We start from the raw sequence: 55,686 nt of genomic DNA, 5'->3' as shown, positions 1-55,686 counted from the left end.
AGGTCCGCCGGCTCCCGGCGCGTGATGGTCTCGATGCCCTCGAACCTCTGCCGCCCCGTCTGCATCACGACCCGCGATTTGGTACCGACCTGCCCGTGCACCCCGCTCAGCGGCTCGTGCAGCACCAGGCCCCGCAGCCACATCGGCAGGTGTGCCGGGTCGGCGAGCAACTGGACCACCCTGTCCCGCGGCAGGGCGATCTCGATCGAGACGGTGTACTTCATGGCCGTGCGCTCCAGGCTTCCAGGTGAACGGGGCATCCTCGCCGCACACAAGTCTGCCGCTTGATCACGATGGACGGAGCATGCCGTCCCGTACCGCCTCAGCTGAACGCGGTCGTCAGACGGTCAGGACGTTGCGGAAGCGGGCCTTGTTCATGGTCTGGAACGCCTCCTCGGCCGACTCCAGCGGGAAGGTCTCGACTAGCGGCCTGACACCGGTGAGCGCGGCGAAGTTCATCGCGTCCTCGCTGTCCTTGGCGTGCCCGCTGTACCAGCCGTCGACCCCGCGGCGGCCGAAGACCAGCAGGTCGCCGCTGACCGGGATGGGCTGGTGGTCGTGGTCGGCGGCGATCACGACCAGCCGGCCGTTCGGGCGCAGGCCCTGGACGATGTCGCCCTGGGCGGCGGCCACGCCGACCGTGCCGAGGATGATCCGCGCGCCGCCGAGGTCGGCCAGCGCCCGCCCCGCGCTGCCCTCGTCGCTGTCGACGTACTCGTCCGCGCCCAGCTGACGGGCCAGGCTCTCCTTGTCGCGGCCGCGGTTGACGGCGATGACGCGCAGGCCCATCTTGTCGGCGTACTGCAGGGCCAGGTGACCCAGGCCGCCGACACCGTGCACGGCGACGGTGTCACCGGGACGGACGCCGCTGTTGCGCAGCGCGTTGTAGGTGGTGACGCCGGCGCACATGAGCGGCGCGGCCTCCTGCGGGGTCAGCGCGTCGGGGACGCGGGCCAGCGCGGCCTGCGGGGCGATCATGTACTCGGCGTACCCGCCGTCGTAGCTGACGCCGACGATCATGCGCTGCTCGCAGTTGACGAAGTCGCCCTGGCGGCAGAAGTCGCAGACGAAGCAGTGCCCGCCGTGCCAGCCGACTCCGACGCGGGTGCCGGGCTGCCAGGTGGTCACGCCTTCGCCGACGGCGTCGACGACGCCCGCGATCTCGTGGCCGGGGATGCGCGGCAGCCGCACGCCGAGCAGGCCGAAGCGGGCGACGGCGTCGCCGCCGCAGACGCCGCAGGCCTGCACCCGGACGCGAACCTGGCCGGGACCTGGCGCGGGCACCGAGGCCTCGGTGAGGGTGAACGGGGCGCCGGGCCGGGTGACCTGGACCGCGCGCATGGTGGTGGGGCTCATGAATCCATGTCCTTCTGTTCAGATGGGTCAGTTACCCGACCGAGCGGGGGATATCGGCAATACTAGCGCGCTGTTAACGCTGATACAACCGACGCTATCATGTTCTTGTTATCAGCGATAGCGCCCCGTCCTCATGCCAGCGATAGCAAGAGTTTGTTACCGTTGATTCATGGTGAGGCGTGATGACATGCGGGAGCGGATCATCGCCGCGGCGGCGGACCTGCTCGCAACAGAGGGCCAGGAGGCGGTGACGACCCGCTCGGTCAGCGCGGCCGCCGGAGTCCAGCCGCCCGCCATCTACCGGCTGTTCGGCGACATGCAGGGCCTGCTGGACACGGTCGCCGCCGACGGCTTCGCCCGCTACCTGGCCGAGAAGAAGGACCGGGCGCCCTCCGCCGACCCGATCGACGACCTGCGGGCCGGCTGGGACCTGCACGTGGAGTTCGGGTTGCGGCACCCGGCGCACTACCGGCTGATGTACCAGCAGCACGGCGCCGACGAGGCCGCCCGGCAGGCGCAGGAGATCCTGCGGGGCATCCTGCGCCGCGCCGCCGCGGCGGGCCTGCTGCGTGTGCCGGTGGAGCGCGCCGCGCAAATGGTGCACGCGAGCTCCATGGGCGTCACCCTCACCCTGATCTCGCTGCCGCCCGGAGAGCGGGACCTGACGCTGTCGGCCGCGTTGCGCGAGTCCGTCCTGGCCGCGCTCACCGTGAACGAGCCCGGCGGGCCCGAGCGCGACCCGGTCCGGCACGCCGTCGCGCTACGGGCTCTCCTGGGTGAGATGGAGGGCGGCTTCACCCCCGGCGAGCGGGCGCTGCTCGGCGAGCTGCTGGACCGGTTCGGCGAGCCCGCCTGACCTAAGCGCGACCGGGAAGCCGGCGAACCAGGTACTCCCACACCTGCTCGACGGCCGCCGGATGAAAGATGTGCTCGCGCTTGGCCAGGGACTCGCCGGGATTCGACCAGGTCGGCCAGGTGCCGAAGCCCCGGGTGATCCACTGCTGGTACGCGGCGCGTTCCAGGATGATCGCGGCGACGGTGGCGGCCCGCAGGGTGGGACCGACGGTGACGATGCCGTGGTTGACCAGGAAGACAGCCGAGGCGTCTGCCAGCGTCGCGGCCACCGACCGCCCCAGCGCGGGAGTGAGGATGAGGTCGGCGGTGCCGGTGAAGCGCGGCACCCCGGGCGGGACGAAGAAGTTGGCGGCGTGGCTGACGGGCAGCAACTCCTGGCCTGCGGCGGCGAGCGCGACGGCGTAGGGCGAGTGGGTGTGCACGACGCCGCCGACGTCGGCGCGGGCCGCCATGATCTCGGTGTGGATCGGGTACTCGCTGTGCCGCGGCCCCTCCCCTTCCAGCACCTCGCCGGCCGGGCTGACCAACTGGACACGTGACGGGGTCACCTCCTCCAGGCCCCACCCGGCGGCCTTGATCCAGACGCCGCGGCCCTCGGGGTCGCGGGCGGAGGAGTGGCCCCAGACCAGGTCGCCCTGGTCACCGGCGCCGAGGATGCGGGAGGACAGCGAGACAAGCTCGCGGATCTGGTCGCTCATCGGTGCACCAGCCCGCCGTTCACACTGATCGTCTGCCCCGTCAGGTAGGCGGAGCCGTCGCCGAGCAGGAACATCAGCGTGCCCGTCAGGTCGTCCGGTCCTCCGGGCCGGCGCAGTGCCTGCGCCGCGATCATCGCTTCGCGCTGGGCGGGGGTGACGGTCTCGCGGGCGACCTCGGTGTAGACGGGGCCCGGCGACAGCGTGTTGACGCGGATGCCGTACTCCCCCAGCTCGCGGGCCATCGAGTACGTCATTCCGTGCACGCCGCCCTTGCTGGCGACGTAGTGCAGATAGCCGGTACGGCCCAGCCGCACGGCGTCGGAGCCGATGTTCACGACGCTGGCCGACGCCGAGGCGCACAGCAGCGGCAGCAGCGCGGAGACCAGCAGCCAGGGCCCCCGCAGGTTGACCGCCATCAGCCGGTCCCATTCCTCGTCGGTGATCTCCCAGAAGGGTTTCATCGTGATGGTGCTGAAGATGGCCGCGTTGTTGACCAGCCCGTCCACATGGCCGTAGGAGTCGGTCAGGTACGCCGCCAGCGCCTGGCAGCTCGCCCGCTCGGCGACGTCGAGCCGGTACGCGACCGCCTTGCCCGGCCCGCCGAGCGAGGAGGCGGTGGCTTCGGCGCCTTCGCGGTCGCGGTCGGCGAGCACCACGGTGGCGCCCTCCTCGACCAGGCGCCGGGCGTACGCGGCGCCGATGCCCTGGGCCGCGCCGGTGACCACGATGATCTTCTGGGCGAGGGTCATGCCAGGCTCCAGGTGCGGTAGGAGGGTTCGTCGGCGGGGACGATCTCGGTGGACAGCAGGGTGAGGCACCCCGGGCAGAACGCCTGGCGCAGCACGATCGGCCGGTCCACGAAGGCAGCGGGGTCGGCGTGCACGCCGGGCCCGGCTTCCACCGACGGCCGCTCGCGCCGCAGGGCGTGTGTCATCGGCGCGGTGACGTGGTCGCCCACGCGGGTGTCGCAGTGCCTGCACAGCACCGCCCCGGCGACGTCGGCGCGCAGGTTGACGTCGAGGTTCACGCGATCGCTCCTTCCGCGAGGCCGGGCGGGATCAGCCCGGCGCGTTCGTGGCGCAGCCGCCGTCGCAGGGTGGCGGTGGCCTCGTGGTCGGCCGTACGCTCCCGGGTGAGCGCGACGCCGTAGACCTCGTTCGCCGCGCGCTCCGAAACCTTGCCGTCGCGCACGTCGGCGGCGACCCGTTCCGGTTCGCGGTGCAGCGGGTCGCCGATCCCGCCGCCGCCCTGCCAATGGGTGAAGTACACGTCGCCGGCCTCCAGATCGGTCTCCAGGTGCGGCGGCAGCGTGTCGGGCGCGCCGCCGAGCTCTTCGATGGACTGCGGGATGCGCCCGTCGGCCAGTTGCTCCCGCACGCTGGAGCCGCGGATCAGCACGTCCCACTGCGTGGCGGCCGGGTAGCCGCCCGACAGGCCCGGCGCCTGCGGCACGGACTTGCCGTTGGCGGAGACCACCAGGTGCACGCCCCCCGCCGGGGAGTCGTACGGGATGAAGCAGCTTGAGGCGCCGACGCCGCCCCGCCAGCGGCCGGGCCCGCCCGAGTCGGCTTCCTCGCGCCGCCACAGGTACAACATGGGGAAGCTGAACTCGTTGATCTCGACGTCGGCGATGCGGCCCATCGGGATGCAGTTCTCGCCGCCGGTGTCGACGCCGTCACCGTCGATCCTGGCGCCGAGCCCGCCGGCCATGGAGTCGCACAGCATGGTGGCGAAGCCGTTGCCGCGCTGGTCGACCCCGGCCAGCAGGGCCAGGTCGAAGGTGCCCGAGCACACGCTCATCGCCGACCTGCTCAGCTCCGGGTGGGTGCCCAGCATGGCGGCGACCGTCTCGGAGACGGCGTTCTGGGTGGCCCACGCGGAGTTCACCGACCCCTTGCCGATGCCCGCGGGGAAGGTGCAGTTGTTGATCGTGCCCGGTTCGCTGACGATGTCGACGCAGCGCAGGATTCCGCCCGGTGACCAGGGCAGGTCCGGGCAGAGCATGGTCAGCATGATCGGCAGGATGCCGCCGCGCAGCCCGGCCAGGGTGCAGTTGATGATGCCGTCCACCTGGGGGTCGGTGCCGGAGAAGTCGAAGACGAGCCGGTCGTCGCGCTTGGTCATCCCCACGACGATCTTGTGGATGCCGCGGTCGCCGGCGCGGGCGCCGTCCTGGTGCGCGACCGCCGACCAGGTGCCGTCGGGCAGGTCACGCAGTTTGGCGCGCAGCCGGGTCTCGGCGTCGTTCATCATCTTCTTCATCACGGCCTTGACCGTGTCGGGCCCGTACCTGGCGATCAGCGCGGTGATCCGGTCGTGCGCCACGTTGTTGGCGCCGATCTTGGCGCGCAGGTCCAGGCCGACCAGCTTGGGCACGCGCGAGCGGCGCAGGTACATGTCCTCGATGTCGGAGCGCAGCCGCCGCCCCTCCACGATCTTCACCGGCGGGATCGGCAGCGACTCCCAGAACACGTCGTGACCCTCGACGGACCAGCTGCCCGGTGACACCCCGCCGAGGTCGACCTGGTGGGCGACGACGCTGGTCCAGCAGAACAGCTCGCCCTCGTGGAAGACCGGGGCGAGCACGGTGACGTCGTTCTGGTGCAGGCCGCCGCCGATCCACGGGTCGTTGAGCAGGAACTGGTCGCCCGGCCCTATGCCGGGGTTGACCGAGCGGTTGCGCAGAGTCCAGCGCACCGCCATGTCCAGGGCGGAGCCGAGCTGCATGTTGTACAGGCCGACCTGGACGGTCTCACCACTCTCGTCCATGATCCCGGTGCCGAAGTCGTTGCAGTCGGTCACCACGACGGAGCCGGACATGCGCTTGACCGCCTCGCCCATGTCGTCGGTGATGGCGACCAGGCGATGCCGGATCACCTCGTAGGTCAGCGCGTCGACCCGATCGGGCGCGTCGTCGCCGACCGTGTGCAGGGTGAGCTCACCGAAGGTGTCCGTGTCGTCGAGCGGCCGGTCGGTCTGCGCGAAGCGCTCGGAACCGGAGACGGGGATGATGGGCATCAGAGGTCTCCCTTGAAACGGATCACGAGGTTGCCGAGCCGGTCGACGGTGGCGTGTGTGCCAGGAGGCAGGGCGACCGTGGTGGTGGGCGCCTCCACGACCGCCGGTCCGCTGATCCGGTGGCCGGTGCCCAGCGAGCCGTAGTCGTAGATCGTCGCGGGCTCGCGTCCGGCGCGGATGTCCAGGAACACCTCGCGTACGCCGCTGGGCTCGGGGCTTTCCCCGGCGGGTTCCGGGTGGTCGGGCAGGGTCGGCGCGATGGGCAGCGTGCCGACGGCGCGCACGCGGTAGGTGATGAGCTGCAGGCCGGCGTCGGGGAATCCGGTGCCCTCGCCGTACAGGGCCTCATAGCGGGTTTCGAAGGCGGCGCCGGTCCGCTCGACCTGCTCGGCGGTGAGGGTGCCACCCGGCACGGGCGTGGACACCTCGGCCAGCTGCATGGTGTATCGGATGTCGGCTTCCCGCTCGTAGGCGATGGCGGAGAAGGTCAGTCCCTGTTCGGACAGGCGCTGTTCCAGTTCGGCTTCGAGCGAGGCGTACACCGCGTTGGCCGTCGCCGGATCGACCGGCATGGGCGCGGGCTTGGAGCGTTCCGCGGTGAGGACGATGTCGGAGGCGGCCAGGCCGAAGGCGGAGAACACCGCGGCCGTCGAGCCGAGCGGCACCACGACCTCCCTGACACCGAGGTCCCTGGAGTAGCTCGCGCAGTGCATCGGGCCCGCGCCGCCGAAGGCGTACAGGGTGAACTCCCGAGGGTCCTGCCCGGAGTTGACCACCACCTTGCGGACCAGGTCGGCGGTCTGCGCGTTCTGGATCGCGTAGATCGCGGCCGCGGCCTCCTCGACCGACATCTCCAGTGGCGTGGCCACCGCCTTGTCGATGGCCTCGCGAGCCGGCTCCACCTCCAGCCGCTTGCGCCCGCCGAGGAAGTTGTCCGGGTTGATGATGCCCAGCACCAGGTCGGCGTCGGTGACCGTCGGCTCCCAGCCGCCCTCGCCGTAACAGGCGGGGCCGGGGCGTGCCCCGGCGCTGCGCGGGCCGACGCGCAGGTTGCCGCCCGGATCGACCCAGGCGATGGCGCCGCCGCCGGCGCCGATGGTGTGCACGTCCACCATCGGGGTGCTGATCGTGTACTGGTTGAGCACCGTGCCGGCCGTGGTCACCGGCTTGCCGTCCACGACGAGCCCGACCAGGAACGTGGTGCCGCCCATGTCGGTGGAGATGACCTTGCGGGTGCCCAGCGCTCCGGCCATCCGGGTGCAGCCGACGACGCCGCCGGTGAGCACCGAGCCGATGGTGGTGATGCCGTGTGCGGGAGCGTCCTTCGCCGTCACACATCCGCCGGAGCCCTGCATGACCAGCAGCGCCCCGGTCAGCCCGCGGCGGCGCAGCTCGGCTTCGAGGGGTTCGAGGTAGGCGCCGAGTCTCGGCCCGACCTGGGTGTTCATGATGGTGGTGACGCTGCGCGAGTACTCCCGGATGCGGGGGCTGACATCGCTGGACAGCGCCACGTACAGGCCGGGGGCCTCCTCGTGGATCAGCTCGCGCACCCGCCGCTCGTGCGCGGGCTCGCGGAACGACCACAGGAACGACACGGCGATCGCCTCCACGCCGCCGGCGACGAGCTCGCGCACCGCCTCGCGTACGCCCCGCTCGTCCAGCGGCACGACCACGGCGCCCTTGTAGTCGATACGGCCGTCGATCTCCTTGATCCGGTGGCGCGGCACCAGCGCGGCCGGCTTGGCGGTGCGCGCCATGTGCTGGATCTCGTCCGCGCCCAGGCCGGCGTAGCGTCCTTCGAGATTCATGATGCTGATGGAGTCGGCGTGCCCTCGGGTGGTCAGGAAGCCGACGTCGGCGACGTCGCCGGTGACCAGCGCGTTCAGGGTCGAGGTGGTGCCGTGCACGATGTATTCGGTCTGCGCCAGCAACTCGGCGACACTGATGCCGAGCTCGGCGGCCAGTTCGTCGATGGCGTTGAGGAAGCCCTCGGCGAAGTCGGGCGGCGTGGACGGGGTCTTGGCGGCGGCCAGCCGGTTGTGCTGGTCGGCGGCGAACGCGTCGGTGAACGTGCCGCCGGTGTCGATGCCTATGACGTACGGCATGGATGCTCCTGAGAGGTCAGAACAGGACGTTGATGGCCTTGAGCTCGGTGTAGCTGAGCAGCTCTTCGAGGCTTTCCTCCCGGCCGACGCCGGAGCCCTTGACGCCGCCGAAGGGCACATTGGGGAAGTGCCGGGAAGAGCCGTTGATCCACACGAAACCCGCTTCGAAGGCCCGCGCGACGCGGTGCGCGCGGCCGACGTCGGAGGTCCAGACGCTGGCGGTGAGCCCGTAGGGCACGTCGTTGGCGATCCGCACGGCCTCGGCCTCGTCCTCGAACGGGATGACCGACAGCAGCGGCCCGAAGACCTCCTCCCGCGCGATGCGCGAGCGCGGATCCACGCCGGTGAACACGGTGGGGGCGACGAACAGACCGTGGTCGAGGCCGGGCGGCCTGCCGCCGCCGGTGACGACCGTGGCGCCTTCTCCCCTGGCGAGGTCGATGTAGGCCAGCGACTTGTCGTACTGGGCCCGGTTGATCATCGTGCCCTGCTCGGTCTTCTCGTCGAACGGGCTGCCGATCGTGCGTCCTTCGATGATCCGCACCACCCGCTCGACCACGTCGTCGTGGACCTCGCGCTGGACCAGCAACCGCGAGTTGGATCCGCACGACTGGCCGGACCAGGTGAAGTTCATGCCGGCGACCGCGCCTTCCGCGGCCGCTCGCAGGTCGGCGTCGCCGAAGACGACCATCGCGTTCTTGCCGCCCAGCTCCAGGGTGACGTCCTTGACCCCCGTCTCAGCGGCGGCACGCTGGATGGCCCGCCCGGTCGGCTCGGAGCCGATGAAGCCGATCCGGCGCACGTGGGGGTGCCGTACCAAAGCGTCGGGCACGGCCGGGCCGTCGCCGAGGACCACCGACAGCACTCCGGGAGGGAAGATGCCGGCCGCCAGCTCGGCCAGGCGCAACGCGGACAGCGGAGCCGCCTCTGGCGGTTTGAGTATCGTCGGATTGCCCGCGACCAGCGGTGCGGCGATCTTGCAGGCGAACATGAGCGGGTGGTTGTAGGGCACGATGCGGGCGACCACGCCGGCCGGTTCCCTGACGGTGACGTGCAGCGCGGTGCTCGCGGGCACGGAGGTGCCCTTCAGCTCCAGCGCGAGCCCGGCGAACAGGCGAAGCTGCGACAGGGCCGTCACGACGTCGGCGCGGGAGTTGGTGATCGGCGAGCCGGCGTCGGCGGTGTCCAGCAGCGCCAGTTCCTCGCCGTGCGCCTCGATCGCGTCGGCCAGCGCCAGTACCAGCCGCGCCCGCTCGGCCGCGGGGGTGTCCCGCCACTGCGCGCGGGCGTCGTGGGCGGCTCGCACGGCCGCGTCCACGTCGCGGGCGTCGCCGTCGGGCACGTGGGCGATGACGCTTTCGGTGTACGGGCTCACCCGCGCGTAGGTGCGTCCGCCGGAGGCCGGGGTGAGCTTGCCGCCCACCAAGAGCTTCCACTCCCGTTCCACGAGCCCGGCGGCCTCGGGTGGCAGGTCAGGCATGGGTGTTCTCCTTCGATGCGGCCGGCCCTGGCGGGCCGTACAACCAGTCGGTGTCGCTGAAGTCCCCCGCGTCCCGGCGGGAGAACAGGGCGTTGCGCAGGTCGCGGGCGAGCCCGTCGACGTGCCAGATGTCGCCCCACACACGGGCGGCGCGCTGCACGCGAGCGGTACGCGGGATGCGTTCGCCGGCGTAGGCCCGCAGCGCCTTCTCGACGGCGGCGCCCTCGTCGCTGCCCGGCGGCAGGTGCCGGCCGATGGCGCCGGCCAGCGCCGCGGCGTCCTCGATCGCCTGGCAGGCCCCCTGCGCGAGGTACTGCAGCATGGGGTGGGCGGCGTCGCCGAGCAGCACGGTGCGGCCGATGATCCAGTCGTCGATCGGCTCGCGGTCGGACATGGGCCAGCGGCGATCGCGCCACAGCGCCGGAACGGCCGCGCGCACCCGGTCACAGGTGACGGCGAACGTCTCGTCCAGTTCCTCCGGAGTGCCCCAGTCCGTTTCTCCCGCGGCGAAGCGCTCGCTGCGGAACACCGCGACCTGGTTGTACATGCGGCCACCGCGCAGCGGGTACTGCACGAGGTGCAATCCGGGACCGAACCACACCACGACGTCGGTCAGCGGGCCGCGCGCGCCGGCCTCCTCGATCGGTACGGCGCCGCGGTAGGCGACATAGCCGGAGCAGACGGGCTCGTCGCCGCCAAGCGGAGCCCGTAGCCCCGAGCGCAGCCCGTCGGCGGCCACGGTGAGCGTGCCGCGATACACGCTGCCGTCGGCGCAATTCACCGTGACACCGTGAGGGTGGTCGGTGACGCCGCTGACCTGCCGGTCGGTTTCCAGCACCACCCCGTGCTCGCGGCAGGCGGCCAGCAGGATGTCCAGCAGGTCGCTCCGGTGCAGGACGACGTACGGGCCGCCGTAGCGTTCGCGGAAGCGCTCGCCGAGGTCGAGGTGGGTGAGCCGCTCGCCGGTGAGCGCGTCGTTGAAGACGAGCCGCTCCGGCAGCACGCCGGCCTCCACGACCCGGTCGAGGACACCGAGCCGGTCCAGGACGCGAGTGGCGTTCGGGGCGAGCTGAAGTCCCGCGCCGATCTCGGCGAACTTCGCGGAACGCTCCAGGACGCGTACCCGGCGGCCGGCCCGCGCGCACGCCAGCGCGGTCGTGAGGCCGCCGATGCCGCCTCCGGCGATGAGAATCTCGTGTGCCATCAGTCTCCTCCGCTACAGCCAGGCGCCGAGGGACGGAGCCCGATGGGAGCGGCCGGTGAGCCACGACGCCAGGGCCGCGGTCTCGTCCCGCGTGGTGACCACGTCGGCCACCAGCGCGGTGGTGAAGTCCTCCGGCAGGTCCGGAAAGCCGACTCCGGCGTCCAGGTCGACCGTGTGCACCATGACCTCGCGGGCGCGCAGCCACGCGATCTCGGCAGCGGGCACGCCGCGGCCCCGCGCGGTGACGACGGTGCGGGCCAGCGCGTCCGCGCTCAGGGCGCCGAAGTCGGCGGCGAGGTTCGCGGCGGAGGCGCGGGCCAGCTCGCGCAGGCGGGCCGGTGACAGCCGCGCGCCGTCCTCGATCTCGGCGTCGCGCCGGCCGTCGGCGTACATCGGCGTGGGCTCGCCGGTGCGGGCCCAGGACGCGAGCCGGCGCAACGCCTCGGCGTTGAAGTGCACGTGCGCGACGACGTGGGCGCGGCTCCAGCCCGGCAGCAGCGACGGCGCGGCGAACGCGGTGTCCGGCAGCCCGTCCACGGTGGCGGCGAACAGCTCGGTGCCCTCTTGCATCCACCTCATGGCGTACGCACCCGGTTGCTCAGGCGGCCGATCCCGGCGATCTCGGTGACCAGGTGCGCGCCGTCCGTGAGGTAGCGGGCGGGTGTGCGCGCGTGCCCGACGCCGCCGGGGGTGCCGGTGGCGATCACGTCACCGGGCCGCAGCGTGAGTATCGAGGAGACGTAGCTGATCAGCTCCACCGGGGAGAACACCAGGTCGGAGGTGTCGGCCCGCTGCGTCACCGCGCCGTCCACGAGGCACGTGATCGCCAGCGCGGGCGTGACTCCGCCGGGCAGCTCGTCCGGGGTGACCAGTACCGGGCCGAACGGCGTGGTGTCCTCGAAGGTCTTGCCCTGCAGCCATTCGGGCGTGCGGAACTGCCAGTCGCGGGCGGTCACGTCGTTGAGCACGCTGAACCCGGCGATCGCCGCCGCCGCCTGCGCGGCGTCGGCCCGCCGTACCGGCCGGCCGATGACGACGGCCAGCTCGGCCTCCCAGTCGAGCGCGGCCGATTCCGGCGGCAGCTCGATGTCGTCGTCCGCCCCGACCAGCGCCTCGGCGAACTTGGCGAACAGGGTCGGATACTGCGGCAGGTCACGGCCCATCTCCTTGATGTGGGTGCGGTAGTTCAGCCCCACGCAGACGATCTTGCCCGGCCGGGGTACGACAGGCGCGAACGTGAGCCCGTCGGCGCGGCGGGCCGGTCCGTCCGCGGCGGCCGCGGCCTCGTGCCAGCCGGGACGCAGCAGCAGTTCGCCGACGTCCGCGGCGTCCAGGCCGACGTAGTGGTCGCCGTCGAGGCGCACCGCGCGTGTCCCGTCCTCGGCACGGATGGTCGCCAGCCTCATCGGGCGCTCCCTTCGACGCGCACGCGCTGCTGACCGAGCCGTTCGAAGATCGGTGTGTCGCTGAACCGGAACAGGTCCGCGCCGGAGTCCGTCCTGATCGTCAGCGGCTGCCACGACGGGACCACGAAGAGGTCTCCGCGGGCCGCCGTCCACGCGGCGTCACCGACACGGACGCTCACCTCTCCGGTGAACACCTGGAACACCGACGAGCCGACCTCCCGGCGGGTCGCGGTCGTGGCTCCGGGACGCAGGCGGTGGAACTCCGCCCGGATGGTCGGCATCACGTCCCCGCCGCTCGTCGGGTTGGTGAACCGCACCGCCGCGTGCCCCGGCTCCACCACGCCCGGGTGGCCCTCGTCCTCAAGGGTGAGCTGGTCGGCGAGCGCGCGGTCGGTGTGCTCCCAGCGGTAGGCCGCGATCGGAGAACTGGTGGTGCGCTCCCCCGCCGACGACACCGGCCGCAGACCGGGATGGGCCCACAGGCGTTCGGACCGCGACAGGGCCGGGGTCTCCCGCTCGGTGACCGTGTCCGGGCCCGGCTCGAAGAACGCCGAGCCGGTGTGGTGGACGAACGGGATGTCCAGGCCGTCGAGCCACGCCATCGGCACGTCGCTGACGTTGTGGTGCCCGTGGAAGCGCCAGCCGGGGGTGAGCAGGAAGTCACCGCGCCGCATGGCGACAGGATCGCCGTCGACGACCGTCCACACGCCCTCGCCCTCCACGACGAAGCGGAAAGCGTGCTGCGTGTGGCGGTGCACCGGTGCGTCCTCGCCCGGGCACAGGTACTGGATCGCCGCCCACAACGTCGGGGTCGCGTACGGCGCGCCGCCCAGCCCCGGGTTGGCCAGCGCGATCGCACGCCGCTCGCCGCCGCGCCCGACCGGCACCAGCTCACCGGCCCGGGCGGCCAGCGGCAGCAGGGTGGCCCAGCGCCACAGGTGCGCGCGCGCCGCCGGTGCGGGTTGCGTGGGCATCAGGTCACCGATCTCGGTCCACAGCGGCACCAGCAGCTCGTCCTCGAACCGGTGATACAGCGTGTCCAGCTCGGCGGTCCGCACCGGCTGACCGGGGCCGTCGGAAGACTTGATGCGCACCGGACTCTCCGTGGGTGTCATACCTCACACTATGGATACATTCCGCTGTGAGGGATAACATTTTCTGTTGTGAAGAATAAGCCGGCGTACGCGATCGATTCCGTCGACCACGCGCTGCTGCTCGCGCAGACCCTCCAGCAGGAGGGCCAGTTGCGCGTGACCGACGCGGCGGAACGGCTCGGCGTCTCCCCCTCCACCGCCCACCGCCTGCTGGCGATGCTCGTCTACCGCGACTTCGCCGAGCAGACGGCAGACCGCAAATACATCCCCGGCCGCATGCTCCGCCCCGCCCGGCCGAGCGAGGCGCCCCTCGCCCTGCTGCGCCGTGTCGCCCTGCCGCACCTGCGCGCCCTGACCGACCGGCTCGGCGAGTCGACCAACCTGGTGGTGCTCGTCGGCGCGGAAGTGCGTTTCATCAGCACCGTCGAGTGCACCCGGCCGCTGCGGGTCGGCGACCGCGTCGGGCAGTCCCTGCCCGCGCACCTGGCCTCGGGCGGCAAGGCCATGCTCGCCGCGCTGCCGTCCGAGGAGCTCGAGTCGCTGTACGGCGGCGCCGGCGTCGACCTGGCCCGGTTGCGCCGCGAGCTTGGCCTGGTACGCAAGCGCGGCTTCGCGGTCAACGACCAGCTCACCGAGACCGGGGTCACCGCCATCGGCGCCCCCGTACGTGATGGGTCCGGCCGGACGACGGCCGCGATCAGCGTGGCGATGCCGACCGCCCGCTTCGACCGCACCCGCCTCCATGGCTGGGTCACCGAACTGTCCACCACAGCGACCCTGATCGAACGCGACTTCACCGCCGACACCGAACCGCTCGGGCGCGGGATCGAGCCCCCTCCTGGTCGAGGATCGCCCATACCGTGAGACGGGACGTGCCTTGTCCGCGGCAGATCCGCATGGGTCAGAATGTGCCGATGACGATCTCCGCTGACGACTCCGGTCCGGTCCGGATCGTGACGGCCGTTCTTCGCGACGGCGATCGGGTGTTGCTGTGTCATCGAAGCGCCGGACGCCGCTGGTATCCCGACGTGTGGGACCTGCCGGGCGGTCATGTCGAGGAGGGCGAGGATCCGAAAGAGAGCCTTGTCCGCGAGCTTCGGGAGGAGTTGGGAATCACGGCGTCGGAGCCGTCAGGACCGCCGGTGCATGAGATCCGGACCGCGACGTTCGACATGCGGATCTGGTTGATCGACAGGTGGACCGGAACACCCGTCAACGCCGCGCCGGACGAGCACGACGCTGTGGCGTGGTTCGAGACGTCCGACCTTGACAACCTGCGTCTCGCCCATGAGTCGTATCTCTCGATGCTCCACGCACTCGGTTCATGATGGCGCGTGGCCAAGCCGCTCGCCGCGATGGCGGAGATGATGAAGCTGATCGAGCTGGCCGACCTCGTCGGACCGGATCACGACTTCGACTGGCTACCGATGACCTACGGCTGGGGGCGGCGGCTGCTGAACGCGGCCACCGACCCCGACCTGACCATCAACGGCTGGCGAAAGTAGGGCTGGTCAGCCGCGTTCAGGAGGTTCGGTCCCGGAGATCGTGTGGAATGTCGCCATTCGGGTGGGCGGTAGGGTGATCCTTCTTGTCGTGAAGGATGTCGGGGGGCAGGCATGGGCGATGACCTGCGGTTTTCGTTGCTTGGCCCGGTGCGGGCCTGGCGTGGTGGCCGGGAGTTGGGGCTTGGGTCGCCGCAGCAGCGCCTGGTGCTGGCCGTACTCCTGCTCGCCGAAGGCAGGGCGGTCGGCGGTGAGCAGCTCATGGACGCGGTCTGGGGTCAAGCGCGCCCGCGTACCGCGGTCCATGTGCTGCGTACCTACATCTCGCGGTTGCGTGCGGTGCTGCCGGCCGACGTGGTGGTGTCCGTTGGCGATGGTTATGCGGTGCGGGCGGGCACGTGTGACGTCGCCGAACTGCGGATGTTGTACGGCGAAGGCCGCTATGCCGAGGCGCTGGCCCTTTGGCAGGGCGAGCCGCTGGCCGGACTCGGCGGCGACTACGCAGAGGCCCAGCGCGCCCGCCTGACCGAGCAGCGGCTGGCCGCCCTCGAACACCGCCTCGGCCAGGACCTCGACGAAGGCAAGCACGCGGAGGTGGTCGTCGAACTGAGCGCGCTTGCCGCTGAGCACCCGACCAGGGAGCGTCTGCGCGGCCTGCTCATGCTGGCCCTCTACCGCGCCGGGCGGCAGGCGGAGGCCATCGGCGTCTACACCGACACCCGCACGTTGCTGGCCGACGAGCTCGGCGTGGACCCCTCGCCCGAGCTGGCTGAGCTCTACCAGCAGATCATCAGCGCCGACCCGGCTCTCGGCCGGGCGCCCGCCCGGCCGAGAACCGCCGCCGCGCCGGCCGCCCGGCAGGTGCCGCGTCAGCTGCCCGCTGACGTGGCCGACTTCACCGGTCGCGAGAGCGAGGTGGAGGCGATGGCGGCGGCGTTGCGCCCCCGGCAGACCTCGGCGCTGGCGGTCTGCGCGGTGGCGGGTGCGGGCGGGGTGGGCAAGACCGCGCTGGCCGTGCACGTGGCGCACCGGCTGGCCGGGGACTACCCGGACGGGCAGTTGTTCGTCGATCTGCGCGGCTCGGGCAGCCGGCCGCTGGAGCCCGATCTGGTGCTCGGTTCGTTTCTGCGCGCGCTGGGTCTGGAGGAGGCGCCGGAGGAGCCGGACGAGCGGGCGGCGCTGTATCGCTCGATACTCGCCGACCGGCGGATGCTCGTGGTGCTCGACAACGCGGCCGGGGCCGGCCAGGTACGGCCGTTGCTGCCCGGCTCGGCCACCTGCGGGGTGCTGGTGACCAGCCGGGCCCGGCTGACCGGGCTGAGCGGCGTACGCCAGGTGGACCTGGAGGTGCTCGGACCGGTGGCCGCGTTGCGGCTGTTCACCAGGATCGTGGGCGAGCAGCGGGCCACGGCCGAGCGGGGCGCGGCGATGGATCTGGTCGCGGCCTGCGGGTTCTTGCCGCTGGCGATCAGGATCGCGGCCGCCCGGCTGGCCGCGCGGCCCGGCTGGAGCGTGGCCGGCATGCGCGACCGGCTCTCCGACGAGCGGCGCAGGCTGTCCGAACTGCGCGCCGGCGATCTGGCGATCGAGGCCACGTTCGCGCTGGGTTATGAGCAGCTCGACGAGGCGCACGCGCGGGCCTTCCGGCTGCTGGCCGTACCGGATATGGCGGATGTGCCGCTGCGTGCCGCGGTCGCGCTGCTGGATCTGCCCGAGCAGGAGGCGGAGGCGGTCTGCGAGGCGCTGGTCGACGTCAGCATGCTCGAGTCGCTCTCGCCCGGCCGCTACCGCTTCCACGATCTGCTGCGCGTGTTCGCCAGGAGCCGGGTCGATCCCGACGCCGACGCGGCGCTCGACCGGCTGCTCGATTACTCCGCCGCCGCCGTCGCCGGCCGCTTCCGCTCGCTGTTCCCCGGCGACCGGCGCGCCGACCTGCTGCCCACCGGCGAGGTCCACGACGCCTTCGATCCCGCCGAGACCGACGCCCTGCTGTCCGTCGTACGGCAGGCCGCCACGCGCAAGCACGCCGACCGCTACCGGCTGGCCTGGATCGTGGACATGCTGACCGACGTCGCACCGGAGTCGGTGGCCTTTCAGCACACCCTCGACCTCCTGGTCGCGCGGGCCGGAGACGAGCCGCGGGCCGAGGGCCTGGCCCGCTACCTCCGCTCGACCCTGTCCTCCGCCGACCGCCAGGCGCGCCGGTCCGACGCCCTGGCGGCCATCGATCTGGCCCAGGACGACCAGTACGTGACGGCCGTCGCCACCGTCTCACTCGGCGCCCAGGTCTACGACGACGGCGACTACCGGGCCTCGGTCGAGCTCATCAGGCGGGGCCTGGACATCTTCGCCGACAGAGGCGACAGGGGCGCCCAGGCTCTCTGGCTCGGCCTGCTGGCCCGCTCGCTCGCCGCCGCGGACGAGCCCCGCCAGGCCGTGGAGGCGGCCAGATCGGCCTACCGCGTCCACGCCGAGCTCGGCGGCGGCGCTCCGCGGCACCCGTGGGCGCCCTACCAGCTCGCGGTCACGCTGCAGGCCGTAGGCTCGCTCGACGAGGCGCTGCGCATGTACGAGGCCGCGGTCACGGGCTTCGGTGAGATCGGCGAGCTCGACTGGATCGGCACGGCCACCACCCGCATGGCCGACATCCACCTCACCCTGGGAGATCACGCCCGCGCCCTCGAACTCGCCGAGCAGGGCCTGGTCGCGCTGCGGGAAGTCGACGACGAGCACTGGCAGGGCAAGGCCCTGATGATCCTCGGCCAGGCCCTCACCGCCGCCGGCCAGCGGGAACGCGGTCACGCCTGCTACACCGAAGCGCTGGAGATCTTCGACCGCCTCTGCCTGCCGGAGGCCGAAGACGCGCGCAGCCTGCTGGCCGAAGTGAACGCCTAGCGGTGACTTTGCGGCACTGCGGCTGGACGCCCTCACCTGGTGGCCGGAGCGTGGTCGGTGAAGGAGCCTGCGGGCCTTTTCAGGGTGCGGCACACCTGGTGGGAGAGTTCGCCGCGCACCTGCCCGGCCGATCACGCCGTGTCGGCGCGCAGGACGGGTACCACGGGACGGCGGGCCGCCATGTGGGCGGGCAGGGCGGTGAGTGCCGCGGTCACCAGGAGAGTGGCCAGCGCGGCGACGAGCATCCAGGGCAACGGCGCCAGGGTCGCGTTCCTGGGGCTGAATTCGGAGAACACGCCGATGCCCAGCGGGACACCCACGGCAGCGCCGGGCAGGCAGGGCAGGAGCTGGGCGATGGACAACCCCGCGGAGACCTGCCCGGGGGTGGCACCGAGCGTACGCGCGACTGCCAGGCTTGGCCGGGCTTCCATCGCCGTGGTCCAGGTGAACGCGATGATGTTCACCACGGCCATCGCGATCAGCAGGGCGGAGACCGCGATCATCAGGTGGCCGGAATTCTCGGCTCGCAGGTTGGGCAGGGCATTGGAGCCGTTGAGGCCGTAACCCCTCGATGACTGGACGGACAGGGAGAGCAGGCCGGTGAGCGCGATCAGCGTGGTGGCGGTCGAGCACGCCTGCAGCACCACCCGGCCCGGCCGGCGGGCGATCAGCCTGAGGCCGAGCAGGAACGGCGTGGGCAGCAGCGCGGACAGCGCGGTCAGCCGGGGACGGTGGCGGGGCCGGTGAACGGCCTCGGCCAGGGCGGCCACGGTCGCGGTGCGCAAGGCACGCAGCGTGGGGCGCAGCGCCGACAGCACGGCCACCACCACGGCCAGGACGGTCGTCGTGACGATGACGGCGCCGGTCGGCCCGCCGATGTCGCCGATCCTGCTGGCGGTGGGGCTGGCTATGGCGGGTACCGTCAGGCGCGCGATCGCCAGCCCCAGCACGTCGGCCAGCAGCGCCACGGCCAGGTATTCGGTGAGCAGGACGGCACCGATCAGAGCGGGGGTGGCGCCGACGGCCTTGAGCAGCCCGGCCCGCCGGGTCTGCTGGACGGCGCGTCCCGCGGCCAGTGCCGCCACCCCGGTGACGGCCAGGAAGCTGAGCAGCCAGCTGCCGAGGACCAGGATCGGCTGGGCGCCCCTGAGAATGACGGCGTCCTGCTCGGCCTTGAACTGCCAGGAGTGGAAGTTGATCCGGACCGTGGGGTCGCGGTGGGCCTCGCGAAATGCCGTGGTGGCGGCGGGATCGCGCAGTTTGAGATCCAGGGCCAGGGACACCGGGAGATCTTGGGACGACGCCAGCGCCCGCGCGTCTGATCGGGTCATCCAGGCCAGGCCGCTGTAGTCGCTCGCGCCGCCGTACGGGCCGATCTGCGCCGCCCAGGGGTAGATGGAGGTGGCCGCGGTGACGGCGATCCCGACGACGGGGTACGGCCGGCCGGCGATGGTCACCCGGTCCCCGACACCGACGCCCAGCGCGGTGGCGAAGCCGCGTTCGAGGACGGTGCCGCCGGGGCGTACCCACTGACCCGAGGTCACCAGCGGCCGGTCGACCGCGCCCGGCTTGGCGGCGAAGCCGTGCACCACCACGGGCGAGGACGTGGAGTCGCGCAGGGTCAGGTCGGCGTACACGATGCGATAGGGGCCGTGGTGGGCGACCACGTCAGGGGAGTCCGCCAGCGCGGCCAAGGCCGAGGTGACGGCGGGGCCGGTGACGCCGGACAGTGCGACCACGTCGGGTCCGGCGGTGGCCGCGCGGGTCTGCTCGTACAGCGTCTGGCTGGTCCCGCCCAGGGAGAGGCCCAGAGCCAGGGTGGCGGTGGCGGTGGTCACCGCGAACAAGAGCATCGCGGCGTGGGACGGGTGCCGGCGAACGTCGGCGAGTACCAGGCGTACGACGAGCACGATGGTGCCCATGCTGTTTCAGCCCTCCAGCTCGATCAGGCCGCCGAGCCCGTGCGGGTGGGAGCCGGCGAAGCTGGTGTCGTCGACGAACATCCCGTCGCGCATCGAGATCAGCCGGTCCGCGTTGGCGGCGACGCGCTCGTCATGCGTGACGATCACGAGGGTCTGTCCCGCGGAGCGCAGTTCCTCGAAGATCCGCAGCACGTCGAGGGTGGCGGCGGTGTCGAGGTTGCCGGTCGGCTCGTCGGCCAGGACGACCAGCGGGTCGTTGGCCATCGCGCGGGCGATGGCCACCCGCTGACGCTGCCCGCCCGACAGCTCGGAAGGCAGGTGCCGGGCGCGCGCCGTGAGCCCGACCCGTTCGAGCAGAGCGCTCGCGCGCCCCCTGGCCTGCCGCGGCGAACGGCCGGCCAGCAGCGCGGGCAGCTCCACGTTCTCCGCCGCCGACAGCTCCTCCACCAGGTGGAAGGCCTGGAAGATGAACCCCACCGACCGGCGCCGCATGCGCGCCAGAGCTCGCTCGCTCAAGGAGTCGATGCGCCGCCCGGCCAGCCACACCTCCCCGCGGGACGGCCGTTCCAGGCCGCCGAGCAGGTGCAGCAGGGTCGACTTCCCGCAGCCGCTCGGCCCCATCACCGCCAGCATCTGCCCCTCGGGCACCTCCAGATCGACCTCGTCCACCGCCCGGACCCGGCTCTCCCCTTGACCATGCTCCTTCACCAGGTCACGGACCTGGACCACGGCACCCGACTCGTTCACGCCTCACCCTCGACTCTGTCATCGGCCCTGGACCAGGTCCGCTCGCACGCTTCCAGCCACCGCAGGTCCGCCTGCAGCCGCAGCACGATCCCCTCCAGGAGTAGCACGGCCATCGACCCCGCCGGCTCGGCCAGAATCGTGTGCTGCGCCTCGCGCAGGCGGCGCAGCAGCTCGCGGCGCTGCGCCGCCACCAGCTCGATCGGGTCGGCGAGCCGGGCCGCGGCCGCCGCGACGAGCTTGAGGTGGAACTCCGCCTGGTCCGGCTTGGGCCAGCCCACCTCGGCCAGCCACGCCGCCACCCGTTGCTGACCGGCCGGTGTCAGCGCGTAGACCTTGCGCTCGGGCCGCTCGGGCAGGCCGTCCTCACGCTCGCAGACGACGAGCCCGGCCTTCGCCAGCCGGGACAGGGTCACGTAGATCTGGCCGGGGTTCATCGACTCGCTCAGCGGGCCCAGGCACTGGCGCAGCCGGGCGCGCAGGCCGTACCCGTGTGACGGCTCCTTGGCGAGCATCGCCAGCACTGCGTCTTGCACGGCACCCCCTAACGGTTAGCCAATAGATAGCGGTTAGCCATGCAAGGTGTCAAAACGGTCGACGCCTTTGCGGTACGGCACATGACGGTTTCCGTTTGCGGGCTCACGTCTGAACCGACCGCCCGCAACCAGTCCATCAGCCCGCGAGATCCAAGATGGCGTTGCCGAGTATGTAGTGGTCGCCATCGCTCGCGCCTCCAAGTCTGGTACGGTACCGTACCGTACCAACGGTGGGGCGAGTCGTCCCCCGTTTCCGATCGGCGGAGGAGATGCCCATGGCCAGCCCAGCGGAGCTCAGGTCGGCCGGCAAACGTCAGGCGATCATCGAGGCCGCGCGGTCGGTGTTCCTCGCGGGCGGTTTCGCCGGGGCCAGCGTGGATGAGGTGGCGGCGCTCGCCTCCACCTCCAAACGCACCGTCTATGGGCTCTTCGGTGACAAGAAGGGGCTGTTCACCGCGGTGATCACCGAGGACATCGAGGCCGCCGAACACCGCTCACACGACAGCGTCGAGGCGCTGGCGGCCAGTCAGGACCTCGCCACGGATCTGCGCGCCTTCGCCCGCCGGCACGTCGTGAACGTCATCCAGCCGCACATCATGAGGCTGCGCCGGCTCATCATCGGCGAGGCCGAGCGCTTCCCCGACCTGGCCGGCACCTGGTACGCCAACGGCCCCGGACGCGGCCACGCCACCCTGGCACAGGTGTTCACCACCCTGGCCGAGCGCGGCCTGCTGAAAGCGGACGACCCGCCACTGGCCGCCCAGCACTTCAACTGGCTGATCCTTTCGATCCCGCTGAACCAGGCCATGTTCCACACGGGCGACGACCAGCTCACCCCCGCCGACCTCAAGCACTACGCCGACGAGGGCACCCGGGTGTTCCTGGCCGCCTACGGCGTGAGCCGGCCCAGCAGGCCGGCCGGAACGTTGGGCGCCGGCGACCGTTCGCAGTGACAGCGCTCCTGATCAGTGCCTCCCCATGTCCCGAACCCCATCGACACCAGAGGATCATGATGACCAAGGTGATCTCGGCAGACGGCACACCCATCGCCTACCAGCGCTTCGGCGGCAACGGCCTGCCGCTCATCCTGATCACCGCGGCGCTGTGCGACCGCACCGCGGCCACCGCGCTGGCCGAGCAACTGGCGCCCGAGCTGCCCGCGATCGCCTACGACCGGCGCGGCCGCGGCGACAGCGGAGGCATCGGCAACTGGAGCGTCCAGCGGGAGATCGAGGACCTCGCCGCCCTCATCGAGGCCGCTGGTGGCAGCGCCGCCGTCTACGGCCATTCCTCCGGAGCGGCCCTCGCCCTGCACGCGGCCGCCGCCGGGCTGCCCATCACCAAGCTCGTCCTGCACGAGCCGCCCTTCACCCCCGCCCAGGACGGCGAAGACCAGCGCGAACGGCAGGCCGCCGAAGAGCGGGCCGGACGCGAACAGGCCGAAACCATCCGCGCCCTGCTCGCCCAGGACCGCAAGGCCGAGGCCATCGCCGCGTTCCTGACGCCCACCGGGATGCCGCAGCACATGGTCGAGCAGATGAGCCACGACCCCGCCGCGCAGGCCGTCGCCCACACCCTGCCGCACGACCCGTTCGACGTGGTCAGCGCGAGCAGCAGAGGCGGCGCCACCCCGGCCGAGCAGGCCGCCACGGTGACGATCCCCGCGCTGCTGCTGTGCGGCGGCGACAGCTTCGCCTGGATGGTCGAAACCGGCGCCCAGCTCGCCACCGCCATGCCCGACGGACGCCATCACGTCATGCCCGGCCAGCCCCACGTCGCCGCACCGCAGGTGCTGGCGCCACTGCTGACCGGCTTCCTGCTCACCACATGAGCCTCGACAGCGCTCGCCGCCGGCAGCATCCGGTTTCTGCTGGAGCTTCTCTTCGCCCTCGACCGTCGCCCCCGCCCTTACAACAAGCCGCAGGTGCCGTCCGACCTGATCGTGGAGCGGTTGATCCGCGAGCCCTCGCGTGGTGGTGTCGAAGGCCGCAGCCCTGGCCGAGGGTTCCGCCGGAGCGATCTCGACCAGGTAGGTGGGTCAGTTGTCGATGGCCTGGTAGAGGGTGGTCCAGAAGTCGTGGATGGCCATGGCCGAGTCGGGGGTGGACATGCCGGTCTGGGTGAGCAGGATGCCGACGAGGTCGTTGCCGGGGTCGGCGTAGGTGGTGGTGCCGGCTCCGCCGTCCCAGCCGAACTGGCCGACGGGCGCGTAGTCGCTGCGGTAGGTGCGCACCGCCATCCCGAAGCCCCACCCGCCGTGCTGTCCCAGGCCGTAACCCATGTGGAGGTTGTCGCGGGCCCAGGCCATTCGGGCGGCCTGCTGCGCGGGCGGGAGTTGGTTGGTGGTCATCAGCTCGACGGCGGGCCGGGACAGGATCTGCCGGCCGTCGTGCGTGCCGCCGTTGAGCAGCATCCGGTAGTAGGCGTGGTAGTCGTCGGCGGTGGAGTCCAGTCCGCCGCCGCTGGACGGGAACGCCGGGGGCCGGCTGTGGTGTCCGCCTTCGGCCGGGTCTTCCACATTGAACGCTCCGGTCTGCCAGTCGGGGGCGTACAGCGGCGGGAACCGGTGGATCTTGTCGGCGGGCACGTGGAAGCCGGTGTCGGTCATGCCCAGCGGCTCGAAGATGCGCTCGCGCAGGAACGTCTCGAACGGCTGTCCGGTGACCCGGGCGACCAGCACGCCGAGCACGTCGTCGCTGAGGTTGTACAGCCACCGCTCGCCGGGCTGGTGCATCAGCGGGAGCGTGCCCAGGCGGCGCATCCACTCGTCGGGGTCCGAGCCCGGCAGCAGCCATCCGTCCTCCTGGCCGTAGACCCCCCGCTCGAAGAACGCGCCCATGATCGGGGCGGTCTTCGCCGCCATGTCCAGTCCGAGTCCGCAGGTGGAGGTGAGCAGGTCGCGTACGGTGATCGGCCGCCGCGCCGGCACGGTCTCTTCCAGCGGGCCGTCGGGCCGCGTCAGCACCTGCCGGTCGGCGAGTTCGGGCAACCACGCGTCCACCGTGTCGTCCAGCCGCAGCCGGCACTCATCCAGCAGGACCATCGTCGCCGACACCGCGACCGGCTTGGACGTGGAGGCCATCCGGAAGATGGTGTCGCGGCGCATCGGCGCGCCGCCGTCATGGCGCATCGTCCCGATCGTTTCGACGTGTGTCTCCTCGCCTCGGCTGACCAGGGCGACGAGTCCGGGAATCTTCCCGGACTCGACATGCCCGGCCAGCACCTCGCGCAGTCTGTCCAGCCCGGTCTTGGAGAAGCCGCTGTTGCTGTGTCCCATCACAAATGTCCTTACTTCGATACACAATGTTGATCTTGGGTCCCCGGCGCCTGACGGTCCTCAGCCGGCGGCGCGCTCGATGGCGTCGGTCAATCGCTTCCGCGCACGTGCGGGGACGTAGCCGCCGTCGGTGTAGTTCCGGGCGAACGCCTCGGCGAACTTCACCGGGTCCCGCCCGACGATCTCGCGGATCGGCGTTCCGGCTGCCGCGGCCTGTTCGAACAGGGCGGCGAGGTCTTCGAACCTTGAGGCGTCGCTGTCGGCGTCGGTCGGCACGAAGTGCATCAGGTGCCGCTGAATCGCTTCGACCGTGGTGCGACCGCCGAATGTGGTGTTGGACATGGTGATCTGCCTCCTGCGTGGAGCCGTTCGAGCCGTTGTGTGGGAAGCTGCAGATCCTCCACCGGGCCGGTTGTTCATGCATTGCTGAACGTCTGTGACCGTACATTGCATTCATAAATCAGTCAACATTTCTGGGAAGTCAATTAGCCTGTTCAGAAGCAATTAATGAGCCCGTACTGCAATGAGCATGACACTGATTGCAATGGATGACCAAGGATCGCGTTGCAATGGACTGCGAATGATTGCATACTGTGCGCACGTCGGCAGATGGGAGACGAGCACCGATGCCCGGAGACAGGCTCACCGATGAGGACCGCCGGCACATCGCCACGGGACTGGCCGAAGGGCTCGGATACACCGAGATCGGCCGGCGTCTCGGGCGGCCGGGCTCAACCATCATGCGGGAGGTCACCCGCAACGGCGGACCCGACGACTACCGCGCGCAGCGGGCACAGGAGGCCACCCGGCAGCGTGCGCGCCGGCACCGGCAGCCCAAGCCTCCGGCGCCGCCGATCGGCGACAGCAGCCACGGGCGCGACCCCCAGGCGGTCCAGGACGTCACGCAATCCTTCGCCACGCTCCTTGAGCAGCAGGGGATGCCCCGGATGGCGGCCAGGGTACTGGCCTGCCTGCACGTCACGGATTCCGGCAACCTCACCGCCGCCGACCTGGTCCAGCGGCTTCAGGTCAGCCCCGCGTCGATCTCACAGACCATCACCCTCCTGGAGCAGCAGGGACTCATCAAGCGGGAACGAACTCCCGGCGGGCGCCGCGAACGCTATGTCGTCGACGACGACCTCTGGGTCCGCTCCACCCTCGCGGCCCTTCAGATGAACGAGACCCTGGCCGCCACCTCGCAGCGCGCGGCGGAGATCCTCGGGACCGCGACCCCGGCCGGCGCCCGCTTCGCCACCTCCGCCGACTTCCTGCTCCTGGTGAACGCGACCCTCGGACAGGTCATGGAGCAGTGGCAGCAGAACCAGGACGAACGGAACGCCGGACACCGGTCATGATCTCTCGCGGCTTTCATCGTCATACGAAGCCGTCGCCTACTCCTCGGTGTAGCGCAGGTCCTGCCGGTCCAGGTAGCGCTGGAGGCGGCGGCGGGTGTCCTCGCCGACCTCGCCGATGGCGTACAACCGGCCGAGTTCCGCGCTCTGCACGGCGAGCACAGCGCCGCGGCCAGCGGCACCACGCCGCGCGCGCCCGCCCACGAGATCACCGCGGGAACCTGCCAGGTGGGCCGCAGCCGCCGGTCACTGCGCCATTGCTGCAGTGCCGCCAGCGGGAACACCATGCGACCCGGACGAGGACCAGCACGATGGCGATGGCGACGACGGCCACCAGCCAGGACAGCTCCTCGCCGGTCGCGTACAGCAACGGCGGCAGCACCACGAGGCTGCCGACCAGACTTCCCGGCGCTCCAGGTGCGCAAATTTACCAAAGATCCGTCAACGAGCATCACGGGCGGCCGGCCGACGTCGCTGGTGCTGGTGCCAGCGCTGCAGCAGGTCGGGCAGCTCGGCCAGCAGGAACTCATAGAAGTCGCGCATCTGGGTGAGCCGCCTGTGGGCGGGATCCTCGGCGTTGGTGACTGCGATCCCGGACCGGGCCGCGCCGAGCATGGTCTCGATGACCGTGTTCTGGCTGGTGAACAAGATGGCCCAGGCGTCCTCGCGCAGCCGGTAGTGCTCGCGGCGGCTGCCCGGGGCCGGCAGGCGTTCGATCAGCCCGACCGACAGCAACGACTTCACCGCGCTGGAGACCGAGCCCGCGCTGGCCTCCAACCGGTCGGCGATCTCACCCGCGGTGACACTCTCCTGGTCGGTGAACAGGAAGACCGCCAGGGTCCGCGCCGCCATCCGCTGCAGCCCACCCTCGATCAACGTCAGGGCCAGCCGTTCCGCCGCCTGCCACTCTTCGAACCTGTCGTTCACGTGCGCCCTCCCTCTCACAAGACAGGCTATCGAAAAGCTGACTCTTTAGAAATTTCTGAAATATCGCCATATTCCGTGTATCGGCCTCTCCTCCGGGAGAGGACTCGATGATGTGCCGGGAAGCCTGGTCGGCGAGCAGCGTTCGCCGACCCCAGGAGCCGACCCGATGACCTTCCTCAATCGTTTGTACGGCGAGCGCCCCGCCCTTGCTCACCGACGTCCCGGCCGCCCACGGTATGCGGCTTACAAAGGAAACCCCATGAAGGCGGCCGCGTGCTCGCCCCGGGCCCCGCCGACGCGCGGCTGCAGTACATCGACGTACGCGACGCCGACTGGCTACTGCGCGCGGCCGAGCGCGGCCTGGGCGGCGCCTACACCGCCATCGGCAGACCCCGCGCCGTCACGACCAAGGAACTGCCGGCCACCGCCCTGGACGTCACCGGCTTCGCCACGGAACTGGTCTGGGCGCCCGCCGGCCTCATGCGGCGCGAAGGGCTGACACTCGGCCTCTACCTGCCCGACGGCTCGGTGCCGAGCGGCATGCACGACGCCAACCAGCTCGGGCAACTGCGGCAGCGGCGGCCGATCGCCCGGCACCCCCGCGTCGGCTCCACCGCTCCCTCGGGCAGCCGGGCGATCCGCGCGTCCAGCGTGTGGCGCGGCAGGAGGTTGACCGTGACCAGCGACACGATCGAGGTCAGCAGGAACAGCCCGGAGTAGAACATCGTGAGCCGAACCCGGATCGTCGTCACAGCAGGTATCCGGCACCGGGAACCGTCTGGACGCACGGCGGGTTGCCCAGCTTGGCCCGCTGGCGGCTGACCAGGACCCGGACCACCGTGTGCATCTGCGACCCCGTCGTACGCCACGTCGACGGCCATGGCGTGGCGACGCCAGCACCACGAGATCGGCCGGGTCGCGTTCGTCCTCGGCCACCAGCGTGCCGACGTTCGTCCCCGAACAGGGGTAACAAGGGCGTCAACGATCCGTTCACGACCGTGCAACCCGCCTCCGGCCACCATGGCGGCCATGATCAAAACCCTCTGCGCCGCTATCCTGATGGCGGCCTGTTCCATGTCCGCACCGGCCACCACCTCAGGCGAGCGCTGCACCGCCGCCACCGCGCCACCTCCGAAATCGGCGCCGCCGACCTCGGTGAACACGCTCCGGCAGGCGTACTTCTGCGTGCTGGACAACTACTACAGCGGTCCGGTCATGGAGCCGAAGGCACTGCTGAAGAGCGCCTTCGCCGCCTACACCCAGGACCTGATGCGGCGCGACGCCGATCGGGCCGACCTCCGGCTGCCCGAGCTGACCGGGAATCGCGCCACCGACTGGGCCGCCTTCGCGAAAGTCCTCGGCGCCGGTGACGTGTCCGCGCTGCGCGCCGCGATCACCGCAATGGTTGCCGGACTGCACGACAACCATGCCCGCTGGGTCAGGCCGACTCCCTCATCGGACGGCGGGCCGACCGGAACGGGCATCGTGGGCATATCAGCCCGGCAGGGCCAGCAACTCGACCCGGCGGCCAAGCCGCCGTTGTTCATCACCAGCGTCCTGCCCGGCAGCCCCGCCGCCAAGGCCGGCATCAGACCAGGTGACATCATCGTCAAGGCCAACGGCGTACCGGCGTTCATCGGGACCACCGTGAACCAGAGCATCGTCCAAGCCTTCGCCACCGACCCGGTCAAGCTCACGCTCAGGCGCCCCACGACGGGACGGACCCGTACCATCGACCTCAGGGAGGGGCCCATCACGAGGCGGCCTCCGGCAGTGACATCGAAGACGCTTCCCGGCGGCGCCGTCTACGTCCAACTGCCCGGATTCTTCGACGGCGCCGCCGACCAGGTCCTCGCCAAGCTGCAGGGTAAGCCGAAAGCGGTGGTCCTCGATCTGCGCGGCAACGGCGGCGGGTCGCCCCGCGAGGTGACGCGGCTGCTCGGCGCGTTCGCGCACGGCAAGGTCACCAGCTATTTCTGCCCGCTCAAGGGCGACTGCGTGCCCAACCGGACCGACGACACCGTCGCGTTGCTCGGCTCGCGCCTCATCGTCCTCACCGACCGGGGATGCGCCTCGGCCTGCGAGGACTTCAGCGCGGCCGTCAAGGACAACAACCTGGGCACCCTCATCGGAACCCGCACCGCCGGAGCCGTCTCGGGCCCCGCCGAAGGCTACCTCCTCAACGACGGCAGCATCCTGCTGCTGCCCAAGGTCCGGCACCTCGGGCCCGCCCGCGAAACCATCGACACGATCGGCGTGCCGGTCGACCACTACGCCCCCATGACCGCCCTCGACCTGGCCACCGAGCGCGACCCGGGCGTGGCCAAGGCACTGACGCTCCTGTGACGGGCGGCGGGGCTGCCTACGCGGCGCCACGGACCCGCCTCGTGGCCTTGCCGATCTGGCAGCGCGTACCTAACCTCTCAGGACAGAACAGCTAGCCCTCAACGTCGCCGTCTTCGTACTGACCGCCCTCTGGATAGGCGAGCCGCTCCTCAAGCTGCTGGGCATCAGCACCGCCGCGCTCACCGCCACCGGCGGCATCGCGCTGGCCTACGCCGCCATCCCGCTGATGCGCGGCAAGGCCGGGGCGGTCGAAGAACCGAGCGAACCCGACGACGAAGCCCCCGGCCCCCGCCCGATATCAAGTCCATCCTGTTCACCCCGGTGACGGACACCGACATCGCCTGCCCCCGAACCGGAGCTGACCGACCTGATTCTCGGCTACCTCACTGGGACAGGCACCGCCTCACAGCACGCGAAGCAGCGGATCCACGCCAAGCCTGCCCCGGAACGTGTCCAGGTCGAGACGCTGCCGGCCGTGGGACTTCCACAAGGAGACGCAGGTCAGAGCAGGATTCGGTGGATGAGCGGTGACGAGACGGCTCGGGGTGCGGCTCACCCATCGGCCGCGCGTTCGGCCGCAAGCTCGCGAGCCACCTCCAGCCCATCGCTCGCCGCCACCAGGCGTTCTCCGGAGGAGACCCGCACTTCCCGTTCCAGAATGGCGATGGCCTCCGGTGAGTACTCACCCACCTTGCGCAGCAGCAGAGTCAGATATCTGAAGGTCTCCCCATCGGCCGCCGCGGCCGCGGGACCGATCATCGGCAGGCTCGCCATCACCGTTTGCCGACAATAGCTCTCCAGGTCCGTCTTGGACCCGTCCACAAGTACCTTCTTCCCGTATCCAGCTCCCCGAAGATGACGTTGAGCATGAGCCAGCCGAATTCGGAAACAGATCCGCGAAGTCTCAGTTCCTCAAGAATCCGGTCCGCTACCGGGGCAGCGGCCGTCTCGAGGTCGCCTTGATTCACAACGGCTGTGTAGATGCGATCGAATGCCGCATCTCGCTCGGCCGCGGCTCCGGTCAGTAGCCTCTCCAGGGTTGCCGGGATCTCCTCCGACCCCCCTGTGGACGTTCGCACCGTTGACCAGTCCCATGTCATTAATCTCGCCCTCTCGCCCCACCGGGGAGTTGGCTCCACAAGCTGATCCGTGGCATGAGTCTCAGCGCGGAAGCCACCAGCCATAGCCGCTTCTTCCCAACGACCCCGTTGCCGGTCACGCAGGCCACCCAGCCAATGATCATGATAGACGGAAGGGCTCGAAGCACGCAGGTCGGCGAGACCACAGATAGCGACTTCGGGCCATCTACGGAGAGTGTGGCCGGGCAGGCTCCCGCTCCGAGGGCAGGCCGGGGCCGCCTCGCCCTGGCACAGGCACCTGGGAGAGCAGACCCAGCGCCCCCGCGATCAGGTGGGGCCAGCCGAACAGCCCCCAAGGGCTGGAGCAGTCGAGCGGTGCGGACGACAGCAACCAGGCGACCGGGTGGAACAAGGCGGGCACCAGCAGCGCCAGTCCGACGAACGGCGCGCTCGGATGCGGGGCCAGCACGGCCCCGATGGCAGCCAGGCCGACCCAGATGTAGAGGGCCTCGGCAGTGTCGAGATGTAAGGCGGTCAGAGCCCAGGTGCCCTTCAGGTCCGCCCAGCAGCCGACGATGCCGTCGGAGGAGAAGTTCCTGGCCAAGGCCCGGCCGAGTACCAGGAGCACGACGGCGCTCCAGACGGCCGCCCGCGATCTCGGCAGTTGGGGGCCCGGGCGGGTCCGCAGCAGGGCGATGGCGGCGACCGCGTGGCAGGCCAGCACGATCCACACGCTGCTCTTCTGGCCGCAGGGGGTGGTGTCAGGGAGGACAAGGGTCAGCGCGTTGAGCACCAACGTCACCGCAGCGCAGATCGCACCGGCTTTCGGGAACCGACGAGGCGCCCAGAGCGCGAGGAACGCCAGCACGATGGGCAGCAGCGTCGATGCGTATCCGGCGGTCAGCCAGACGACGATCTCCAGCGGGCTCGGCTCCATCACCTCGTACGCGAAGTAGCCGCAGTCTTCGAGCATCAGGATGGATAAGAACTGCGGTGCGGTGGCGGCCAAGATGGCCAGGGCACGAAACATGGGCGGCCTCTCGCGCCAGGCGGATGATCACGGGAGAGAGTACCGGAAGGGGCGCCGATCATCGCCGACGGATGGACTGACCACCGCGGCCACCTGGGCGGCGAAGTCCTCGCCGGCGAACAGCACACTGACATGCTCGTGGGGCCAGGCAGCTGCGCGGCTTCGGCGCCCAGGCGTTCGAGTGCGCCAGTTGTTCCATCCGGCCACCGTGGCAGCCGGGACGTCATGGACGGGAAGATCGCTCACGGCTCCCGGCGGCTGGCTTCGCCGAGTCGGTTGCCCCGGGGTGGCCGGATTACGGCCTGGGGTGGTGGATCGACGCCGACAGTTCAGCCCAGACGGCGCCCAGAGGATCAGGCCGTCTGTTTCGACACCAGGGCGTTGATGAGGGAGGCGCCGCGTTCGGCGTCGTCGATGCTGACCGCGAGCTGGCCGCCGGAGCGGTAGTCGATGACCAGGCAGTCGCCACCCCGAAGCATGATCGTCGAGCCGCGCAGGCCCCAGCCGCCAACGGACGAGGGGCTGCGCCGCTCAGCCCAGGCGCGCTCGATCACCGACAGGGCGATACGCCGCTGTGGCCAGGCAAGAGGCCCGAACCCGATCACGACGCCATGCGACGTAACCCTGACCCGCACGGACGACAGCCCTACTCCAAGCAGGGTCACGCTGATGAGGCTCAACATGAGCACCGCCACGAGCTCTGCGGCATCGCCGAGCATCCAGACGGCGAGGGCCGCGGAGACGACTGTCAAGATCACGGACGCGGCCAGGAGGGCCCTGTTGGTCGTCCGGGCGACCCAGACGATCCGCTGGCCGGACAGCAGGGTGTACTTCGGCGGCTCACTGGCCGGCGCAGGACGTGGGTCCGGGGAGCCTCGCCCGAGCCAGGCCGCCAGCAGTCCCACCCCCAACGGCAGGACGAGGACGAGAAGGATCAGGAAGCCGGGCATTCGGGCCTGCCGCCACGTGGGTACGTCGAGGTTGGCGAGGAGAGTGCTCAGGTTGATCAGCAGGGCGAAGGGGGCGACCCCGAACAGGGCTCCCCACCACAGCATCCGCCCCTTCCTGGTGGACAACACCTTGCCGTGCAGCGCGGTGGCGACCAGAAGCAGCCACGGCAGCACCCAGAGCAGAACGAGATCCAGCATGAACGTGCGATCGGCAAGGAACGCGTAGCGATCGGGGGCCCCGTTGAGCCCCCAATGGGTGGCGATCGGGTCGGGTAGGCGGTCATGGACCAACCAGGGCGTGATCGGCGCAATCGAGCCGACGAGAACGCCCCAGGGGAGCGCGACGAGTAAGGCAAGACGTCGTGCGGTCAAGGCAATCCTCCATCCTGCGGACTAACGGGGTTGGGGCGTCGCGGACTCGTGCGGGGCGGCGAGCAGGAAGGCGCGCGGCGGGGAGCAGCGGCTGCGCGCGCTCGTCGGCGGCTCTGACTCCCCACCCGCGACGGAAAATCCACGAGCCCCTCGACGCGCGGGGCATACAAGACGGCCTTGGCGCGGACGAGGATCAGCGAGGCCGAGAATAAACAACATGGTGCTAGCAACATTAGCATCATTGGGAGTGGTGTCATCAGGCGGTGGCCAGTGTCGTTCCGAGCTCGTGAGACGGCTCAGCTCACGCGCCGGCCGACGAAGACCCGGGTGCTGGACGGGTCCGGCAGCGGGGAGCCGTAGCCGGAGGATTCCTCGGCACGTGGTGATGACGAACCGGCATGAGGCAGGGCGATCAGCGTGCCCACGCTGGCCAGGCAGGCCAGGCCGCCGAACAGCCACCGGTTCCAGCTCGTGGTGAGCAGGTTGGCCGGTGCTCCGGCCGCGACTCCGGCCGCGATGACGATCAGGCGGCCGCGAACGCGGGGCGGGTCGGCGCAGTGGCCACGCCTGTCATCGTCTCAGGAACACACTGACCTGTTTCGGCTGAGCACCGACTCCCGCAACATCGCCGCAACGGGGGACGCGCCAGGCACGGACCGGGTGGCGTCCGGAGCACGTCGACGCGGTCAAAATTTCCATAGGCGTATAGATCCTTCTTTCGGCTAGCCTCGCCGTACTCCCTGGATCCGGGAAGCTCACCTTTCACCTTTGCGCACACGCTGAGCTGCGCCGGGACACAGGAGAACAGATGATGGCTGACCGCTGCGACATCGCCGTGATCGGCGGCGGTGTCATGGGGCTCGCGCTGGCGGTGCACCTGCTCGAAGCAGGCGCCGGTGACGTCTGGCTCATGGAACGCGACGGGATCGGCGAGGGAACCACCGCCGCCGGCGGCGGGTTCCTCGGCGACTGGACGCCGTACGAACAGGAGAGCGCCGCCGCCGACTACGGCCGCGCCTTCTACGCCCGCCTGCACGAGGAGGGCGACGGCATCGGCTACCGGGCCGACGGCATGGTGTACGTGGCCGCCGACGAAGCGACATGGCAGGAGCTCACCGCCTGGCAGGCGGGCCGGCCGGTGCCACCCGCCGAGGTCGAACGCCTGACCGGTGGCACGGTACGCGCGGACGGCCTGCACGGTGGGCTGCTGGACACCGTCGGCGGCCAGGTCCACGCGCCGAAGGTGGCCGCGGCGCTGGCACGGCGATTTCGCGCCGCCGGCGGCCGGCTCGAGACCCGGCGCCCGGTCACCGCGATCTCCACCACCAAGGGTCGGGTACGCGCGGTCGAGACGGCCACCGGGGCCGTCGCCTGCGGCGCGGTGGTCGTCGCCGCCGGCGTCTGGAGCGGCGCGCTCACTCGTGACCTGGGCTTCTTCCTGCCCGTAGCCCCGCAGATCACCTCGCGGGTGACCACCGAACCGCTGGACATTCCCGGCACACTCCCCCTGATCTTCCTAAGTGGTCTGGTTCCCGGCGACGGCACCCTGCTGTGGGTCCGTGAGCACGAGGGCGGCCTGCTGTGGGGCGGGACGTACTCGACCTTCCCCCGCGACGTGCTGATCGACGCGGACGTCCCCGACCGCCTGGACGAGTTGCCCATCGACGGCGTTCTGGAGATCCTGCGGATCGCCGGCGCGGGCGAGTCCGTGATGCCGGCCCTGGCGCGGCGGTCGAAGCTGAGGATCAAGCACGGCGCCCCCTGCTACACCCCCGATTCCCGGGCGCTGATCGGCCCGGTCCCCGGTGTGGAGGGCGCCTATGTGCTCGCCGGCGACAACGAGGCCGGCATCACCTACGGCCCGGGGTACGGCAAGGCCCTGGCCGACCACATCACCCACGGCACGCCCCTGGACCACTGGCGCCCTGACCGTTTCGGCGACCGGTTCACCACCCAGGGGCAGGTCGCGGCCGCCCTTCACGCGGCGACACCTTCCTGATCCCACCCGCGCGACCACCCGGCCCGCCTACCGCTGCCGCGACCCCGCGCCGTGCCGGCCCGCGTGGAAGCTCCCGTCCGGGCGGCTTCCCCGGCCGGGGCCGCGAAGAGGGTTGCCACACCAGCGCGAGCATGACGCCCACGACACCGCGGACGCCACTGGTGACCAGGTCGAGGTCCAGGCCATGGTGTGACAGCGGCGCGCGTACCGTGTCCGCCAAGGTCGTGGTACGGGCGGCGGCACGCACGCTCGATAGGATCCGCTCGTCCAGCACAGCTACGCTCCGAGCGTGTCGTCGTGGCCATCGCGACACGCCAGAAGATACTCACCTGACGGTCGCCGGCAACGGCTCCCGGCGGGGTCGACCGTGGATGAACCGCGGCTGACACCGTCGTTGACGGCGCTGTGCCGTTGTGATCGACCCTGAAGACAGGTTTGTCGGTCCGGCCTGTGCTTACTCTTTCCTCATGTCTGCCGCAGAGAGCGTTTCCAGGGCCTCTTTCTCAGGTGCGTTGTTGCCGATCTCCCAGCCTCGGCCGATGGTGGTTCTGCCGTCCGCGATCTGGGCGGATGGGGAGTGGACGCGCATCAAGCTGGGATACCGGGCTCGTGGCATGGATGAGAAATGGAACATCTTCATGGAGAATGACGTGCTGTTCCTGCACCGTAGCTGGACTGGTCATGGAATCTATGAGGTCTCTTTCGCCGCGGTCGAAGGTGGCGGCCGGCGTATTGCCGAGGGTGTGGTGGAATCCGATCCGGAGCGCCACCGGACTGGCGCGGACACGGTCGACCACGAGTATGACGGCCTCATGGTGGAACTGGTGATCCGTACGATCCTGCTGGGTAAGGCCGCGCCCGAGCTGTTCGAGAAGTTCGGGGAGTTGGCCAAGCAAAGAACAGGGCGTTCCGATCTTCCTACCGGTGCGCTTCGGCATCACGCGCTGGGTGTCCGCACCGAGAATTGATGGGGCGGCGGCGTCTCCACCACCGTGGTGCCCTACCCGGCCTGCCCGGTAAACGCCATGATCGCCAGACCCTCCCACGTCATGAAGCGGCTCCATCACCAGGTAGTGGTATGACTACTCACAGTACGGGAGGAGCCGCCGAAGCACTGGCCACCGCCCTGGGGGCCGCTCCCCCGGCCGAACCGCTCCGCCGACCTCGCGCTCATCCTCTCGCTGCGTGACCCGAAGGTGATCCTTCTCGGCCGCATGCGCATGGCCGTGCCCTCGCCGCAACTCCCGCTGATCGACCTGTGCGCGGAGGTGTACCGCGAGTTCAGCGGCGACCGGGTCCTGGTCATCGCCACCCTGACCGGTTCGCGCTTCGGCTTCTTCGGCGTCAGCGGCGAGGTCGGGGTTCTGCTGCGCTTCGGGGACGGGGCGAGCTTCGCCCTGGCGGCCGGCGGGTTCCATCCGCGTTACGCGCCACCGGCCGAGCTCGCGGGGCTGCGACGTCTCGGTGCCGGATTGGTGGATTCCGTACCTGCCGCGTACTCAGGGGTACGCGCGGGTGGAGCTGGTGCGTGGGGCGCTGTCGCGCTTCGGCGGCGCCGCGCCCGAGCCGATCCTGGCCGAGGGGCGGCTGCTCACCGAGGCCGGGCAGGCGGTGATCGACGACGCCGAGGTGCCGCGCGAGGGCGTCAAGGTGCGGCGCATCCCGGTCCTGGCCCGCCGGGCCGACGGATCGTACGAGCTGTGGACCACCCGCCGTGTCAGCGTCGGCCGGACCGGGGCAGGCCGGCTGGCCGCGGTTACTCGGCTGCGGTCAGCCAGGTGGTGATGTCGGTGTTCAGGCGGTGCTTGACGGCGTCCGGGGCGAAGGAGGCGTTCACCGCGTTTCTGGCGAGGCCGGCCAGGACGGCGTCGCCGTACCCGAAGACCTCGCGCAGGCGCTCGTACTCGGCGGCCAGGTCCGTCTCCCCGTCGGTGTTGATCGTCACCGTCAGGCCGGCGTCGAGGAGGCGGGGCAGGGGGTGTTCGGGGAGGGAGGGGACCAGTTTGAGCAGGACGTTCGAGCTCGGGCAGACCTCCAGCGCGATGCCGGCGGCGGCCACCCGCGCGGTGAGGTCCGGGTCGTCCAGGATGCGGATGCCGTGGCCGAGGCGGGCGGTGCGGCCGGGGCCCAGGGCGGCGCGGATGCTGTCCGGGCCCGCGGACTCGCCGGCGTGGTGGACCAGGCGGAGGCCGGAGGCGTGGGCGGCGTCGATGACCTCGGTGAAGGGGGCCAGCGGGTACTCCTCGTCGCCGGCCAGGCCGATGGCGACGACCTCGGGGTGGCTCTGGGCAAGTTTGAGGGTTTTCCAGAGGCGTTCGACGGGGCGGCGGCGGGAGTGGTCGAGGATCACCCGGCACTCGATGCCGTACCGGCGGCCCTCGGCCAGGCCCTCCAGGACGGACTCCAGTGGCATCTCCGGGCGGCCGAGCCGTTCGCCGTGGGCGGCCGCGGTGAAGCTCACCTCCGCGTAACGAGTTCCCTGGGCCGCCTCGTCCTCGCAGAACTCCCTGGCTATGCGGCGGAAGTGCTCGGGTTCGACCAGGCGCTGCCTGACCTGGGCGCGGTGGTCGGCGAAGTCGCGGAAGGTGGCGAACGGGCCGCCGCGCCCGGCGGGGCCGCCGAGCTCCTCCGAGGTTCCGGGGCGGACCGTGCTCTCCAGGTGTACGTGCAGGTGTGCCTTGGGCAGCGCGCGCAGGTCTCTCACCGCACGGACCCTAACCGACCGCCCACCTGGGAAGCAGCCCATTTTCCGCCCCGGCCGTCGGCAGGCGGCCGAGCTAGCTGAGGTAGTCGCGCAGGGCCAGGGCGCGGGAGGGGTGGCGGAGTTTGGACATGGTCTTGGACTCGATCTGGCGGATGCGCTCGCGGGTCACCCCGTACACCTTGCCGATCTCGTCGAGGGTCATCGGCTTGCCGTCGGCCAGGCCGTACCGCATGGTGATGACGCCCGCCTCGCGCTCGGTCAGGTCGTCCAGCAGAGACCGGAGCTGCTGCTGCATGAGCGTGAACGAGACCGCGTCGGCCGGTGAGACCGCCTCGGTGTCCTCGATGAGGTCGCCGAACTCGCTGTCGCCCTCCTCGCCGAGCGGGAGGTGCAGGGAGATGGGCTCGCGGCTGTACGACTGGACCTCGACCACGCGCTCGGGCGTGATCTCGACCTCGGGGGCGAGTTCTTCCGGCGTGGGCTCGCGGCCGAGTTCGATCTGCATGCGCCGCTGGACCCGGGCGACCTTGTTGATCAGTTCGACCATGTGCACGGGGATGCGGATGGTACGGGCCTGGTCGGCCATGGCACGGGTGATGGCCTGCTTGATCCACCAGGTGGCGTAGGTGGAGAACTTGAAGCCCAGGCGGTAGTCGAACTTCTCGATGGTGCGGATGAGGCCGAGGTTGCCCTCCTGGATGAGGTCGAGGAAGAGCATGCCGCGGCCGGTGTAGCGCTTGGCGATGGAGACGACCAGGCGCAGGTTGGCCTCCAGCATGCGCTCCTTGGCGCGCAGGCCGTCCTCGGCGACCCATTCCAGGTCGGCCCGCAGGTCGAGGGGGAGGTCGGTCTCGGTGTCGAGCCGTTCGCGGGCGAACAGGCCGGCCTCGATGCGCTTGGCCAGCTCGATCTCCTGCTCGGCGGTGAGCAGGGGGACGCGGCCGATCTCCTTCAGGTACGCCTTGACCGAGTCGCCGGTGCCCGGGGCGCTGTCGTCCAGGACGGGAAGCTCTGCTACTTCGGACAAGACGCTCTCCTCGCTTCGGTGGGCCGGCTTCGTCGGTGACGCGGTGACTAGAGGCAAGAGGGACCCTTCTCCAAACTTAGGACGCGCCCAACTTTAGGTCGACACGAGCATAGTGTCAACCTAAAATAAGGACCGACCTAAAAATTTTAGATGGGGATGCTGAGGTGAGGCTGCCTCTTTCACGCTACCCAACGCCGGGGCGAACAAAGCTCCATCAGCTGAGGCTCTTGACATAAACGACGGTTTCGGCGATGGGGGACCTAGATCGGCATCGAGGTTCCGGGGGCCCGCCACTCGATCGCCCCGCCCTCGTGACCGGCGAAGGCCAGCAGGCGCGCGCCCTCCTCGGCCAGCTCGGCCCGAGCCGCCTCCGGCAGCGGCGAGAAGGGCACCATGACCAGGGCTCCGTCCTTGAAGTCCCACATGCCGCCGGTGGTTCCGTCGACGAGGAAGGTGGGGTAGATGATCGAGCCGACGCAGATCGCCTTGCGCTGCTCGTCGGTCATCATGCGGCGCCGGTCGGCGAAGGCCACCATGAGGTTGTCGAACCAGGGCAGGAACCGTACCGGCGCCGGGGTGTCGGCCGGGACCAGCGGTGCCTCCGGCAGGTCATAGAGAACTTTGCCGGAAATATCGCGATACTTTGCCAGGTCCATCGCCTCCATCACCGGCTTCAGCCTGGTCAGGCCCGACCACGCCTGGACGTCCATCACGCCGGCGGGGCCGTAGGCGGCCAGATACCGCGTCACCAGACGCTCCACCGGCGGCGACGACTCCAGCGCGCGGCCCAGCCACTCCTCCGCCAGCGTGAACGGCGTGGCCCCGCCCCGGTTCCAGGTCCCGTTCGGCGGCGTGTGGATGATCGGCAACAACGACTGCGCCGACCAGCCCAGCCCGGACGGCTCCACCTCCGGCCAGCGCACGGCCAGCAGGTCGCGTAGCTGCGGCCGGGTCAGCGTCTGCCCGGTCAGGTGCTCGCGGGCCAGCTTGACCAGCTCCTCCAGATCCACCTCCCGCATGGACTTGCCGAAGGCGGCCTGCCGCGCCCGGCTCATCGGCACCTGCATCAGCGGCCGCAGCCAGAGGTAGTCGTCGGAGACGGCCAGGTGCTGGGTGGCGCGGAGCATGGTGCCGCGCACGACCTGCTTGCCGTACAGCAGGGAGGTCAGGTCGTCCTGGGTGAAGGAGACCAGGCGCGACCACAGTCCGATGTACGGCGCGTTGGCCTCCTGGCCCTGTACGGCGACCAGGCGTTCGACGGCCGACCGCGCGTCCAGGCCGGCGCGCTCCAGCAGCAGCTGCCGGTGCAACGTGGTGCGGTTGAGTACCTTCTGGCTCAGCTCCATGGACCCAACCTAGAACTCAATGCGGAAAGGTTCATTCCGCGTTGAGCAGCTCGTCGAGGGCATCGCGCAGGTATCCGGTCAGCTCCCACGGGTCCGGCACCATCTGCCGGTCGGTGATGACGCCGATGTCCAGCGAGCCGTCGTAGGAGAAGGCGGTGATGTTGATCCCGCCGCTCACGTCGGTGATCACCGAGACCGGGTAGTGGGTCAGCAGCCGCGCCCCGCACACGTACAGGGGGAACTGCGGGCCCGGCACGTTCGAGATCGCCACGTTGATCGGCGGCGCCGTCTGCCCCACCAGCCCGAACGCCGAACGCGAGGCCAGCCCCATGAGCGCGGCGGGCATCGACTCGCTGAACTCCCGCAGCCAGCGCGCGGGCGCGAGCGAGAACCTGTCCTTGATCCGCCGCATCGAGTCACGGACGTGCCGCAGCCGTTCCAGGGGATCTTCCACGTGTACGGCCAGCGGCGCCGTCATGATCGCCACCTGGTTACCGGGCCCCTCCTCCCCCGCCGAGCGCAGCGAGAACGGCACCCCGGCGGCCAGCGGCATCCGCGGCACCCCGCCGTGGGCGTCCAGCCAGCGCCGCAGGGCGCCCGCGCACACCGCCATGACCACGTCGTTGACGGTGACGCCGTTCGCCTTGCGGACCAGCTTGATCTCGTCCAGCGGCAGGGAAACGAAGGCGAAGCGCCGGTGGGCGGAGACCGGCCCGCTGAACGGCGTGCGGGGCGCGGGCAGCGAGGGCAGTTCGGGCAGCGTCCCCGATCCGGCCAGGCGGCGCGCCAGCCCCGAGACCAGCCGGCTGCCGGGGATCCACGACACCACCGGGATCTCGTCCAGGTGCGGCAGCGCCCGCGCGGCGAAACGCACCGCCTGGGCCGGGTTGGCGCTCATCCTGATCAGTGCCCGGCCGACCATTTCCAGCCCGTCGGGCGCGGGTTCGTCCCGGTCGGGGGCGGTCTGGGGCGGCGGGGCGGGCACCGGCGTGAGATCGAGTAAGGCGGCCAGCACGTCGGCGCCGCCCACGCCGTCCACGGCGGCGTGATGGATCTTGGTGTAGAGGCCCATGCGACCGCCCGACAGGCCGTGGATCAGGTAGATCTCCCACAGCGGGTGACCGCGGTCCAGGCGGCGTGGATGCAGGCGGGAGACCTGGTCGGCGAGCTGGCGTTCGTCGCCCGGCGGCGGCAGGCCGATCTCGCGCACGTGGTAGTCGAGGTCGAGGTCGTCCTCCTGCACCCAGTACGGATGGTCCAGCCCGAACGGCACCGGCGCGAGCTTGCGGCGCAGCGCCGCCACGTACGGCAGTCGCTGCTCCAGCAGGGCCTGCAGATCCGAGCGGTTGAGGTCGCCCTCGAGGATGGCCAGCCCGGCGATGTTGGGCACGTTGGTGGCGGTCTCGAAATGCAGGAACTGGGCGTCCAGGGCGGTCAGCTGTGGCACAGGTCACACCTCCGCCCCGAACCAATCAGACTTGCTCCACGACTTCAAGTGCGGGGGCGTCGGGTTCGGCGAAGGCCAGCAGCCGCAGGGCCTCCTCCTCCAGCCTCTCCCGCGGGACCGGCGTGAACGGCGAGAGCAGCAGCGTTGCCTTGCGGGCCGTGCGCTTGATCTGCCAGGTACCGGCCACGAAGCCGTCGGACAGGTAGACCGCGCGCACCCGCAGGTTCTTGGTGGTGACGGGGAAGGCGGGGTCGACGACCCTACTGCGGTCGGCGTGGCCGAGGAGCAGGGTGTCGAAGTCGGGCAGAAAGCGCACCGGCGCCTCCGCCCCGCCGCCGGGCAGCGGGGCGCCGGGCAGGTCGAACAGCTCTCTGCCGCGTTCGTCACGCAGGCGGTCGAGCGGCATGCCGTACAGGATGGGCTTGAGGCCGCCGAGCCCCGACCAGGCCTGGACGTCGGCGACGGTGGCGGGGCCGAAGGCGGCCAGATGCCGGGTGACGAGGTCCTCCTTGGCGGCGGGCGTGAGAGTGAGGCCGGGCAGGCCGAACGCGGCGTCGCGCGGGAAGCCCCACGGGTCGCCGGTCGGGGCCATGGTGAGCGGCATGAGCATGCGCACCGCGTAGCCGAGCGCCCGGTCGTTGACGTCGGGGAAGAGCGTCTGGAGGCGGGGCCGGATCTCGTTGAAGGTCAGCGGCCCGTCCTCGGCCAGCATCTTCTCCGCCGCCTCGATCACGCCGTCAACGGTGACGTCCGGGAAGCGGCCGGTGAACGCGCCGGAGAGCACCTCGTCCAGCACCGGGCGGAAGGCGGCGAAGTCGGCCGCGGTCACCAGATGGAGCGTGCCACGCCACAGGGTGGCGCGCACCAGCGTGCGCGCGTGCAGCGCCGCGCGCAGGTCCGCGCGCTCGAAGCGGGCGAGCCTGGCCCACGCTCCCAGGTACGGCGGCCGCGGCTCCTGGGCCTGCAGCCCGCCCACGCGCCCGACCACCTCGCCCACCGTCCCGTCGAACGGCGTGAGCAGGTGCTGTCGTGCCAGCGTGGCCCGGTTGAGATCCCTCAGCGTGAGCATGAAGACATCATGGCCTTTCCCCCCAGACAAGATGCAACCACGACGTACTCCCCCGAAACGGTACGCGCCGCCTACCCCTCCCTCTCCGACGGCCACGCCTACCTCGACGGCGCGGCCGGAACCCAGACCCCGCGGCCCGTCATCGACGCCATCGCCGGCGCCTACCGGGCGGGGCTGTCCAACGTGGGCGGGACCTTCCCCGCCAGCCACCGTGCCGACGAGATCGTGGCCGCCTGCCGCGCCGCCGTGGCCGACCTGGTCGGCGGCGTGCCGCACGGGGTGATCCTGGGCGCCAACATGACCACGCTCACCTACCGGCTGGCCCGGGTGCTGACCGGGCCGGGCGACGAGGTCGTGGTCTCCCGCCTGGACCACGACGCGAACGTGCGGCCGTGGACCCAGACGGGCGCGCGGGTGCGCTGGGCCGAGATCGACCCGGTGACCGGTGAGCTGCCTGTTGACCAGTTCGCCGAGCTGGTGGGCCCGCGTACGCGGCTGGTCGCGGTCAGCGCGGCCAGCAACATCCTGGGCACCCGCCCTGACGTGGCGGCCATCTGCGAGATCGCGCACGCGGCCGGGGCGCTGACGTACGTGGACGGGGTGCACGCCACCGCGCACGGCCCGGTCGACGTGCACGCGCTCGGCGCCGACTTCTACGCCACCAGCGCCTACAAGTGGTCGGGCCCGCACGTCGGCGCGGTGATCGCCGATCCGGTGGCGCTGGAGTCGCTGCACCCGGACAAGCTGCTGCCCTCGCCCGACACCGTTCCCGAACGGTTCGAGCTGGGCACGGCCGCGCTGGCCGACCTCGCCGGCGTGACGGCGGCCGTGGACCACCTGGCGGGCCTGCTGCCGAGCTCGGGCGGCCGGCGCGAGCGGCTGCTGGCCTCGATGGCCGCCGCGGAGGAGCACGAGCTGGGGCTGTTCGCCGAGATGCTGGCAGGCCTGGAGACGATGCCGCACGTCACGCTGTACGGCAAGCCCGCCCGCCGTACCGCCACCGCCTACTTCACGGTGGCGGGGCTGGCGCCCCGGCGGGTGGCCGAGCACCTGGCCGCCCGCGGGGTCAACGTGTGGAGCGGCCACAACTACGCCTGGGAACTGACCGGCGCGCTGGGTGTGCGCGACTCGGGCGGGGCGGTGCGCGCCGGGCTGGTGCACTACAACGACCGCTCCGACGTGGAGCGGCTGCTGGAGGGGGTGGCCGAGCTCAGATCCAGCCCTCCAGCGAGGCCATGAAGCCGGGCAGGTCGTCGCGGTGGACGCAGTGGCCGGCGCCCTTGACGGTGCGGACCTCGAAGCCGCGGCGCTCCAGCTCGGCGGCGAGTTCGGCGTTGATGGTGAAGCTGGGGTCGGCCACCTGCACCAGCGAGGGCACGACGGGCCGCTCGGGCACGTAGTCGCCCCTGACGCCGTCGAAGAAGGCCGGGTCGAACAACGCGAACCCGGCCAGCTCGGCGTCGATGTCGGCCTGCGACCAGCGCGGGTTCATGGTCCTGACGCTGTCCTGGGTGGCGGTGGCGACCATTTTGCGCATGAAGGCGGTGGCCTCGGCGGGCACGGCGTCGAGGGCGAAGCCGGGATCGGAGTAGATCGCCTTCTTGGGTCGCAGCCGCTCGGCGGCCAGCGACAGCGACAGGCCGCCGAGCGAGTGGCCGATGGCCACGTCGGCGCCGCCAGGGAGGTTCTCGGCCAGGTCGTCGCCGAGCAGTTCCGGCCGGTACTCGCCGCGCGGGCTGGCGCCGTGACCGCGCAGGTCGGGGGCGATCACCCGGTAGCCGCGGGCGACGAGCTCGTCCTCGACGGCGTGCCAGGTGCGGTGGTCGGACATGCCGCCGTGGATGAGCAGCGCCAGCTTGTCGCCGTCACCGCGTTCGTGGACGTGGAGCTTCATGGGGTCGAGTTTATACGTATAACCATGGAATGAATCAAGAGGCGGTCTTGCTTGCACGTACAAGAAAATCGGAAAGAAGAAAGAAGGCTCACCCGATGGACGCGGCCAGGCTGTTGGTGAAGGCGCTAGAAGCGGAGGGCGTCGAGTACGTCTTCGGCATCCCCGGAGAAGAGAACATCCACTTCGTCGACGCGCTCAACGACTCCCCCATCCGCTACATCCTCGTCCGCCACGAGCAGGGCGCCGCCTTCATGGCCGAGATCTACGGCAGGCTGACCGGCAAGGCCGGCGTCGCCTCCGCCACCCTCGGGCCCGGGGCCATCAACCTGCAGCTCGGCGTGGCCGACGCCACCACCAACTCCACCCCCGTGGTCGCCATCACCGCCCAGGTGGGCCTCGACCGCATCTACAAGGAATCCCACCAGGTCGTCGACCTGGTCTCGCTGTTCCGGCCGATCACCAAGTGGGCCGACCTGGTCCCCGCCGGTGAGGCGCTGCCCGAGATGCTGCGCAAGGCGTTCAAGACCGCCCAGACCGAACGTCCCGGCGCCGTCTACCTGGCCATTCCCGAGGACGTGGAGTCCGCCCAGGTCCCCGACGACCTGACGCCGCTGCGCGTCAACGTCGTCCGGCCGCAGGACCCCTCCCCCGGGCAGGTGGCCCGCGCCGCCGACGTCCTGGCCGGCGCCCGGCACCCGATCATCCTGGCCGGGCACGGCGCCAGCCGCGCCGGCGCCTCCGCCGCGCTGATCCGCTTCTCCGAGCGGCTCGGCCTGCCCGTGGCCACCACCTTCAACGGCAAGGGCGTCTTCCCCGACGACCACCGGCACGCCCTGGGCGCGGTCGGTTTCATGCGCCACGACTACGTCAACTTCGGCTTCGACGAGGCCGACGTGCTCATCAGCGTCGGCTACGAGCTGCAGGAGTTCGACCCGGTCAAGATCAACCCCCACGGCGACAAGAAGATCATCCACATCCACCAGTTCCCCGCCGAGGTCGACGACCACTACCCCGTCGAGGTCGGCATCCAGGGCGACATCTCCCGCTCCCTGGACGCGCTGGCCGCCGCCGCGCCCAAGCGCTTCACCATGAACGGCACCGGCGAGAAGATCCGCAGGCTCATCCGCGAGGAGATGGCGCAGGCCGCCGCCGACGACGCCTTCCCGCTGTCGCCGCGCCGCGTGGTCGCCGACATCCGCGCCGCGATGGGCCGCGAGGACATCGTGCTGGCCGACACCGGCGCGGTGAAGATGTGGATGGCCCGCATGTACCCCACCTACGAGCCCAACACCATGCTCGTCTCCAACGGCCTGTCGTCGATGGGCTTCTCGGTCCCGGGGGCGCTGGCCGCCAAGCTGGCCTTCCCCGAGCGCAAGGTCCTGGCCGCCACCGGCGACGGCGCCTTCCTCATGAACTCCCAGGAGATCGAGACCGCGGTGCGCGAGCGCATCCCGATGGTGGTGCTGGTCTGGGTGGACGACGCCTACGGGCTCATCGAGTGGAAGATGGACCTGGAGCTCGGGCGCAGCTCCAACATCGCCTTCGGCAACCCCGACTTCGTCAAGTACGCCGAGGCGTTCGGGGCCCGCGGCTACCGGATCACCGAGGCCGGCGAACTGCTGCCCACGCTGCGCAAGGCACTCGACGACGACACCGTGTCGGTGATCGCGGTACCGGTCGACTACTCGGCCAACCTGGAGCTGACCAACAAGCTCGGCGAGCTGACCGGCCCGTTCTGAGCCCAGCCCCTAAGATCGTGCCCGATGACCGACCTCCCCGACGCGGGCGGGGCGCTGCCGGTGCTCCCCGCCGGCCAGGCGCCCCCCGTCGAGCCCGCCCGCGACCCCTACCACGTCTACCTCGCCTCGCTGACCAGCATGGAGTCGCGCCGCACCATGCGCGGCTGCCTCGACCGCATCGCCCGCCTGCTGACCGGCGAACCCGCCTCCACCGGCGCCGGCCAGCCCTGGCACCTGCTGCGCTATGAGCACACCGTCCGCATCCGCACGCTGCTCACCGAGCAGGGCTGGTCGCCTGCCTACGTCAACAAGCACCTGGTCGCGCTGCGCCGCGTGCTGAAGGAGGCCTGGCGTCTCGGCCAGACCTCGGCCGAGGACTTCGCCCGCGCCTCCGACCTCTCCCCGGTACGGCAGAGCCGCCTGCCCACCGGCCACCACGTCCCGCCCGAGGTCGTCGGCGCCGCGCTGTCGGCCTGCGACGACTCGGTGGCGGGGGTGCGCGACGCCGCCCTTATCGCCGCCCTCTACTCCACCGGCTGCCGCAGGGCCGAGATCGCCGGCCTGGAGCTGGCCGACTACGACCCGGCCGCCCGCTCGCTGCGCGTGCGCGGCAAGCGCGACAAGGAGCGCATGGTCTACCTGACCACCGACGCCATCGGCCTGCTCGAACGCTGGCTGGCGGTGCGCGGCGCCGGTCCCGGCCCGCTGTTCAGCCCGGTGAGCAAGGCCGGGCGGCTGCGTCCCCGGCCGCTGAGCGGGCAGGGCATCGCCGACATCCTGACCCGGCGGCTGGGCGAGGCGGGGGCGGCCCGCCGTACCGCGCACGACTTCCGCCGCACCTTCATCGGTGAGCTGCTGGACGCGGGCGTGGACCTGGCGACGGCGCAGGCGCTGGTCGGGCACTCCTCCCCCGCCACCACCGCCCGCTACGACCGCCGCCCGGAGAAGACCCGGCGCGAGGCCGTCGACCGCATCAAGCTGCCGCGGGCGCGTCCGCTGGCGTGAGGGCGGTCAACCGGCGACCATGCCGATGACCAGGTTGATGGTGGTGGCCAGGATGCTGGTGCCGAAGACGTAGGACAGCAGGCAGTGCCGCAGCACGACCTTGCGGATCGCCCGGCTGGAGACGCCGGTGTCGGAGACCTGGTAGGTCATGCCGAGGTTGTAACTGAAGTAGAGGAAGTCGCTGTAGACGGGCGGCTCGCCGGAGTTGAAGTCGATGCCGCCCGGGGTCTCCTGGTAGTACAGGTAGGCGTAGCGGGTGGCGTACATCAGATGGAGGGCCGCCCAGGCCATGAACACGCCGCCGAGCGCGGTCGCGGCGGCGGCGTGGCCGGGGTCGGCGTTGCCGACCGCGAGCAGCACGACGATGGCGACCAGCCCGCACAGCGCGACCGCGACGACCACGAGCTCGTCGGCGACGGGCCGGAAGTCCTCGCGCCCGGCGTTGCGCCGGGTGGTGTGGGCGTCCATCGGCCACAGGACGGCCAGGCCCGCGACGACGAAGACGGTCTCGGTCGCGGCGATCGCGGCCAGGACGCCCAGGGGCGGGTGCGTCAGCAGGCCGACGGCCGTCCCGGCCAGCGCGCCCGCGACCGCCGCGCCGACCAGCCGGGTGACCGCGGAGCGCGGGGACCACAGGTTCATGGTGGACACTCATACACGCCCGGATCACCGGAAGCCGCATCGACACGGCCGGGTAGGCTGCGGAACGTGAGTCCTTTCGACGCGCTCGCCGACCTGGTCGCCGGCGGCGGAGTGGTCGTCCTGAGCGGCGCCGGGCTCTCCACCGAGTCCGGCATCCCCGACTACCGAGGCCCGAGCGGCCGCAGGCGCCCGTCCAGCCCGATGACCTACCAGGACTTCACCGGCTCGGCCGCCGCCCGCAGGCGCTACTGGGCGCGCAGCCACCTCGGCTGGCGGCACATCGAACGCGCCCGGCCCAACCCCGGCCACCGGGCGGTCGCCCGGCTCCAGGAACGGGGCCTGGTCTCGGCGATCATCACGCAGAACGTCGACGGGCTGCACCAGGAGGCCGGCGCCGGCGGCGTGATCGAACTGCACGGCAGCCTGTACCGGGTGCGCTGCCTGTCCTGCGGCGAGCGCACCCCTCGCGCGCGCCTGGACGCGCGGCTGTCGGAGGCCAACCCCGGCTGGGCCGCCGACGCCACCCAGGTCAACCCGGACGGTGACGCCGCCGTGGCGGATTCCCTGATCGACGGCTTCGCGGTCGTGGACTGCGAGGGCTGCGGCGGGCTGCTCAAGCCCGATGTGATCTTCTTCGGCGAGAACGTGCCGCCGCCCAGGGTCGCCGAGTGCTACACGCTGTCGGAACGCGCCGGCCTGCTCCTGGTGCTCGGCTCCTCTCTGACGGTCCTTTCCGGCTACCGGTTCGTACGGCACGCCGCCCGCCACGCCGTACCGGTGGCGATCGTCAACCAGGGCGCCACCCGGGGCGACGAGCACGCCCGGCTCACCCTGGACGCGCCCCTGGGCGACACCCTGACGACCCTGGCCGCGGGGCTGGCACGACGTCGCCTGTGACGTGCTCTAGGAGCGCTCGGCGATCTGCTGGAACTTGCCGAGGATGGCGCGCGGGTCGCCGCTGGGCCCGACGGCGGTGCCGAGTTCCGCCGCGACCGTGCCGCGCAGCTCGGACCAGACCGGCTGCGAGGTCGGGTCGAAGCGCGCCTTGGCCACCATGTCGACGATCGGGCTGACCTTCGGGTCCTTGCGCATCAGCGTCGAGGCCGAGGCGGTCGTCGGCAGCAGGCCCTCGACCTTCAGGTATTTGGCGTAGTTGTCGGCCTGGTAGAAGTAGTTCAGGAACTCGCTGACCAGTTGCTGGTTGCCGTCCTTCTTGAAGGCCATCAGGTAGTCCTGGATGCCGTGCGTGCTCGGCTCGGCGCCGTGGTTGGTGGGGTGGGTGGTGGCGCCGTACTTGACCCCCGCCTTGTCCACCGCGTCGAGGAAGGCCCTGGTGCCGAAGGAGGCGTACACCATGCCCACCTTGCCCTGGGCGAACAACGGCCACGTGCCGTCCGGGCGGTTGGTCTGGCCCGGGTTCGGCTGGGTGTAGCCGTCCTTGGTCAGCGTCTTCAGGAACTCCAGCGTCTCGACGGCGCGATCGCCGTTGACGGTCCACTTGCCGTCGGTACGCCAGTCGGTGCCGTTGGCGCGCATCCAGGTGCCGAACTCGTAGTCGCCGGCCTCGGCGCCCAGCGCCAGCCCGTACGGCACGTAGCCGCCGGGCAGGGCCTTGATCGCCTTCACCGCGGCGCGGAACTCGTCCCAGGTGGCCGGGGGCTTCTTGAAGCCCGCCTTCTCCAGGATCGTCTTGTTGTAGTACATGCCGTTGACCGTGGCGACGAACGGCAGGCCGTACTGGGCGCCGTCGTAGGAGGCGTTCTCGGCGAAGGACGGCAGGAAGTCCGCCATCACCTCCTTGGACACCACCTCGTCGGCGCGGTACAGCAGCCCGGCCTCGGCGTAGTCGGCGAAGACGTTGATGTTCAGGACGTCGGGGAACTGCTTGGTCTGCACCATGGTGTTCACCTGGCTCTGCAGGTTGCCCCAGTCGATCACCTGCAGGTCCACGTTCTTGCCGGGGTGGGCGGCCTCGAAGGACTTGATCAGCTCGTCCCAGTAGGGGCGCGTGCCCTCGGTGTACTGGGCGACGACCAGCTTGATGGACTTCTGCTCGCCGCCGGCCGTACCGCCGCCGCCGGAGCCGCACGCGGTCAGCGCGAGCGTGAGTGCGGCGATCGCGGCCAGGCCCGCTCTTCTTCTGAAGGTCATGTCATAACCGATCTTTCTCGTGGTCACTTGGTGCTGCCCGCGGTCAGGCCGCTCACCAGGTGCTTCTCGATGAGCGCGAAGAGGATGACCGCCGGCACGATCGCCATCAGCGCCGCGGCGAACAGGTACTGGTAGTTGGTCTCGTACAGGCCGATGAACTGCTGGATGCCGACCGTGAGCGGCACGCGGCCGCCCGCCGGGTCGTTGAAGAGCGTCAGCGCGATGACGAACTCGTTCCACACCTGGATGAACGTGAAGATCATCACGGTGACGAGGCCGGGCGCGGCCAGCGGGAGGATCATCCGCAGCAGGATCCGGAACCTGCCGAGGCCGTCCATCATCGCGGCCTCGTCGATGTCCACGGGGATCGAGCTGAAGTGGGCGTGCAGGATCCACACCGCGAAGGCGAGGTTGAAGGCGGAGTTGATGGCGATGATGACGGCGTAGCTGTTGATCCCGTCCACGAACAGCGCCTGCCGGTAGAGCCCGATGAGCAGCGCGACCGCGGGGAACATCTGCGTCACCAGGATCACGCCGAGGAACGCCGTGCGCCCCCGGAACCGGGACCTGGCCAGCACGTACGCCGCCGGAGCGGCCACGAGCAGCACCAGCGCCGTGGAGGCCAGCGCGACGGTCAGGCTGACCCGGAAGTAGTCGGCCAGCGGGATGCGCTGCCACACGTCGGCGTAGTTGGACCACGCCCAGCTCTTGGGCAGGTAGTCGGCGGGGACGGCGAACAGTTCCGCGTCGGTCTTGAGCGAGCCGGACAGCATCGCGGCGTACGGCGCCAGGAAGAACAACGCCACCGCGAACCCGATGACCGGCAGCACCACCGGACGCACCCGCGCCCACCCCCGGCCCGCCCGCGCCAGCACCGGCCGGGCCTTGACCGGGGCCGGCCGCCATGGGGTGGCGGCCGCGGGAGGCTCGGGAGCGGCCGCGGCGACCGGCGGCGCGGGCCGCTCGTCGGTCGCCGAGGGGTTGCGATACGGCCGCAGCACCAGCACGAACGCCAGGATGAGCAGCAGCAGGAAGGCCACGTTGAGCACGCCGAGCGCGGCCGCCTCACCCGAGTCGAGCTGCGCGGTGAACGCGATCTTGTACAACCACGTCACGGTCGTGTCGGCGTGGTTGCCCGCCGTCTTGCCCATGATCACCCAGATGACGGTGAACGCGTTGAAGACGTGCAGCATGTTGAGAACCAGCGCGATCATGAGCGAGGGCCGCAGGATCGGCAGCGTCACCCGCCGCCAGGTCGCCCACGCGCTCGCGCCGTCGATCTTCGCCGCCTCCAGCACGTCGTGGGGCACCGTCTGCAGCCCGGACAGCAGCACGTAGGTGGTGAACGGCATCGAGGTGATGATCCCGACCGCCATGACCGAGTACAGGGCGGTGGCCGGGTCCTTGTACCAGTCGACGGGCGCCGAGATGATCGACAGGTCCATCAGCAGCCGGTTGAGCAGGCCGTTGCCGCCCTCGTAGATGAAGCGCCACACGGTCGCCGTCATCACCAGCGAGGCCGCCCACGGGACGACCAGCGCCAGCCTGACGAACTTCCTGCCGAAGAAGTCCTTGGACAGGAACTGCGCCAGCGCCAGCGAGAGCAGCACGGTGAGCCCGACGACGAGCACCAGCCAGAGCAGCGTGTTGCCGGCCACCTGGCCGAACGCGTCCTCCTTGAGGAGCCTCGCGTAGTTGTCCAGCCCGGCGAAGCCCCTGACCAGCCCGATCCTGCTGATGTCGAGGAAGGACATCCAGACCATGTAGACGGCCGGGAAGCCGACGACACAGGCGATCAGGGCGGTGCTCGGCGTGAGCCAGCGCCACGGCACCGTGCGCTGCCACAGATCGGCGATCCGGCTCACCGCGGGTTCCTGAGGTTCGCGGTCCAGGCGTCCAGCGTGGCCTGCCACTCCAGCGGGTCCTCGGGCCGGCCGGGCACTCCCGGGCGCGTCTGCCAGGGCATCGGGCCGGACTCGCGACGGTACTCCACCCCGATCGCCTCCAGCCGGGGCAGGTGGGCGGCCAGGCGGCGCCGGAAGTCGGCCAGGTCCCGCTCGGGTCCCGACCAGACGGTCTCGGCGAAGGCGGCCAGCCTCGGGAAGGTCATGTAGTCGACGTGCCGGCTGGAGTCGATCAGCTCGGTCCAGATCCCGCACTGGGCGCCCAGGACGCGCTCGGCGGCCGGGTCGCCGCGCAGGTCGGCGGGGACGGGTTCGAAGGAGTAGACGTCCTCGACGGTGAGCACGGTCCCGAACGGCACGGGCTCGTCCTCGCGCTGGCTCTGCCGGTAGTCGAAGTAGACGGCGGTGTTGGAGCAGTTGATGACGTCGTGCCCGGCGCGGGCGGCGGCCACCGCGCCCAGGTCGGCCCGCCAGGCGGCCACGACCGCGCCGGGGGCGAGGCCGCCCTCCAGGATCTCGTCCCAGCCGACCAGGCGCCGGCCGCGCCCGGCCAGGTACTCGTCGAACTGGTGGATGAACCAGCTCTGCAGCTCGTCCTCGTCGCGCAGGCCCAGCTCGGCGATGCGGCGCCGGGCCGACGGGCTGGTGCGCCACTGGTCCTTGGGGCACTCGTCGCCGCCCACGCACACGTACGGGCTGGGGAACAGCTCCAGCACCTCGTCGAAGACGTTCTTGAAGAATTCGATCGTGGCGTCCTCGACGTTCAGCACGTTGACGCCGACCCCCCAGGTGGTGCCCACTCCCAGCGGGGTGTCCAGGTTGCCCAGCTCGGGGTAGGCGGCGATGGCCGACTGGGTGTGTCCGGGCAGGTCGATCTCGGGCACGACCGAGATGTGGCGGCGGGCGGCGTAGGCGACGATCTCCCGGATGTCGTCCTGGGTGTAGAAGCCGCCGTGCGGGCGGCCGTCCATCTCGCCCATCCAGCCGACCTGGCTCTCCTCGCGCCAGGAGCCGATCTCGGTCAGGCGCGGGTAACGCTTGATCTCGATGCGCCAGCCCTGGTCGTCGGTGAGGTGCAGGTGCAGGACGTTCAGCTTGTGCAGGGCCATCAGGTCGATGAAGCGCAGCACGTCCGCCTTGGTCATGAAGTGCCGGGCCACGTCGAGGATCGCGCCGCGCCAGCCGAACCGCGGCCCGTCCTCCACGTGTACGGCCGGCAGCTCCAGCGCCCCGGCGCCCGGCGCGCGGCGGAAGGCGGCGGGCGGCATGAGCTGGCGCAGCGTCTGGGCGCCGTAGAAGGCCCCGGCCGGAGATCCGGCGTCCAGGGCGATCCCGTCGGGCGCGACGGTCAGCCGGTAGGCCTCGGGCGGCAGGTCGTCGAGGCCGAGGGTGATCGTTCCCGGGCCGGGGGCGGCGGGCAGCAGTTCGCCGCCGGTGACCGGGCTGAGCTCGCCACGCAGCCAGGCGGCGACCTCGCCGAGCGCGGGGTCGGCGGTGAGCGCGGTGCTCCGGTCGAGGATGAAACGGCCGGGCCCTGCCGCGTACCGCGTGGGCTTGGGGACGATCATTCGGCGGGTCTCCTAGGGAGGGGTGGCAGACTTACGAAGGAGTGCATCATTATTAACATCCAGCTCCATGAGGGTCAATGCTCATTTCTGCTCACAGCCCTGCTGCATGGACACTTTTGGACCTTGGATACGGCATAATGCATCATGACTTACAGAGGACACCTGCATTAGGACGGCGATGGCCACACTTCGGGGCGGCGACCTGTCGCGGCTCAGGCAACTCAACTCCCTGACCGCGATCGGGGCGCTGCGCGGCGCGGGCCCGCTGACGCTGTCCGCCCTGGCCAAGCGCACCGGGTTGTCGCGGCCCTCGATGAAGGAGGTCGTCGACGAGCTCATGCGGCTCGGCTGGGTGGAGGAGACCCCGCCCGCGCAGGGCACGATCGGCCGCCCCGCCCGCCGCTACCGCTTCCGGGCGAGCAGCGGCTACCTCGTGGGGCTCGACATCGGCGGCCACAACATCCGCGCCGCCCTGGCGAACCTCAACGGCGAGATCCTCGCCGAGACCCGCCAGCCCGTGCAGCCGGACACGCCCGTGGAGGAGCGGCTGGCCGCGATCGAACGCACCGTCGCGAGCTGCCTGGCGCTCGGCGGCAAGACGATCGCCGACGTGTGGATCGTCGCGGCCGGCACGATCGGCGTCATCACCCCCGAGGGCCGCATCCACTACTGCGCCGCGATCCCCGCCTGGACCGGGCTCGACCTGGCCGGGCGGCTGCGCGAGATGTTCCCCTGCGACGTCGTCGTCGAGAACGACAGCCGCCTGGCCGCCAGGGCCGAGGCCCGGCGCGGCACCGCCCGCGACGCGGACGACGTGGTGTTCCTGCACGTCGGACGCCGGATGGGGGCGGCGCTCATCATCGGCGGCAACGTCCACCGCGGCTTCGGCGCCGCGGCCGGGGAGATCGCGATGCTGCCGCAGGCCCAGTGGTTCGACGCGCCGGAGCACCTGCAGAACTGCTCGGTCATCCCCCCGGACACCTCGCCCGCCGACGCCGCCGGCTACACGCTGGCCGCGGCCCGCGGGGGCGACCCGGTCGCGCTGGCCGCCGTCGAGCGGTACGTGGACGACCTGGCGGTGGGCGCCAGCGCGATGGTCCTGCTGCTCGACCCGCAGGTGGTGGTGCTGGGGGGCGGGTTCTCCCGCTCGGCCGACGTGCTGCTGCCCCCGCTGCGCGAGCGCCTGCGCCGCACCTGCATCCGCCTGCCGGACGTGCGCGCGTCGACGCTGGGCGACGAATGCGTGGTCACCGGTGCCATCGACTACGCCGTCGCCCACCTCGGCCTGCAACTCTTCACCCCCGACGTGCCACTCCCCACGTCCTTCTGACCCTCTTTTTCCTGTCTGTGAAGGCTCTCCGTCTGTTTGGCTTCTCTTCCGTCCTATCCCTTACGGCAAGCCGCCCCCACCACCGCCCGCCGACGCGGGCGGCGGCCCGTCGTCTCCACGCTCATCGGGCGTGTCTCACCTCACCGTGACGTCGCCCTCTTGGCCGGCGCCCGCTTGATCGCTGCCCTGCGGCGCATGGCGTGCCACCTGGCGGGCGGGCAGGTGGGCGTGGTGAAGGTGACGGATGCTGCGCGGCCCGGCCGCGACCCCGGGGCGGCGGGCACCCGCACGCTCGGTCGTGGGGTTGGTCGTGGGCCCTGTCTTGGGCCACAGGAGGTGGGCGGTGATCGCGGCGGTTACAGCCAGGGTCGTCAGGGCTGTCGCGGCGGTGGTCATGCCGGCGCTCGTCGCCAGCCAGCCCGCCAGCGGGTAGGTGAGGAGCCAGGCGGCGTGGGACAGGGCGAACTGGGCGGCGAAGGCGGCGGGCAGGCCGGCCGGGGTCACCGAGCGACGGATCAGGCGGCCGGTCGGGGTGAGCACCGCGGCGGTGGCGGCGCCCAGGACCGCCCACGTGGACAGCATCGCCCACCAGGTCAGCGTTCCGGTGGCCAGCGTCGCGGTGATCGCGGCCAGGCCGGCGAACAGGGTGAACGATCCGGCCAGCATCACCGTGCGGTCGGACAGTCTCTCCAGGATTCCGGGCAGCAGCAGGGCCACGGCCATCGAGCCGGCACCGAAGGCGCCCAAGGCCAGGGAGACCTCGCCGGTGCTTCGCTGCAGGTGCTCGCGGGCCAGGACCACCGTGTTGACGATGACCATCGCGCCGGCCGCCGCCACGGCCAGGTTCATGGCCAGCAGGGCGCGCAGGGGCGCCGTGGTCAGGAAGTGCCTGGCGCCGGAGGCGGCCTTGGCGAAGGGGCCGGCGGCGTGCCGTACCGGCTGGGGCTTGGGCAGGGCTACGGAGAGCACGAACAGCGCGGACGCCAGGAATCCCAGAGCGGTGCCCATGAACAGCCAGTTGTAGGTGATCAGGCTGAGGAGGGCGGCGGCCAGGACCGGGCTGAGCAGGCTCTCCAGGTCGTAGGCGAGGCGGGACAGGGACAGGGCGCGGGTGTAGTCGCGCTCCTTCGGCAGGAGCTCGGGGATGGTCGCCTGGAAGGTCGGGGTGAAGGCGGCCGAGGCCAGTTGGAGCAGGAAGATGAGCACGTAGATGTGCCACACCTGGCTGACGAACGGCAGCGCGAGCGCGACCCCCGCGCGGATCAGGTCGGAACCGACCAGCAGCGCACGGCGCGGGAGGCGGTCGGCGAAGGCGCCGATCACCGGGGCTATGCCGACATAGGCCAGCATCTTGATGGCCAGTGCGGTGCCGAGGATCGCGGAGGCGTCGGCTCCGGCGAGGTCGTAGGCGAGCAGGCTCAGCGCCACCGTGGCCAGTCCGGTGCCCACGAGGGCGACGACCTGGGCGGCGAACAGACGGCGGTAGGCACGATCGCGCAGTACCTGGAACATGGCCACGGTCCTCCCGGCTCGAATCAACGTATGCGTATATGCGCATGCGTTGAACCCAGAAGAGGCCGGGAAGATTCCCGCTAGATCGTTGATGTGAAATTCGGGTTAGTGGTCGTAGGCGGTCAGGGACCGTTTTACGGGTGCGCCGGTGTTCCAGTTGTGCCAGATGGCGGCGTTGAGTGCGAGGATGCGTTGGCTGAT

The 55,686-nt window shown here is 70.9% G+C and carries 52 protein-coding genes and 3 pseudogenes (1 of these 55 only partly in view); 20 read left to right on the top strand and 35 right to left on the bottom strand.

Annotated features, from left to right (window positions below; all coding sequences use genetic code 11):
- Both ACFWYW_RS28760 and ACFWYW_RS28755 read right to left on the bottom strand, forming a co-directional pair.
- Positions 1-224: the 5' portion of an SRPBCC family protein gene (locus tag ACFWYW_RS28760; protein WP_379615846.1), read on the bottom strand. Its footprint begins 268 nt before the window's first position; 224 of the gene's 492 nt are visible here — the first part of the coding sequence; its start codon is at positions 222-224; its stop codon lies off the left edge, out of view.
- 115 nt (positions 225-339) lie between these two features.
- A complete protein-coding gene (locus ACFWYW_RS28755; protein ID WP_379615844.1) occupies positions 340-1,356 on the bottom strand; it encodes an alcohol dehydrogenase in 1,017 nt (338 codons plus the stop codon).
- 169 nt (positions 1,357-1,525) lie between these two features.
- On the opposite strand from ACFWYW_RS28755, the gene ACFWYW_RS28750 reads away from it, so the two are divergent.
- On the top strand, positions 1,526-2,212 hold the full coding sequence (locus ACFWYW_RS28750) for a TetR/AcrR family transcriptional regulator (protein WP_379615842.1): 687 nt from the start codon (positions 1,526-1,528) through the stop codon (positions 2,210-2,212).
- A 1-nt stretch (position 2,213) separates the two neighbouring features.
- Here the strand turns inward: ACFWYW_RS28750 and ACFWYW_RS28745 are convergent, their stop codons facing one another.
- From ACFWYW_RS28745 to ACFWYW_RS28700, 10 genes are read right to left on the bottom strand one after another with little or no spacing between them, the layout of a single operon-like run.
- A complete protein-coding gene (locus ACFWYW_RS28745; RefSeq protein ID WP_379615840.1) occupies positions 2,214-2,909 on the bottom strand; it encodes a class II aldolase/adducin family protein in 696 nt (231 codons plus the stop codon).
- Complete coding sequence (locus tag ACFWYW_RS28740; RefSeq protein ID WP_379615838.1) at positions 2,906-3,658, bottom strand: SDR family NAD(P)-dependent oxidoreductase; 753 nt, start codon at positions 3,656-3,658, stop codon at positions 2,906-2,908. Before ACFWYW_RS28740 ends, ACFWYW_RS28745 begins: the two co-directional genes overlap by 4 nt.
- Positions 3,655-3,936, bottom strand: a complete 282-nt coding sequence (locus ACFWYW_RS28735; RefSeq protein ID WP_379615836.1) for a hypothetical protein — start codon at positions 3,934-3,936, stop codon at positions 3,655-3,657. Before ACFWYW_RS28735 ends, ACFWYW_RS28740 begins: the two co-directional genes overlap by 4 nt.
- Positions 3,933-5,927, bottom strand: a complete 1,995-nt coding sequence (locus tag ACFWYW_RS28730) for a hydantoinase B/oxoprolinase family protein (protein WP_379615834.1) — start codon at positions 5,925-5,927, stop codon at positions 3,933-3,935. The genes ACFWYW_RS28735 and ACFWYW_RS28730 overlap by 4 nt, the downstream gene beginning before the upstream one ends.
- Entirely contained in the window at positions 5,927-8,032 is a 2,106-nt protein-coding gene (locus tag ACFWYW_RS28725; RefSeq protein ID WP_379615832.1) for a hydantoinase/oxoprolinase family protein, read from the bottom strand. The genes ACFWYW_RS28730 and ACFWYW_RS28725 overlap by 1 nt, the downstream gene beginning before the upstream one ends.
- Positions 8,033-8,048: 16 nt before the next feature.
- Entirely contained in the window at positions 8,049-9,512 is a 1,464-nt protein-coding gene (locus ACFWYW_RS28720; protein WP_379615830.1) for an aldehyde dehydrogenase family protein, read from the bottom strand.
- A complete protein-coding gene (locus ACFWYW_RS28715; protein WP_379615828.1) occupies positions 9,505-10,716 on the bottom strand; it encodes an FAD-dependent monooxygenase in 1,212 nt (403 codons plus the stop codon). Before ACFWYW_RS28715 ends, ACFWYW_RS28720 begins: the two co-directional genes overlap by 8 nt.
- A 12-nt stretch (positions 10,717-10,728) precedes the next feature.
- Positions 10,729-11,295: a maleylpyruvate isomerase N-terminal domain-containing protein gene (locus ACFWYW_RS28710; RefSeq protein WP_379615826.1), complete on the bottom strand. Its 567-nt coding sequence runs from the start codon at positions 11,293-11,295 to the stop codon at positions 10,729-10,731.
- A complete protein-coding gene (locus ACFWYW_RS28705; protein ID WP_379615824.1) occupies positions 11,292-12,122 on the bottom strand; it encodes a fumarylacetoacetate hydrolase family protein in 831 nt (276 codons plus the stop codon). The genes ACFWYW_RS28710 and ACFWYW_RS28705 overlap by 4 nt, the downstream gene beginning before the upstream one ends.
- Positions 12,119-13,237: a cupin domain-containing protein gene (locus tag ACFWYW_RS28700; protein WP_379615822.1), complete on the bottom strand. Its 1,119-nt coding sequence runs from the start codon at positions 13,235-13,237 to the stop codon at positions 12,119-12,121. Before ACFWYW_RS28700 ends, ACFWYW_RS28705 begins: the two co-directional genes overlap by 4 nt.
- Positions 13,238-13,285: 48 nt before the next feature.
- Between ACFWYW_RS28700 and ACFWYW_RS28695 the strand changes: the two genes are divergently transcribed.
- From ACFWYW_RS28695 to ACFWYW_RS28680, 4 genes are all read left to right on the top strand, one after another.
- Complete coding sequence (locus ACFWYW_RS28695; protein WP_379615820.1) at positions 13,286-14,080, top strand: IclR family transcriptional regulator; 795 nt, start codon at positions 13,286-13,288, stop codon at positions 14,078-14,080.
- A gap of 50 nt (positions 14,081-14,130) precedes the next feature.
- Complete coding sequence (locus ACFWYW_RS28690) at positions 14,131-14,544, top strand: NUDIX domain-containing protein (RefSeq protein WP_379615818.1); 414 nt, start codon at positions 14,131-14,133, stop codon at positions 14,542-14,544.
- A 6-nt stretch (positions 14,545-14,550) separates the two neighbouring features.
- Positions 14,551-14,721 carry a hypothetical protein gene (locus tag ACFWYW_RS28685; RefSeq protein ID WP_379615816.1) on the top strand — a complete coding sequence of 57 codons (171 nt, stop codon included), beginning with the start codon at positions 14,551-14,553 and terminating at the stop codon, positions 14,719-14,721.
- A gap of 111 nt (positions 14,722-14,832) precedes the next feature.
- Positions 14,833-17,613, top strand: a complete 2,781-nt coding sequence (locus ACFWYW_RS28680; protein ID WP_379636967.1) for a BTAD domain-containing putative transcriptional regulator — start codon at positions 14,833-14,835, stop codon at positions 17,611-17,613.
- A gap of 131 nt (positions 17,614-17,744) precedes the next feature.
- On the opposite strand, the gene ACFWYW_RS28675 is transcribed toward ACFWYW_RS28680, so the two are convergent.
- The 3 genes from ACFWYW_RS28675 to ACFWYW_RS28665 are packed head-to-tail and all read right to left on the bottom strand — an operon-like array spanning position 17,745 to position 20,815.
- Positions 17,745-19,535: an FtsX-like permease family protein gene (locus tag ACFWYW_RS28675; RefSeq protein ID WP_379615810.1), complete on the bottom strand. Its 1,791-nt coding sequence runs from the start codon at positions 19,533-19,535 to the stop codon at positions 17,745-17,747.
- 6 nt (positions 19,536-19,541) lie between these two features.
- Complete coding sequence (locus ACFWYW_RS28670; RefSeq protein WP_379615808.1) at positions 19,542-20,282, bottom strand: ABC transporter ATP-binding protein; 741 nt, start codon at positions 20,280-20,282, stop codon at positions 19,542-19,544.
- Positions 20,279-20,815, bottom strand: coding sequence for a PadR family transcriptional regulator (locus ACFWYW_RS28665; protein WP_379615806.1), 537 nt, complete (start codon positions 20,813-20,815; stop codon positions 20,279-20,281). The genes ACFWYW_RS28670 and ACFWYW_RS28665 overlap by 4 nt, the downstream gene beginning before the upstream one ends.
- Before the next feature lie 275 nt (positions 20,816-21,090).
- On the opposite strand from ACFWYW_RS28665, the gene ACFWYW_RS28660 reads away from it, so the two are divergent.
- Complete coding sequence (locus ACFWYW_RS28660) at positions 21,091-21,768, top strand: TetR/AcrR family transcriptional regulator (protein ID WP_379636965.1); 678 nt, start codon at positions 21,091-21,093, stop codon at positions 21,766-21,768.
- Between the two features lie 68 nt (positions 21,769-21,836).
- Positions 21,837-22,646, top strand: a complete 810-nt coding sequence (locus ACFWYW_RS28655) for an alpha/beta fold hydrolase (protein ID WP_379641106.1) — start codon at positions 21,837-21,839, stop codon at positions 22,644-22,646.
- A gap of 207 nt (positions 22,647-22,853) precedes the next feature.
- Here ACFWYW_RS28655 and ACFWYW_RS28650 read toward each other — a convergent pair whose 3' ends face one another.
- Together ACFWYW_RS28650 and ACFWYW_RS28645 are read right to left on the bottom strand one after the other, a co-directional pair.
- Complete coding sequence (locus tag ACFWYW_RS28650; RefSeq protein WP_379625859.1) at positions 22,854-24,092, bottom strand: serine hydrolase domain-containing protein; 1,239 nt, start codon at positions 24,090-24,092, stop codon at positions 22,854-22,856.
- Positions 24,093-24,152: 60 nt separating this feature from the next.
- Complete coding sequence (locus tag ACFWYW_RS28645) at positions 24,153-24,434, bottom strand: DUF1048 domain-containing protein (protein WP_379625857.1); 282 nt, start codon at positions 24,432-24,434, stop codon at positions 24,153-24,155.
- Positions 24,435-24,718: 284 nt separating this feature from the next.
- Between ACFWYW_RS28645 and ACFWYW_RS28640 the strand changes: the two genes are divergently transcribed.
- Positions 24,719-25,447, top strand: coding sequence for a MarR family transcriptional regulator (locus ACFWYW_RS28640; protein WP_379625855.1), 729 nt, complete (start codon positions 24,719-24,721; stop codon positions 25,445-25,447).
- Between the two features lie 36 nt (positions 25,448-25,483).
- On the opposite strand, the gene ACFWYW_RS28635 is transcribed toward ACFWYW_RS28640, so the two are convergent.
- Genes ACFWYW_RS28635 through ACFWYW_RS28625 form a run of 3 tightly spaced genes read right to left on the bottom strand, consistent with a single transcriptional unit; the run spans position 25,484 to position 26,371 of the window.
- Positions 25,484-25,606 (bottom strand): hypothetical protein, encoded by a 123-nt coding sequence (locus ACFWYW_RS28635; RefSeq protein ID WP_379625853.1) that lies wholly within the window; start codon positions 25,604-25,606, stop codon positions 25,484-25,486.
- 46 nt (positions 25,607-25,652) lie between these two features.
- Positions 25,653-25,826 carry a hypothetical protein gene (locus ACFWYW_RS28630; RefSeq protein ID WP_379625851.1) on the bottom strand — a complete coding sequence of 58 codons (174 nt, stop codon included), beginning with the start codon at positions 25,824-25,826 and terminating at the stop codon, positions 25,653-25,655.
- 59 nt (positions 25,827-25,885) lie between these two features.
- Positions 25,886-26,371: a GbsR/MarR family transcriptional regulator gene (locus ACFWYW_RS28625; RefSeq protein ID WP_379625849.1), complete on the bottom strand. Its 486-nt coding sequence runs from the start codon at positions 26,369-26,371 to the stop codon at positions 25,886-25,888.
- Between the two features lie 273 nt (positions 26,372-26,644).
- On the opposite strand from ACFWYW_RS28625, the gene ACFWYW_RS28620 reads away from it, so the two are divergent.
- The 3 genes from ACFWYW_RS28620 to ACFWYW_RS28610 all read left to right on the top strand — a co-directional run bounded on the left by ACFWYW_RS28620 (position 26,645) and on the right by ACFWYW_RS28610 (position 29,042).
- Positions 26,645-27,091: a hypothetical protein gene (locus tag ACFWYW_RS28620; protein ID WP_379625847.1), complete on the top strand. Its 447-nt coding sequence runs from the start codon at positions 26,645-26,647 to the stop codon at positions 27,089-27,091.
- 309 nt (positions 27,092-27,400) lie between these two features.
- A complete protein-coding gene (locus tag ACFWYW_RS28615; RefSeq protein WP_379625845.1) occupies positions 27,401-28,717 on the top strand; it encodes a S41 family peptidase in 1,317 nt (438 codons plus the stop codon).
- 118 nt (positions 28,718-28,835) lie between these two features.
- Positions 28,836-29,042, top strand: coding sequence for a MarC family protein (locus ACFWYW_RS28610; protein ID WP_379625865.1), 207 nt, complete (start codon positions 28,836-28,838; stop codon positions 29,040-29,042).
- Between the two features lie 227 nt (positions 29,043-29,269).
- On the opposite strand, the gene ACFWYW_RS28605 is transcribed toward ACFWYW_RS28610, so the two are convergent.
- From ACFWYW_RS28605 to ACFWYW_RS28590, 4 genes and pseudogenes are all read right to left on the bottom strand, one after another.
- The gene (locus tag ACFWYW_RS28605) at positions 29,270-29,539 is read right to left on the bottom strand and encodes a hypothetical protein (RefSeq protein WP_379625843.1); all 270 of its coding nucleotides are present in this window, start codon (positions 29,537-29,539) and stop codon (positions 29,270-29,272) included.
- A 483-nt stretch (positions 29,540-30,022) separates the two neighbouring features.
- Positions 30,023-30,826, bottom strand: coding sequence for a hypothetical protein (locus tag ACFWYW_RS28600; protein WP_379625841.1), 804 nt, complete (start codon positions 30,824-30,826; stop codon positions 30,023-30,025).
- Between the two features lie 353 nt (positions 30,827-31,179).
- A complete protein-coding gene (locus tag ACFWYW_RS28595) occupies positions 31,180-31,974 on the bottom strand; it encodes a hypothetical protein (protein WP_379625867.1) in 795 nt (264 codons plus the stop codon).
- A gap of 33 nt (positions 31,975-32,007) precedes the next feature.
- Positions 32,008-32,067, bottom strand: a pseudogene (locus tag ACFWYW_RS28590) (hypothetical protein); the annotation flags it as partial.
- A gap of 889 nt (positions 32,068-32,956) precedes the next feature.
- On the opposite strand from ACFWYW_RS28590, the gene ACFWYW_RS28585 reads away from it, so the two are divergent.
- The 4 genes and pseudogenes from ACFWYW_RS28585 to ACFWYW_RS28570 all read left to right on the top strand — a co-directional run bounded on the left by ACFWYW_RS28585 (position 32,957) and on the right by ACFWYW_RS28570 (position 35,932).
- The gene (locus ACFWYW_RS28585) at positions 32,957-34,147 is read left to right on the top strand and encodes an NAD(P)/FAD-dependent oxidoreductase (protein WP_379625837.1); all 1,191 of its coding nucleotides are present in this window, start codon (positions 32,957-32,959) and stop codon (positions 34,145-34,147) included.
- 467 nt (positions 34,148-34,614) lie between these two features.
- Positions 34,615-35,115: a hypothetical protein gene (locus tag ACFWYW_RS28580; RefSeq protein ID WP_379625835.1), complete on the top strand. Its 501-nt coding sequence runs from the start codon at positions 34,615-34,617 to the stop codon at positions 35,113-35,115.
- Positions 35,116-35,316: 201 nt separating this feature from the next.
- Positions 35,317-35,610: pseudogene (locus tag ACFWYW_RS28575) on the top strand (DUF6603 domain-containing protein); the annotation flags it as partial.
- 52 nt (positions 35,611-35,662) lie between these two features.
- A complete protein-coding gene (locus tag ACFWYW_RS28570; RefSeq protein WP_379625833.1) occupies positions 35,663-35,932 on the top strand; it encodes a hypothetical protein in 270 nt (89 codons plus the stop codon).
- On the opposite strand, the gene ACFWYW_RS28565 is transcribed toward ACFWYW_RS28570, so the two are convergent.
- From ACFWYW_RS28565 to ACFWYW_RS28545, 5 genes and pseudogenes are all read right to left on the bottom strand, one after another.
- On the bottom strand, positions 35,904-36,851 hold the full coding sequence (locus ACFWYW_RS28565) for an adenosine deaminase (protein WP_379625831.1): 948 nt from the start codon (positions 36,849-36,851) through the stop codon (positions 35,904-35,906). The two genes, ACFWYW_RS28570 and ACFWYW_RS28565, sit on opposite strands and share 29 nt — an antisense overlap.
- A gap of 73 nt (positions 36,852-36,924) precedes the next feature.
- Positions 36,925-37,830: pseudogene (locus ACFWYW_RS28560) on the bottom strand (RNA polymerase sigma factor); the annotation flags it as partial.
- A gap of 308 nt (positions 37,831-38,138) precedes the next feature.
- Entirely contained in the window at positions 38,139-39,224 is a 1,086-nt protein-coding gene (locus ACFWYW_RS28555) for a winged helix DNA-binding domain-containing protein (protein WP_379625829.1), read from the bottom strand.
- A gap of 31 nt (positions 39,225-39,255) precedes the next feature.
- Positions 39,256-40,671: a wax ester/triacylglycerol synthase family O-acyltransferase gene (locus ACFWYW_RS28550; protein WP_379625827.1), complete on the bottom strand. Its 1,416-nt coding sequence runs from the start codon at positions 40,669-40,671 to the stop codon at positions 39,256-39,258.
- A gap of 25 nt (positions 40,672-40,696) precedes the next feature.
- Positions 40,697-41,740: a winged helix DNA-binding domain-containing protein gene (locus tag ACFWYW_RS28545; RefSeq protein ID WP_379625825.1), complete on the bottom strand. Its 1,044-nt coding sequence runs from the start codon at positions 41,738-41,740 to the stop codon at positions 40,697-40,699.
- A gap of 9 nt (positions 41,741-41,749) precedes the next feature.
- Here ACFWYW_RS28545 and ACFWYW_RS28540 point away from each other — a divergent pair, with 9 nt between their 5' ends.
- Positions 41,750-42,979 carry a cysteine desulfurase-like protein gene (locus ACFWYW_RS28540; RefSeq protein ID WP_379625823.1) on the top strand — a complete coding sequence of 410 codons (1,230 nt, stop codon included), beginning with the start codon at positions 41,750-41,752 and terminating at the stop codon, positions 42,977-42,979.
- Here ACFWYW_RS28540 and ACFWYW_RS28535 read toward each other — a convergent pair.
- On the bottom strand, positions 42,951-43,634 hold the full coding sequence (locus ACFWYW_RS28535) for an alpha/beta fold hydrolase (RefSeq protein ID WP_379641105.1): 684 nt from the start codon (positions 43,632-43,634) through the stop codon (positions 42,951-42,953). The two genes, ACFWYW_RS28540 and ACFWYW_RS28535, sit on opposite strands and share 29 nt — an antisense overlap.
- Positions 43,635-43,729: 95 nt before the next feature.
- Here ACFWYW_RS28535 and ACFWYW_RS28530 point away from each other — a divergent pair, with 95 nt between their 5' ends.
- Together ACFWYW_RS28530 and ACFWYW_RS28525 are read left to right on the top strand one after the other, a co-directional pair.
- On the top strand, positions 43,730-45,373 hold the full coding sequence (locus ACFWYW_RS28530; RefSeq protein ID WP_379625817.1) for an acetolactate synthase large subunit: 1,644 nt from the start codon (positions 43,730-43,732) through the stop codon (positions 45,371-45,373).
- 24 nt (positions 45,374-45,397) lie between these two features.
- Positions 45,398-46,378, top strand: coding sequence for a tyrosine-type recombinase/integrase (locus tag ACFWYW_RS28525; protein ID WP_379625815.1), 981 nt, complete (start codon positions 45,398-45,400; stop codon positions 46,376-46,378).
- Positions 46,379-46,384: 6 nt separating this feature from the next.
- Here the strand turns inward: ACFWYW_RS28525 and ACFWYW_RS28520 are convergent, their stop codons facing one another.
- Entirely contained in the window at positions 46,385-47,020 is a 636-nt protein-coding gene (locus tag ACFWYW_RS28520; protein ID WP_379625813.1) for a DUF1345 domain-containing protein, read from the bottom strand.
- A 66-nt stretch (positions 47,021-47,086) separates the two neighbouring features.
- On the opposite strand from ACFWYW_RS28520, the gene ACFWYW_RS28515 reads away from it, so the two are divergent.
- Positions 47,087-47,917 carry an NAD-dependent protein deacetylase gene (locus tag ACFWYW_RS28515; protein WP_379625811.1) on the top strand — a complete coding sequence of 277 codons (831 nt, stop codon included), beginning with the start codon at positions 47,087-47,089 and terminating at the stop codon, positions 47,915-47,917.
- A 6-nt stretch (positions 47,918-47,923) separates the two neighbouring features.
- Here ACFWYW_RS28515 and ACFWYW_RS28510 read toward each other — a convergent pair whose 3' ends face one another.
- The 3 genes from ACFWYW_RS28510 to ACFWYW_RS28500 are packed head-to-tail and all read right to left on the bottom strand — an operon-like array spanning position 47,924 to position 52,643.
- Entirely contained in the window at positions 47,924-49,171 is a 1,248-nt protein-coding gene (locus tag ACFWYW_RS28510; RefSeq protein WP_379625809.1) for an extracellular solute-binding protein, read from the bottom strand.
- Positions 49,172-49,194: 23 nt separating this feature from the next.
- Positions 49,195-51,036, bottom strand: coding sequence for an ABC transporter permease subunit (locus tag ACFWYW_RS28505; protein WP_379625807.1), 1,842 nt, complete (start codon positions 51,034-51,036; stop codon positions 49,195-49,197).
- Complete coding sequence (locus ACFWYW_RS28500) at positions 51,033-52,643, bottom strand: beta-N-acetylhexosaminidase (protein ID WP_379625805.1); 1,611 nt, start codon at positions 52,641-52,643, stop codon at positions 51,033-51,035. Before ACFWYW_RS28500 ends, ACFWYW_RS28505 begins: the two co-directional genes overlap by 4 nt.
- A 178-nt stretch (positions 52,644-52,821) precedes the next feature.
- Between ACFWYW_RS28500 and ACFWYW_RS28495 the strand changes: the two genes are divergently transcribed.
- Positions 52,822-53,973, top strand: coding sequence for an ROK family protein (locus ACFWYW_RS28495; RefSeq protein WP_379625803.1), 1,152 nt, complete (start codon positions 52,822-52,824; stop codon positions 53,971-53,973).
- Positions 53,974-54,108: 135 nt separating this feature from the next.
- Here ACFWYW_RS28495 and ACFWYW_RS28490 read toward each other — a convergent pair whose 3' ends face one another.
- The gene (locus ACFWYW_RS28490; protein WP_379625801.1) at positions 54,109-55,485 is read right to left on the bottom strand and encodes an MFS transporter; all 1,377 of its coding nucleotides are present in this window, start codon (positions 55,483-55,485) and stop codon (positions 54,109-54,111) included.
- Positions 55,486-55,686: the final 201 nt, after the last annotated feature.

This window comes from Nonomuraea sp. NPDC059023, from assembly GCF_042740095.1.
GTDB lineage: Bacteria > Actinomycetota > Actinomycetes > Streptosporangiales > Streptosporangiaceae > Nonomuraea.
The sequence above is the reverse complement of the archived record's forward strand: the minus strand, read 5'-3'. Positions and strand labels throughout refer to the sequence as shown.

Coding starts and splice junctions, on each gene's coding strand:
- ACFWYW_RS28700 (WP_379615822.1), bottom strand. CDS start 13,237: ATGACACCCACGGAGAGTCCGGTGCGCATCAAGTCTTCCGACGGCCCC.
- ACFWYW_RS28710 (WP_379615826.1), bottom strand. CDS start 11,295: ATGAGGTGGATGCAAGAGGGCACCGAGCTGTTCGCCGCCACCGTGGAC.
- ACFWYW_RS28510 (WP_379625809.1), bottom strand. CDS start 49,171: ATGACCTTCAGAAGAAGAGCGGGCCTGGCCGCGATCGCCGCACTCACG.
- ACFWYW_RS28725 (WP_379615832.1), bottom strand. CDS start 8,032: ATGCCGTACGTCATAGGCATCGACACCGGCGGCACGTTCACCGACGCG.
- ACFWYW_RS28580 (WP_379625835.1), top strand. CDS start 34,615: ATGTCTGCCGCAGAGAGCGTTTCCAGGGCCTCTTTCTCAGGTGCGTTG.
- ACFWYW_RS28495 (WP_379625803.1), top strand. CDS start 52,822: ATGGCCACACTTCGGGGCGGCGACCTGTCGCGGCTCAGGCAACTCAAC.
- ACFWYW_RS28755 (WP_379615844.1), bottom strand. CDS start 1,356: ATGAGCCCCACCACCATGCGCGCGGTCCAGGTCACCCGGCCCGGCGCC.
- ACFWYW_RS28540 (WP_379625823.1), top strand. CDS start 41,750: ATGGCCTTTCCCCCCAGACAAGATGCAACCACGACGTACTCCCCCGAA.
- ACFWYW_RS28585 (WP_379625837.1), top strand. CDS start 32,957: ATGATGGCTGACCGCTGCGACATCGCCGTGATCGGCGGCGGTGTCATG.
- ACFWYW_RS28660 (WP_379636965.1), top strand. CDS start 21,091: ATGGCCAGCCCAGCGGAGCTCAGGTCGGCCGGCAAACGTCAGGCGATC.
- ACFWYW_RS28750 (WP_379615842.1), top strand. CDS start 1,526: ATGGTGAGGCGTGATGACATGCGGGAGCGGATCATCGCCGCGGCGGCG.
- ACFWYW_RS28615 (WP_379625845.1), top strand. CDS start 27,401: ATGATCAAAACCCTCTGCGCCGCTATCCTGATGGCGGCCTGTTCCATG.
- ACFWYW_RS28740 (WP_379615838.1), bottom strand. CDS start 3,658: ATGACCCTCGCCCAGAAGATCATCGTGGTCACCGGCGCGGCCCAGGGC.
- ACFWYW_RS28675 (WP_379615810.1), bottom strand. CDS start 19,535: ATGGGCACCATCGTGCTCGTCGTACGCCTGGTACTCGCCGACGTTCGC.
- ACFWYW_RS28745 (WP_379615840.1), bottom strand. CDS start 2,909: ATGAGCGACCAGATCCGCGAGCTTGTCTCGCTGTCCTCCCGCATCCTC.
- ACFWYW_RS28490 (WP_379625801.1), bottom strand. CDS start 55,485: ATGTTCCAGGTACTGCGCGATCGTGCCTACCGCCGTCTGTTCGCCGCC.
- ACFWYW_RS28520 (WP_379625813.1), bottom strand. CDS start 47,020: ATGAACCTGTGGTCCCCGCGCTCCGCGGTCACCCGGCTGGTCGGCGCG.
- ACFWYW_RS28525 (WP_379625815.1), top strand. CDS start 45,398: ATGACCGACCTCCCCGACGCGGGCGGGGCGCTGCCGGTGCTCCCCGCC.
- ACFWYW_RS28530 (WP_379625817.1), top strand. CDS start 43,730: ATGGACGCGGCCAGGCTGTTGGTGAAGGCGCTAGAAGCGGAGGGCGTC.
- ACFWYW_RS28730 (WP_379615834.1), bottom strand. CDS start 5,927: ATGCCCATCATCCCCGTCTCCGGTTCCGAGCGCTTCGCGCAGACCGAC.
- ACFWYW_RS28545 (WP_379625825.1), bottom strand. CDS start 41,740: ATGCTCACGCTGAGGGATCTCAACCGGGCCACGCTGGCACGACAGCAC.
- ACFWYW_RS28500 (WP_379625805.1), bottom strand. CDS start 52,643: ATGATCGTCCCCAAGCCCACGCGGTACGCGGCAGGGCCCGGCCGTTTC.
- ACFWYW_RS28555 (WP_379625829.1), bottom strand. CDS start 39,224: ATGGAGCTGAGCCAGAAGGTACTCAACCGCACCACGTTGCACCGGCAG.
- ACFWYW_RS28650 (WP_379625859.1), bottom strand. CDS start 24,092: ATGGGACACAGCAACAGCGGCTTCTCCAAGACCGGGCTGGACAGACTG.
- ACFWYW_RS28645 (WP_379625857.1), bottom strand. CDS start 24,434: ATGTCCAACACCACATTCGGCGGTCGCACCACGGTCGAAGCGATTCAG.
- ACFWYW_RS28705 (WP_379615824.1), bottom strand. CDS start 12,122: ATGAGGCTGGCGACCATCCGTGCCGAGGACGGGACACGCGCGGTGCGC.
- ACFWYW_RS28640 (WP_379625855.1), top strand. CDS start 24,719: ATGCCCGGAGACAGGCTCACCGATGAGGACCGCCGGCACATCGCCACG.
- ACFWYW_RS28600 (WP_379625841.1), bottom strand. CDS start 30,826: ATGTTTCGTGCCCTGGCCATCTTGGCCGCCACCGCACCGCAGTTCTTA.
- ACFWYW_RS28680 (WP_379636967.1), top strand. CDS start 14,833: ATGGGCGATGACCTGCGGTTTTCGTTGCTTGGCCCGGTGCGGGCCTGG.
- ACFWYW_RS28720 (WP_379615830.1), bottom strand. CDS start 9,512: ATGCCTGACCTGCCACCCGAGGCCGCCGGGCTCGTGGAACGGGAGTGG.
- ACFWYW_RS28535 (WP_379641105.1), bottom strand. CDS start 43,634: ATGAAGCTCCACGTCCACGAACGCGGTGACGGCGACAAGCTGGCGCTG.
- ACFWYW_RS28690 (WP_379615818.1), top strand. CDS start 14,131: ATGACGATCTCCGCTGACGACTCCGGTCCGGTCCGGATCGTGACGGCC.
- ACFWYW_RS28595 (WP_379625867.1), bottom strand. CDS start 31,974: ATGCTGGATCTCGTTCTGCTCTGGGTGCTGCCGTGGCTGCTTCTGGTC.
- ACFWYW_RS28715 (WP_379615828.1), bottom strand. CDS start 10,716: ATGGCACACGAGATTCTCATCGCCGGAGGCGGCATCGGCGGCCTCACG.